At 72.2% G+C, this 56,115-nt stretch carries 56 protein-coding genes and 1 tRNA gene (2 of these 57 running past the window's edge); 19 read left to right on the top strand and 38 right to left on the bottom strand.

What is annotated here, in order from left to right; genetic code table 11:
• The 3 genes in view from ACWAUO_RS05175 to recO are tightly spaced (at most 28 nt apart) and all read right to left on the bottom strand, a layout consistent with a single transcriptional unit that may run on beyond the window.
• A protein-coding gene (locus ACWAUO_RS05175; RefSeq protein WP_460773658.1) for a DsbA family oxidoreductase crosses the window boundary here: on the bottom strand, positions 1–458 show its 5' portion. It extends 238 nt beyond the left edge of the window; the window shows 458 of its 696 coding nt (coding positions 1–458); the start codon lies at positions 456–458; the stop codon falls past the left edge of the window.
• Between the two features lie 28 nt (positions 459–486).
• Positions 487–1,296, bottom strand: a complete 810-nt coding sequence (locus tag ACWAUO_RS05170) for an isoprenyl transferase (protein ID WP_460773657.1) — start codon at positions 1,294–1,296, stop codon at positions 487–489.
• Positions 1,293–2,021, bottom strand: a complete 729-nt coding sequence (gene recO, locus ACWAUO_RS05165) for a DNA repair protein RecO (RefSeq protein ID WP_460773655.1) — start codon at positions 2,019–2,021, stop codon at positions 1,293–1,295. The genes ACWAUO_RS05170 and recO overlap by 4 nt, the downstream gene beginning before the upstream one ends.
• Positions 2,022–2,057: 36 nt before the next feature.
• On the opposite strand from recO, the gene ACWAUO_RS05160 reads away from it, so the two are divergent.
• Positions 2,058–2,753 carry a trimeric intracellular cation channel family protein gene (locus ACWAUO_RS05160; RefSeq protein WP_460773652.1) on the top strand — a complete coding sequence of 232 codons (696 nt, stop codon included), beginning with the start codon at positions 2,058–2,060 and terminating at the stop codon, positions 2,751–2,753.
• Between the two features lie 143 nt (positions 2,754–2,896).
• On the opposite strand, the gene leuA is transcribed toward ACWAUO_RS05160, so the two are convergent.
• Entirely contained in the window at positions 2,897–4,657 is a 1,761-nt protein-coding gene (gene leuA, locus ACWAUO_RS05155) for a 2-isopropylmalate synthase (RefSeq protein WP_460773650.1), read from the bottom strand.
• Between the two features lie 285 nt (positions 4,658–4,942).
• On the opposite strand from leuA, the gene ACWAUO_RS05150 reads away from it, so the two are divergent.
• Positions 4,943–6,469: a S1C family serine protease gene (locus ACWAUO_RS05150; RefSeq protein ID WP_460773648.1), complete on the top strand. Its 1,527-nt coding sequence runs from the start codon at positions 4,943–4,945 to the stop codon at positions 6,467–6,469.
• A gap of 54 nt (positions 6,470–6,523) precedes the next feature.
• Here ACWAUO_RS05150 and era read toward each other — a convergent pair whose 3' ends face one another.
• The 11 genes from era to lepA all read right to left on the bottom strand — a co-directional run bounded on the left by era (position 6,524) and on the right by lepA (position 17,463).
• Positions 6,524–7,435: a GTPase Era gene (gene era, locus ACWAUO_RS05145; protein WP_460773646.1), complete on the bottom strand. Its 912-nt coding sequence runs from the start codon at positions 7,433–7,435 to the stop codon at positions 6,524–6,526.
• Complete coding sequence (locus ACWAUO_RS05140) at positions 7,432–8,745, bottom strand: hemolysin family protein (protein WP_460773644.1); 1,314 nt, start codon at positions 8,743–8,745, stop codon at positions 7,432–7,434. The genes era and ACWAUO_RS05140 overlap by 4 nt, the downstream gene beginning before the upstream one ends.
• Positions 8,742–9,215 (bottom strand): rRNA maturation RNase YbeY, encoded by a 474-nt coding sequence (gene ybeY / locus ACWAUO_RS05135; RefSeq protein ID WP_460773642.1) that lies wholly within the window; start codon positions 9,213–9,215, stop codon positions 8,742–8,744. Before ybeY ends, ACWAUO_RS05140 begins: the two co-directional genes overlap by 4 nt.
• Entirely contained in the window at positions 9,212–10,219 is a 1,008-nt protein-coding gene (locus ACWAUO_RS05130; RefSeq protein ID WP_460774356.1) for a PhoH family protein, read from the bottom strand. Before ACWAUO_RS05130 ends, ybeY begins: the two co-directional genes overlap by 4 nt.
• Positions 10,220–10,298: 79 nt before the next feature.
• The gene (locus ACWAUO_RS05125) at positions 10,299–10,646 is read right to left on the bottom strand and encodes an HIT domain-containing protein (RefSeq protein ID WP_460773640.1); all 348 of its coding nucleotides are present in this window, start codon (positions 10,644–10,646) and stop codon (positions 10,299–10,301) included.
• 44 nt (positions 10,647–10,690) lie between these two features.
• Complete coding sequence (locus ACWAUO_RS05120) at positions 10,691–11,428, bottom strand: 16S rRNA (uracil(1498)-N(3))-methyltransferase (protein WP_460773638.1); 738 nt, start codon at positions 11,426–11,428, stop codon at positions 10,691–10,693.
• 3 nt (positions 11,429–11,431) lie between these two features.
• On the bottom strand, positions 11,432–12,544 hold the full coding sequence (gene dnaJ, locus ACWAUO_RS05115; RefSeq protein ID WP_460773636.1) for a molecular chaperone DnaJ: 1,113 nt from the start codon (positions 12,542–12,544) through the stop codon (positions 11,432–11,434).
• Positions 12,545–12,592: 48 nt separating this feature from the next.
• On the bottom strand, positions 12,593–13,633 hold the full coding sequence (gene hrcA / locus ACWAUO_RS05110) for a heat-inducible transcriptional repressor HrcA (protein WP_460773634.1): 1,041 nt from the start codon (positions 13,631–13,633) through the stop codon (positions 12,593–12,595).
• A gap of 69 nt (positions 13,634–13,702) precedes the next feature.
• Positions 13,703–14,920, bottom strand: a complete 1,218-nt coding sequence (gene hemW / locus ACWAUO_RS05105) for a radical SAM family heme chaperone HemW (RefSeq protein ID WP_460773633.1) — start codon at positions 14,918–14,920, stop codon at positions 13,703–13,705.
• On the bottom strand, positions 14,920–15,567 hold the full coding sequence (locus ACWAUO_RS05100; RefSeq protein ID WP_460773631.1) for a DUF1990 family protein: 648 nt from the start codon (positions 15,565–15,567) through the stop codon (positions 14,920–14,922). Before ACWAUO_RS05100 ends, hemW begins: the two co-directional genes overlap by 1 nt.
• Positions 15,568–15,612: 45 nt before the next feature.
• On the bottom strand, positions 15,613–17,463 hold the full coding sequence (gene lepA, locus ACWAUO_RS05095; RefSeq protein ID WP_460773630.1) for a translation elongation factor 4: 1,851 nt from the start codon (positions 17,461–17,463) through the stop codon (positions 15,613–15,615).
• Between the two features lie 44 nt (positions 17,464–17,507).
• Between lepA and ACWAUO_RS05090 the strand changes: the two genes are divergently transcribed.
• Positions 17,508–18,248: an alpha/beta fold hydrolase gene (locus tag ACWAUO_RS05090; protein ID WP_460773629.1), complete on the top strand. Its 741-nt coding sequence runs from the start codon at positions 17,508–17,510 to the stop codon at positions 18,246–18,248.
• Between the two features lie 118 nt (positions 18,249–18,366).
• Positions 18,367–18,627, top strand: a complete 261-nt coding sequence (gene rpsT, locus ACWAUO_RS05085; RefSeq protein WP_460773626.1) for a 30S ribosomal protein S20 — start codon at positions 18,367–18,369, stop codon at positions 18,625–18,627.
• 204 nt (positions 18,628–18,831) lie between these two features.
• Here rpsT and holA read toward each other — a convergent pair whose 3' ends face one another.
• From holA to ACWAUO_RS05060, 5 genes are all read right to left on the bottom strand, one after another.
• Complete coding sequence (gene holA / locus ACWAUO_RS05080; protein WP_460773625.1) at positions 18,832–19,782, bottom strand: DNA polymerase III subunit delta; 951 nt, start codon at positions 19,780–19,782, stop codon at positions 18,832–18,834.
• The gene (locus ACWAUO_RS05075; protein WP_460773623.1) at positions 19,730–22,222 is read right to left on the bottom strand and encodes a ComEC/Rec2 family competence protein; all 2,493 of its coding nucleotides are present in this window, start codon (positions 22,220–22,222) and stop codon (positions 19,730–19,732) included. Before ACWAUO_RS05075 ends, holA begins: the two co-directional genes overlap by 53 nt.
• Positions 22,219–22,818 (bottom strand): ComEA family DNA-binding protein, encoded by a 600-nt coding sequence (locus ACWAUO_RS05070; RefSeq protein WP_460773622.1) that lies wholly within the window; start codon positions 22,816–22,818, stop codon positions 22,219–22,221. Before ACWAUO_RS05070 ends, ACWAUO_RS05075 begins: the two co-directional genes overlap by 4 nt.
• 113 nt (positions 22,819–22,931) lie before the next feature.
• Positions 22,932–25,505: a leucine--tRNA ligase gene (gene leuS, locus ACWAUO_RS05065; RefSeq protein WP_460773620.1), complete on the bottom strand. Its 2,574-nt coding sequence runs from the start codon at positions 25,503–25,505 to the stop codon at positions 22,932–22,934.
• A 77-nt stretch (positions 25,506–25,582) separates the two neighbouring features.
• Positions 25,583–26,866, bottom strand: a complete 1,284-nt coding sequence (locus ACWAUO_RS05060) for an anthranilate synthase component I family protein (RefSeq protein WP_460773618.1) — start codon at positions 26,864–26,866, stop codon at positions 25,583–25,585.
• A gap of 44 nt (positions 26,867–26,910) precedes the next feature.
• On the opposite strand from ACWAUO_RS05060, the gene ACWAUO_RS05055 reads away from it, so the two are divergent.
• Genes ACWAUO_RS05055 through ACWAUO_RS05040 form a run of 4 tightly spaced genes read left to right on the top strand, consistent with a single transcriptional unit; the run spans position 26,911 to position 30,242 of the window.
• A complete protein-coding gene (locus tag ACWAUO_RS05055; RefSeq protein WP_460773616.1) occupies positions 26,911–27,594 on the top strand; it encodes a DedA family protein in 684 nt (227 codons plus the stop codon).
• 4 nt (positions 27,595–27,598) lie between these two features.
• Positions 27,599–28,630: an App1 family protein gene (locus ACWAUO_RS05050; RefSeq protein WP_460773614.1), complete on the top strand. Its 1,032-nt coding sequence runs from the start codon at positions 27,599–27,601 to the stop codon at positions 28,628–28,630.
• A gap of 21 nt (positions 28,631–28,651) precedes the next feature.
• Positions 28,652–29,365 (top strand): SOS response-associated peptidase, encoded by a 714-nt coding sequence (locus ACWAUO_RS05045; protein ID WP_460773612.1) that lies wholly within the window; start codon positions 28,652–28,654, stop codon positions 29,363–29,365.
• A 19-nt stretch (positions 29,366–29,384) separates the two neighbouring features.
• Positions 29,385–30,242, top strand: a complete 858-nt coding sequence (locus ACWAUO_RS05040; protein ID WP_460773611.1) for a 3-methyladenine DNA glycosylase — start codon at positions 29,385–29,387, stop codon at positions 30,240–30,242.
• 6 nt (positions 30,243–30,248) lie between these two features.
• On the opposite strand, the gene ACWAUO_RS05035 is transcribed toward ACWAUO_RS05040, so the two are convergent.
• Positions 30,249–30,746 carry a PaaI family thioesterase gene (locus ACWAUO_RS05035; RefSeq protein WP_460773609.1) on the bottom strand — a complete coding sequence of 166 codons (498 nt, stop codon included), beginning with the start codon at positions 30,744–30,746 and terminating at the stop codon, positions 30,249–30,251.
• Position 30,747: 1 nt separating this feature from the next.
• Positions 30,748–31,224, bottom strand: a complete 477-nt coding sequence (locus ACWAUO_RS05030; protein ID WP_460773607.1) for a winged helix-turn-helix transcriptional regulator — start codon at positions 31,222–31,224, stop codon at positions 30,748–30,750.
• A gap of 113 nt (positions 31,225–31,337) precedes the next feature.
• Here ACWAUO_RS05030 and ACWAUO_RS05025 point away from each other — a divergent pair, with 113 nt between their 5' ends.
• Both ACWAUO_RS05025 and ACWAUO_RS05020 read left to right on the top strand, forming a co-directional pair.
• The gene (locus tag ACWAUO_RS05025; RefSeq protein WP_460773606.1) at positions 31,338–32,810 is read left to right on the top strand and encodes an alanine/glycine:cation symporter family protein; all 1,473 of its coding nucleotides are present in this window, start codon (positions 31,338–31,340) and stop codon (positions 32,808–32,810) included.
• Positions 32,807–34,177, top strand: a complete 1,371-nt coding sequence (locus ACWAUO_RS05020; RefSeq protein WP_460773605.1) for a CoA transferase — start codon at positions 32,807–32,809, stop codon at positions 34,175–34,177. The genes ACWAUO_RS05025 and ACWAUO_RS05020 overlap by 4 nt, the downstream gene beginning before the upstream one ends.
• A gap of 180 nt (positions 34,178–34,357) precedes the next feature.
• Here the strand turns inward: ACWAUO_RS05020 and ACWAUO_RS05015 are convergent.
• The 10 genes from ACWAUO_RS05015 to rplU all read right to left on the bottom strand — a co-directional run bounded on the left by ACWAUO_RS05015 (position 34,358) and on the right by rplU (position 40,899).
• Positions 34,358–34,430: transfer RNA gene (locus ACWAUO_RS05015), tRNA-Ala, on the bottom strand.
• A gap of 84 nt (positions 34,431–34,514) precedes the next feature.
• Entirely contained in the window at positions 34,515–34,898 is a 384-nt protein-coding gene (gene rsfS / locus ACWAUO_RS05010) for a ribosome silencing factor (protein ID WP_460773602.1), read from the bottom strand.
• Entirely contained in the window at positions 34,895–35,788 is an 894-nt protein-coding gene (locus tag ACWAUO_RS05005) for a hypothetical protein (RefSeq protein ID WP_460773600.1), read from the bottom strand. Before ACWAUO_RS05005 ends, rsfS begins: the two co-directional genes overlap by 4 nt.
• Positions 35,785–36,381: a nicotinate-nucleotide adenylyltransferase gene (gene nadD, locus ACWAUO_RS05000; protein WP_460773598.1), complete on the bottom strand. Its 597-nt coding sequence runs from the start codon at positions 36,379–36,381 to the stop codon at positions 35,785–35,787. The genes ACWAUO_RS05005 and nadD overlap by 4 nt, the downstream gene beginning before the upstream one ends.
• A gap of 4 nt (positions 36,382–36,385) precedes the next feature.
• Entirely contained in the window at positions 36,386–36,601 is a 216-nt protein-coding gene (locus ACWAUO_RS04995) for a hypothetical protein (RefSeq protein WP_460773596.1), read from the bottom strand.
• A gap of 43 nt (positions 36,602–36,644) precedes the next feature.
• A complete protein-coding gene (locus ACWAUO_RS04990) occupies positions 36,645–37,904 on the bottom strand; it encodes a glutamate-5-semialdehyde dehydrogenase (protein WP_460773594.1) in 1,260 nt (419 codons plus the stop codon).
• 9 nt (positions 37,905–37,913) lie between these two features.
• Positions 37,914–38,744 (bottom strand): glutamate 5-kinase, encoded by an 831-nt coding sequence (gene proB / locus ACWAUO_RS04985; RefSeq protein WP_460773592.1) that lies wholly within the window; start codon positions 38,742–38,744, stop codon positions 37,914–37,916.
• Positions 38,741–40,228 (bottom strand): GTPase ObgE, encoded by a 1,488-nt coding sequence (gene obgE, locus ACWAUO_RS04980; protein ID WP_460773590.1) that lies wholly within the window; start codon positions 40,226–40,228, stop codon positions 38,741–38,743. The genes proB and obgE overlap by 4 nt, the downstream gene beginning before the upstream one ends.
• Before the next feature lie 80 nt (positions 40,229–40,308).
• The gene (rpmA, locus tag ACWAUO_RS04975) at positions 40,309–40,569 is read right to left on the bottom strand and encodes a 50S ribosomal protein L27 (RefSeq protein WP_460773588.1); all 261 of its coding nucleotides are present in this window, start codon (positions 40,567–40,569) and stop codon (positions 40,309–40,311) included.
• A 21-nt stretch (positions 40,570–40,590) separates the two neighbouring features.
• Positions 40,591–40,899, bottom strand: a complete 309-nt coding sequence (rplU, locus tag ACWAUO_RS04970) for a 50S ribosomal protein L21 (protein WP_460773586.1) — start codon at positions 40,897–40,899, stop codon at positions 40,591–40,593.
• Between the two features lie 210 nt (positions 40,900–41,109).
• Between rplU and ACWAUO_RS04965 the strand changes: the two genes are divergently transcribed.
• Complete coding sequence (locus ACWAUO_RS04965; protein ID WP_460773584.1) at positions 41,110–41,382, top strand: DUF4031 domain-containing protein; 273 nt, start codon at positions 41,110–41,112, stop codon at positions 41,380–41,382.
• Position 41,383: 1 nt separating this feature from the next.
• On the opposite strand, the gene ACWAUO_RS04960 is transcribed toward ACWAUO_RS04965, so the two are convergent.
• Positions 41,384–43,747, bottom strand: a complete 2,364-nt coding sequence (locus ACWAUO_RS04960; RefSeq protein ID WP_460774355.1) for an Rne/Rng family ribonuclease — start codon at positions 43,745–43,747, stop codon at positions 41,384–41,386.
• Positions 43,748–44,148: 401 nt separating this feature from the next.
• Here ACWAUO_RS04960 and ACWAUO_RS04955 point away from each other — a divergent pair, with 401 nt between their 5' ends.
• The 7 genes from ACWAUO_RS04955 to ACWAUO_RS04925 all read left to right on the top strand — a co-directional run bounded on the left by ACWAUO_RS04955 (position 44,149) and on the right by ACWAUO_RS04925 (position 48,200).
• The gene (locus ACWAUO_RS04955) at positions 44,149–44,751 is read left to right on the top strand and encodes a vitamin K epoxide reductase family protein (RefSeq protein WP_460773583.1); all 603 of its coding nucleotides are present in this window, start codon (positions 44,149–44,151) and stop codon (positions 44,749–44,751) included.
• Positions 44,752–44,854: 103 nt separating this feature from the next.
• Entirely contained in the window at positions 44,855–45,253 is a 399-nt protein-coding gene (locus ACWAUO_RS04950; RefSeq protein ID WP_460773581.1) for a YbaB/EbfC family nucleoid-associated protein, read from the top strand.
• A 5-nt stretch (positions 45,254–45,258) separates the two neighbouring features.
• Positions 45,259–45,555 (top strand): WXG100 family type VII secretion target, encoded by a 297-nt coding sequence (locus tag ACWAUO_RS04945; protein ID WP_460773579.1) that lies wholly within the window; start codon positions 45,259–45,261, stop codon positions 45,553–45,555.
• Positions 45,552–45,986, top strand: coding sequence for a hypothetical protein (locus ACWAUO_RS04940; protein ID WP_460773576.1), 435 nt, complete (start codon positions 45,552–45,554; stop codon positions 45,984–45,986). The genes ACWAUO_RS04945 and ACWAUO_RS04940 overlap by 4 nt, the downstream gene beginning before the upstream one ends.
• Positions 45,983–46,357, top strand: coding sequence for a hypothetical protein (locus tag ACWAUO_RS04935; RefSeq protein WP_460773573.1), 375 nt, complete (start codon positions 45,983–45,985; stop codon positions 46,355–46,357). The genes ACWAUO_RS04940 and ACWAUO_RS04935 overlap by 4 nt, the downstream gene beginning before the upstream one ends.
• Positions 46,354–46,674: a hypothetical protein gene (locus ACWAUO_RS04930; protein ID WP_460773570.1), complete on the top strand. Its 321-nt coding sequence runs from the start codon at positions 46,354–46,356 to the stop codon at positions 46,672–46,674. The genes ACWAUO_RS04935 and ACWAUO_RS04930 overlap by 4 nt, the downstream gene beginning before the upstream one ends.
• A complete protein-coding gene (locus ACWAUO_RS04925; RefSeq protein ID WP_460773568.1) occupies positions 46,671–48,200 on the top strand; it encodes an alpha/beta hydrolase in 1,530 nt (509 codons plus the stop codon). Before ACWAUO_RS04930 ends, ACWAUO_RS04925 begins: the two co-directional genes overlap by 4 nt.
• Before the next feature lie 25 nt (positions 48,201–48,225).
• On the opposite strand, the gene ndk is transcribed toward ACWAUO_RS04925, so the two are convergent.
• The 4 genes from ndk to ileS are packed head-to-tail and all read right to left on the bottom strand — an operon-like array spanning position 48,226 to position 53,777.
• Positions 48,226–48,642: a nucleoside-diphosphate kinase gene (gene ndk, locus ACWAUO_RS04920; RefSeq protein ID WP_460773567.1), complete on the bottom strand. Its 417-nt coding sequence runs from the start codon at positions 48,640–48,642 to the stop codon at positions 48,226–48,228.
• Between the two features lie 7 nt (positions 48,643–48,649).
• Complete coding sequence (locus ACWAUO_RS04915) at positions 48,650–49,063, bottom strand: DUF4233 domain-containing protein (protein WP_460773565.1); 414 nt, start codon at positions 49,061–49,063, stop codon at positions 48,650–48,652.
• Positions 49,060–50,412, bottom strand: a complete 1,353-nt coding sequence (locus ACWAUO_RS04910; RefSeq protein WP_460773564.1) for a bifunctional folylpolyglutamate synthase/dihydrofolate synthase — start codon at positions 50,410–50,412, stop codon at positions 49,060–49,062. The genes ACWAUO_RS04915 and ACWAUO_RS04910 overlap by 4 nt, the downstream gene beginning before the upstream one ends.
• A complete protein-coding gene (gene ileS, locus ACWAUO_RS04905; protein ID WP_460773562.1) occupies positions 50,409–53,777 on the bottom strand; it encodes an isoleucine--tRNA ligase in 3,369 nt (1,122 codons plus the stop codon). The genes ACWAUO_RS04910 and ileS overlap by 4 nt, the downstream gene beginning before the upstream one ends.
• Positions 53,778–54,056: 279 nt before the next feature.
• Between ileS and ACWAUO_RS04900 the strand changes: the two genes are divergently transcribed.
• Complete coding sequence (locus ACWAUO_RS04900) at positions 54,057–55,397, top strand: MFS transporter (protein ID WP_460773560.1); 1,341 nt, start codon at positions 54,057–54,059, stop codon at positions 55,395–55,397.
• Between the two features lie 235 nt (positions 55,398–55,632).
• On the opposite strand, the gene ACWAUO_RS04895 is transcribed toward ACWAUO_RS04900, so the two are convergent.
• Positions 55,633–56,115, bottom strand: partial view of an endonuclease domain-containing protein gene (locus ACWAUO_RS04895; RefSeq protein WP_460773559.1) — the 3' portion only. It continues 360 nt past the right edge of the window; only the last 483 of its 843 coding nucleotides appear in the window; its start codon lies off the right edge, out of view; it ends in the stop codon at positions 55,633–55,635.

Raw genomic sequence — 56,115 nt, 5'->3', positions numbered from 1 at the left:
CCCACCTCGGTCGCGAGCGCGACGAGCTCGTCGACGCGGCCGACGTGGCGGCCCTCGACGAAGTGCGCGGCCAGCAGCCGCTCCTTCAGCTCGAGCTGCAGGTCGTGCTCCTTCGCGAAGTGCAGCAGCTCGTGCGCCTTCACGGTGTTCGTCGGCTTCACGGTGTCGAAGTCGTAGGCGAGTCCCGCTTGCGCGGCGACGTCGGTCACCCGGGCGAGCATCTCGTCGACCTGCGCGGCCGGCATGCCCTTCTGCGCGACGAGGTACTCGCGCTCGGTGGTGTCGAGGTCGGCCGGGGTGTCGGGCGACAGCTCGTAGGAACGGTAGGTGACGGTCACCGCGGGGGCGTCGTCGTCTCGGGATGCGTCGGCCAGGCCTGCTTCGAGGTTGCGCTTGCCGATGTAGCACCAGGGGCACGCCACATCGCTCCACACCTCGATCGTGATGGGGTCGGTCATGTCAGGCACAACCGGTTCCAGCCGCGCGCTATTCCGTTGCGGCGCGATCGGGCGTGTCGACGGCGCCGCCGAACCGGCGCTCACGGTGCTGGAAGACCTCGATCGCCTCCCACAGGTCGTTGCGGGTGAAGTCGGGCCACAGGGTGTCGAGGAACACGTACTCCGCGTACGCGGACTCCCACAGCAGGAAGTTCGAGGTGCGCTGCTCGCCGCTCGAACGGACGAACAGGTCGACGTCGGGCATCCCGGGCTGGTAGAGCCGGCGCTGCAGCAGCTTCTCCGAGACGGCGGAGGGCTTGAGCCGCCCGGCGGCGACGTCGTCGGCGATCGAGCGGACCGCATCCACGATCTCGACCCGGCCGCCGTAGTTCACGCACATCGTGAGGGTGAGCACGTCGTTGTCGCGGGTGAGCTCCTCGGCGAACTGCAGCTCCTTGATGACCGAGCCCCACAGGCGCGGCTTGCGTCCCGCCCAGCGCACGCGCACACCCCACTCGTTGAGCTGGTCGCGGCGGCGATGCAGCACGTCGCGGTTGAACCCCATGAGGAAGCGCACCTCGTCCGGCGAGCGGTTCCAGTTCTCGGTGGAGAACGCGTAGACGCTGAGGTGCTTCACCCCGGCCTGGATCGCCCCCGCGACCACGTCGAGCAGCGCCGCCTCGCCGGCCTTGTGCCCCTCCACACGGGTGAGGCCGCGGCGGTTCGCCCACCGGCCGTTGCCGTCCATCACGATCGCGACGTGCTTCGGCACCTTCGGGAACGACGGCGGGTACTCCCCGGTCCAGTCGATCGGGCGGTAGGGCACCGCGTCCTTGTGCGTGTAGGGGCGGGGACTCACCGGGTGTGCTCCATCTGGGACAGGGATCGGATGCCGCGTTCGAGGTGCCACTGCGCGTACGCGGCGATGAGCCCGGACGCACTCGAGGACGTGCGGGCGGGCGCGCCGTCGATGAGCTCCCACTCCCCCGCGAGGAGGGCGCGCAGGAGCGCCGTGGTGTCGGCGTCGACGCGCGCGGCGCCCGCGGGTGCGCAGGCGTCGCAGACCGCGCCGCCGGCCTGGGCGAGGAACCAGCGGTGCGGGCCGACGGCGCCGCAGCGGGCGCAGGCGTCGAGCCCGGGCGCCCAGCCCGACAGGGCCATCGCGCGCAGCAGGTAGGAGTCGAGGATGCTGCGCGAGGCGTGGGCGCCCTGCGCCAGCGCGCGGAGCCCGCCCACCAGGAGCAGGAAGTGCTGCGGGGTGGCCTCGGCATCCCCCAGCCGGTCGGCCGTCTCGACCATGGCGCTGGCCGCGGTGTAGCGGTCGTAGTCGGCGGCGATGTCGGAGCCGTAGGTGCCGAGGGTCTCCGCCTGCTGCACGATGTCGAGGTTGCGGCCGATGTGGAACTGCGCGTCGGCGACCATGAACGGTTCGAGCCGGGCGCCGAGCCGCGACGAGGTGCGGCGGACGCCCTTCGCGACGGCGCGGATCTTGCCGTGGCGTCGGCCCAGCATCGTCACGATGCGGTCGGCTTCACCCAGCTTGTGGGTGCGCAGGACCACGACTTCGTCGCGATAGGTGGGCACCATCCGATTATCCCGCCCCTGACCGACAATGGACTGGTGACCGAGCCGCTCTTCGTCATCCCGCTGTGGGCCGACCTCATCGCCGTGGGGCTCGGCGGCGTGCAGGGCGCGCTGTTCGCGTCCGGCTTCCGGGGGCAGCGCCGCCTCGACTTCCTCGGCGTCGCCATCATCGGCATCCTCGTCGGGATGGGCGGCGGACTCATCCGCGACCTGCTGCTGGGGCTGTCCCCCACGACGCTGCACAGCAACTGGTACCTGCTCACCGCGACGGTCGCCTCCCTCGTCGGGATGCTGCTCGCCGGGCTGTTCCAGCGCCTGAACGCCGTGATCGTGGGGCTGGACGCACTCGTCATCGGTCTGTTCGGCGCGTTCGGCACCGGGAAGGCGCTGGCGCTCGGGCTGCCGATCGTGCCGGCGATCTTCGTGGGCGTCTGCGCGGCGGTCGGTGGCGGCATCCTCCGCGACGTGATCATGGGCCTGCCGGTCGCGATCATGCACGTCGGGTCGCTCTACGCGGTCGCGGCGGGCGCCGGCTGCGTCGTCCTCGCCGTGCTGGAGCTGCTGGACGTGCCGATCGCCGTCGCCGCGATCGCCGGGGTCTCGGTGACGACGGTCATCCGCATCCTCGCCGTCGTGTTCGACCTGTCGCTGCCCGAGCAGCGGATGCTCTACCGCCGCAAGGTCGCGGTGGAGACCGCCGCGATCCCCGTCATCCGCCCCTCCGCCGACTGACCCGTCCGCGTGCGGCCGGCGTTCGGGCGCCGAAACAGCATCTGGCCGCCGAAACTGCGGGGTTACCCCGCTGTCTCGGCGGCCAGTTGCAGTCTCGCGGGCCGGACGGGCCGGACGGGCCGGACGGGCCGGACGGGCCGCGGTCAGACGGCGGTCAGCTCGGCGGCGCGCTCGCGGGTGCGGATGGCACGGTTCACGCCCGACACGATCGCCTTCAGGGATGCGGTCGAGATGTCGTTGTCGATGCCGACGCCCCACAGCCGCTCGCCGTCGACCTGCAGCTCGACGTAGGCGGCGGCCTGCGCGTCGCCGCCGGAGCTCATGGCGTGCTCGACGTAGTCGTACAGGGTGATGTCGAACCCGGCGGCACGCACGATCTCCAGGAACGCCGCGACCGGGCCGTTGCCCGTGCCGGAGGCGTCCACGCGGCGGTCGCCGTCGCGGACGGTCACGTCCAGCCGCACGTCGCCGGCCAGGTCGCTCTCGGTGCGGGTGCCGAGCAGCTCGAAGCGGCCCCAGCGCTCGTCGGCCGTGTCGGACGGCAGGTACTCGTCGCGGAAGATCCGCCAGATCTCGTCGCTCGTGACCTCGCCGCCCTCGGCGTCGGTCTTGGCCTGCACGACGCCGGAGAACTCGATCTGGAGTTTGCGGGGCAGGTCGATCGCGTGGTCGGTCTTCAGCAGGTAGGCGACGCCGCCCTTGCCGGACTGCGAGTTCACGCGGATGACCGCCTCGTACGAACGGCCCAGGTCCTTCGGGTCGATCGGCAGGTACGGCACGGCCCACTCGATGTCGTCGACGGTCTTGCCCTCGGCGGCCGCGCGGGCCTCCATCGCCTCGAAGCCCTTCTTGATGGCGTCCTGGTGCGAGCCGCTGAACGCGGTGAACACGAGGTCGCCGGCCCAGGGGCTGCGCTCGGGCACGGGCAGCTGGTTGCAGTACTCGACCGTGCGCTTGACCTGGTCGATGTCGCTGAAGTCGATCTGCGGGTCGATGCCCTGCGTCAGCATGTTGATGCCCAGCGCGACCAGGTCGACGTTGCCGGTGCGCTCGCCGTTGCCGAACAGGCACCCCTCGATGCGGTCGGCGCCGGCCATGTAGCCGAGCTCCGCGGCGGCCACGGCGGTGCCGCGGTCGTTGTGCGGGTGCAGCGAGAGGATGACGTTCTCGCGGTGCTTCAGGTGGCGGCCCATCCACTCGATCGAGTCGGCGTAGACGTTGGGCGTCGCCATCTCGACCGTGGCGGGCAGGTTGATGATGACCTTGCGCTCCGGGGTCGGCTCGAACACGTCGAGCACCTGGTTGCACACGTCGACCGCGAACTCCAGCTCGGTGCCGGTGTACGACTCGGGCGAGTACTCGTAGTACACGGTGGTCTCGGGGATGCGCTGCTCGTACTCGCGGCACAGACGCGCGCCCTCGAGCGCGATGTCGATGATGCCCTGCTTGTCGGTGCGGAACACCACCTCGCGCTGCAGGATGCTGGTCGAGTTGTACAGGTGCACGATCGCCTGCTTCGCGCCCGCGATCGCCTCGTAGGTGCGCTCGATGAGGTGCTCGCGGGACTGCGTCAGCACCTGGATGGTGACGTCGTCCGGGATGAGGTCCTCTTCGATGAGCTGGCGGACGAAGTCGAAGTCCGTCTGGCTCGCCGAGGGGAAGCCGACCTCGATCTCCTTGTAGCCCATGCGCACGAGCAGGTCGAACATGACGCGCTTGCGCTCGGGGCTCATCGGGTCGATCAGCGCCTGGTTGCCGTCGCGCAGGTCGACGGCGCACCACCGGGGCGCGGTCTCGATGCGCTTGGCGGGCCAGGTGCGGTCCGGCAGGTCCACGCGGATCTGCTCGTGGAAGGGACGGTACTTGTGCGTCGGCATGCCCGACGGCTTCTGGGTGTTCTGCATTGGTCGCGTTCTCTCGTCAATGGAGGCGGGCCAACACGAAGCTCCGCGACGAGGAAGGCCCTAGAACGAGGCCTCGTCGCGGCAGCTAAGAAGGAGCTGGCCGAAGCGCATGCACCCAGGCTACACCCTGCGCCCGGGCGGATGCGGACGACCACCGCCCTGCGGAGGGTCGGACCGCCGCGCCCGTGCCCGAATCGTTACCCAGCGCACGACACGCCCGGAGGATACTCGCAGCTGAGATCGCGCTGGGGGGAACACCGCGATGTGCAGGGCCCGGACGCGCGCATGACGAGGGGGAAGGTCATCGTGACAAGACATCTGTTCCATCGGCGCGCCGTGGCGGCCGCAGCGGTCGCGTCGGTCGCGGCGCTGACGCTCACCGGCTGCATGTTCGGGGGCGAGCAGGCGACGTCGAAGGCGGTCGGCTTCGAGGAGGTCGAGACGGCCACGGTGTATCTGAAGGGCCAGGGCACCTTCATCGACCCGGGCACGCTCGACCCGGCGGAGGGACGCTGGATCGGCTCCGGGTTCCTGGTGAGCCCGGACGGGCTCGTGGTGACGAACAACCACGTCGTCACCGGCGCGGGCACGCTCGACGCGTTCGTCGGCGGGGAGGAGGAGGTGCCGGCGAAGGTGCTGGGCGCCTCCGAGTGCCTCGATCTCGCGGTCGTCCAGCTGGATGCGGAGGACCTCCCGTTCTTCGACTGGTACGACGGTGACATCACCACCGGCCTCGACGTGTATTCGGCCGGGTTCCCGCTGGGCGCCGCCGAGGAGTTCACCCTCACGCGCGGCATCGTGTCGAAGGACGATTTCTCGTTCGACACGGCATGGGCCTCGCTCGACCACGTGATCGAGCACGACGCCCGCATCCGCGGCGGCAATTCCGGCGGTCCGCTCATCGACGCGAAGGGGCGACTGGTCGGGGTGAACTACGCCGGCAACGACTCGCTCGACTACAACTTCGCGATCCACCGCGACATCGCGCAGGACGTGCTGGAGAAGCTCGCCTCGGGCGAACCCGTCGACTCCATCGGCATCAACGCGCAGGCGTGGGGCACCGAGGACGGTTCGCTGTCCGGCGTGTGGGTGTCCTCGGTCGAGGCGGGCGGTGCGGCGGACGCCGCGGGCATCGAGCCGGGCGACCTCATCCACAAACTCGCGGGGGTGAGCGTCGGCACCGACGGCACGCTCGCCGAGTACTGCCAGGTGCTGCGCACCCAGGGCTCCGACGCCACGATCGACGTCGAGGTCTATCGCCCGGCGACGGACGAGCTGCTGGAGGGCCAGGTCAACGGCAAGGAGCTGAAGGTCACCGCGTCCGGCGTGTTCGGCGGGTCGGACACGACCACGACCGGTGGGTTCACCACGATCACCGACGACGCCGGTGTGCTGCGCGTGTCGGTGCCGGTCGAGTGGGGCGACGTCGACGGCGCGGGCTTCGACGACGGCGGTACGCCCTGGTACGCGCTGGCCGCCGCGCCCGACATCGCGGCCTTCGCCGACAGCTACGACGCGACGGGCCTGCAGCTCATGGCGAGCGACCGTGCCGGGATGTCGGCCGACGCGGCACTGTCGCGGTTCTCGATCTTCGACGGGGTCTGCGCGCCGACGGCGACGGGCGAGCCGTACGACGACGGCATGTACGCGGGCGTCTACTCCGAGTGGGAGTGCGGCGACAGTCTCGCGTACGTCATCTCCGGCTTGGACGCGGACGGCAACAACGTCGTGGTGCTCCTGCAGCTCGCGACGCAGTACGACGTGGACGAGGCGCTGCCGGAGATCCTCAACACGTTCCAGGCGGCGTTCTGACACGGCGGGGCCGGGACCGCGCACGTCGGTGTGCGGCCCCGGCCCCGTGCCGGTTCAGAACCCGAGGCGGCCGAGCTGTTTGGGGTCGCGCTGCCATTCCTTCGCGACCTTCACGTGCAGCGACAGGTAGACGCGCGAGCCCAGCAGCGGCTCGATGCCGGCGCGGGCGCGGGCGCCCACATCCTTCAGCCGGGCGCCCTTGTGGCCGATGATGATCGCCTTCTGGCTGTCCCGCTCGACCACGATGTCGGCGTAGACGTCGGTGATGTCGGAGTCCTCGCGCGGCGCGATGTCCTGCACCACGACGGCGATCGAGTGGGGCAGTTCGTCGCGGACGTCCGAGAGCGCGGCCTCGCGGATGATCTCGGCGACGCGGTGCTCGGTGTCCTCGTCGGTCGTGATGTCGGTCGGGTACAGCGCCGGCGAGACGGGCATGAGGGCGAGGAGTTCGCCGGTGAGCACGTCCAGCTGCTCCCCGGTGAGCGCCGAGAGCGGGATCACCGCGGTCCAGTCCTCACGGAGGGCGTCGACCTCCATGAGCCGCTGGGTGATCTGGTCGCGCGTCGCCGCATCGGTCTTCGTCACGAGCGCGAGCTTCTTGGCGCGCGGGTAGCCGTCGAGGGACTGCGCGATGCGGCGGTCGCCGGGGCCGACCTCCTGGGTGGCGGGGGCGCAGAAGGCGATGACGTCGACGTCGCCGAGCACGTCGTCCACGAGGTCGTTCAGCCGCTCGCCGAGGAGCGTGCGCGGACGGTGCACACCGGGGGTGTCGACGACCACGAGCTGCCCGTCCGGGCGGTTCACGATGCCGCGGATGGCACGGCGGGTCGTCTGCGGCTTCTCGCTCGTGATGGCGATCTTCTCCCCCACCAGCGCGTTCATCAGCGTGGACTTGCCGACGTTCGGCCGTCCCACGAAGGTCACGAAGCCGCAGCGGAAATCGGCTGCCTGCTCGGGAGCGGTCATCGTTCGTCCTTTCGGATGCGGATCTCACCGGTGCGGGTGGAGACCTGGTCTTCGGGCACCGGCACGCGTTCGACGAAAAGCGTCGCGATCCCCCGGCCCCGGCCGCGCGAGGTCGCGCCGGTGAGGGTGAGCCCCTCGTACTCGACGGTGTCGCCGGGCTGCGGCACGCGGCCGAGCACCTTGCCGAGCACGCCGCCGACGGAGTCGACGTCCTCGTCGTCGAGTTCGAGGCCGAACAGGTCGCCGACCTCGTCGAGCCCGAGCCTGGCGCTCACGCGGTACCGGCCCGGTTCGAGCTCGACGACCTCGCTGGGGCGCGGGTCGTACTCGTCCGCGATCTCGCCGACGAGCTCCTCGATGAGGTCCTCGAGGGTCACCAGCCCCGCGATGCCGCCGTACTCGTCGACGACCATGCACACGTGCACGGCGTCGCGCTTCATCTGCTGCAGCAGCGACTCCGCCCGCATGGACTCGGGCACGAACACCGCGGGCCGGGCGATGCGCGCGGCCGGCAGATGCGCCCAGGCGGCCTCGTTGCGGAACGCGAACTGCACGAGGTCCTTGAGGTAGAGGATGCCCTCGACCTCCTCCCCGTCCGCCGACATGAGCGGCATGCGCGAGACGCCCTTGTCCAGGAACAGCCCGAGGGTCTCGCGGGCGGTGGCGTCCGCATCCACGACGACCATGTCGGTCCGGGGGATCATCACCTGGCGGACGTACGTGTCGGTGAACTCGAAGACCGAGTGGATGAGTTCGCGGTCGTCCTCCTCGATGAGGTCCTGCATGGCGGCCTCGTCGACCATGCTGAGCAGCTGTTCCTCGGTGTCGAACGACGAGGCGCGTGCGCCGCCGGGGGTCACCCTGCTGCTGAGCGCGACGAGCCCGTGGGCGAGCGGCCCGAGGAGCACCCGGAGTCCGCGGACGACCGGTGCGGACGCCCGCAGGAGCCCGGGGGCGTTGCGGCGGCCGAACGCGCGGGGGCTCGCGCCGACGGCGACGAACGAGATGCCGGTCATGAGCACGACGGCGGCGAGCAGCGCCCACCAGATGCTGTCGAACCACTCCATGAACGCCGCGGTGACGAGCACGGCCGCCGCCGTCTCGGCCAGCACGCGGATGAACACCACCGCGTTGGCGTGCGCGTCGGGGTCGGCGGCGATGCGGTGCAGCTCCTTGGCGTTGCGCCCCTCCTCCGCCATCTCGGCGAGGTCCTGTCGCGAGGTGACGCCGAGCGCGGCGTCGATCGCGGCCATGAGCCCGCCGAAGGCGACGAGCAGGACCGCGGCGAGCAGGAGCAGCAGCGCGGTCATCGGGAGCGGCGCCGTTCGGCGAGCGTGAACGACACGATGAGGTCGCGCTGCAGGCCGAACATCTCCTTCGCGTCCTGCGGCTCGGCGTGGTCGAAGCCGAGCAGGTGCAGGAGCCCGTGGGTGGTGAGCATGACGAGCTCGTCCATCATCGGATGCGGCGGGCTCGCCTGCGCGGCCTGCACCTGCGCCACCTGCGGGCACAGCACGATGTCGCCGAGGAGACCGGGCGGGGTGGGCGCGTCGTCGGTGCCGGGACGCAGCTCGTCCATCGGGAAGCTCAGCACGTCGGTGGGGCCGGGCTCGTCCATCCACTGCACGTGCAGCGCCTCCATGGCGCCCTCGTCGACGAGGAGGATGGCGACGTCCGCGTCGGGGCTGATCCGCAGCTCCCGGAAGTTGCTCTCGACCAGCCGCAGGATGACGGTCTCGTCGACCTCGACGCCGGACTCGTTCGTGATCTCGATGGTCATGGGCGTCCTCGTCTGGTCTGTCGGTCGCGCGCGCCGCGTCGTTCCGCGCGGTTCGCGAATTCGGTGGCCTCGTCCCGCTCGCGGCGGCCGGCGAGTCGGCGCTCGTCGTATTCGCTGTACGCGTCGACGATGCGGCCGACGAGCGTGTGGCGCACCACGTCGTCGCTGGTGAGGGTGGCGAAGTGGATGTCGTCGATGTCCTTCAGCACGCGGGTGACCAGGCGCAGCCCCGACGACCCCTGCGGCAGGTCGACCTGCGTGATGTCGCCGGTGACGACCATCTTCGTGCCGAAGCCGAGCCGGGTCAGGAACATCTTCATCTGCTCGGGCGTGGTGTTCTGCGCCTCGTCGAGCACGACGAAGGAGTCGTTCAGGGTGCGGCCGCGCATGTAGGCGAGCGGCGCGACCTCGATCGTGCCGGTCGCCATGAGCTTGGGCACGATCTCCGGGTCGAGCATCTCGTTCAGCGCGTCGTAGAGCGGGCGCAGGTACGGGTCGATCTTGTCGGTGAGCGTGCCCGGCAGGAACCCGAGCCGCTCCCCCGCTTCGATCGCCGGCCGCGACAGGATGATGCGGCTGACCTCCTTGCGCTGCAGCGCCTGCACGGCCTTGGCCATCGCGAGGTACGTCTTGCCGGTGCCGGCCGGGCCGATGCCGAACACGATCGTGTTCTCGTCGATCGCGTCGACGTACTGCTTCTGCCCGAGGGTCTTCGGGCGGATGACGCGCCCGCGCGAGGACAGGATGGGCTCGCTCAGCACCTCGGACGGCCGCATCCCGCCGTCGTCCAGCATCCGCTGCGACGAGCGCACCTCGGTCGGCTCGAGATCGACGCCCGAACGGGTCATCTCCAGCATCTCCTCGACGAGGCGGCGGGCCGCGGCGACCGCGTCGGCGGGGCCCTGCAGCGTGATCTCGTTGCCCCGCACGTGCAGGTCGACGTCGGGGTGCTCGTGTTCGACGACCCGCAGCAGGCGGTCCTCGGGCCCGAGCAGCCGGACCATGGCGATGCCGTCGGCGAACAGGCGCTCGACGATCAGGTCGCCGGTGCCGTCGGCGGCGGCGTCCCCGTGGTCGGGGGTGTCACTCACCGAGGCTCCCCTCGTCGAGTCCGCCGGCGAGCACGTGCGCGTGCACGTGGAAGACGGTCTGGCCAGCGCCGGCACCCCGGTTGAAGATGAGACGGAAGTCGCCGTCGGCGTGCTCGGCCGCGAGCTGTGCGGCGAGGTCGGTCATCTCGGCCAGCAGCGACGCGTCGCCGGCGGCGAGCTCGACGACGTCGCGGTACTGCTCGGTCTTGGGGATGACCAGCAGGTGCACCGGGGCCTTGGGCGCGATGTCGCGGATGGCGAAGACCCGCTCGGTCTCGGCGATGATCTCGGAGGGGATCTCTCCGCGCAGGATGCGCGTGAAGACGGAGGGCTCGCTCATGCCTTCCAGTCTATCGACGCCGGTCCGCCCCGGGCCGGGCCCCGTCACCAGCGGCCGAGCGCGACCGCGATCGCGGCGATGGCGGCGGGTCCCGCGGTGGAGGTGCGGAGCACCTCGGCGCCCAGGCGCGCCTCGCGCGCGCCGGCGGCGACGAGCTTCTCCCGCTCCTCGGGGGCGATGCCGCCCTCGGGCCCCACGACGAGGACGATCTCCGCGGCGGTGCGCAGGTCGTCCGCGAGCGCGGTCAGCGCGGTCGACGCGGTCGGCTCGAGCACGACCACGAGCGCGGATGCGGCGCGCTCGGCGAGCTCGGCGGTGCGGGCGGGTGCGGCGACGACCGGGATCCACGGCCGGTGGGCCTGCTTCCCCGCCTCACGGACGATGGTCTCCCACCGGACACGACCCTTCTCGGCCTTCTGGCCCTCCCACCGCGAGACGCTGCGGGCCGCCTGCCACGGCACGACCTCGTCGACGCCGAGCTCGGTCGCCGCCTGGACGGCGAGCTCGTCGCGGTCGCCCTTCGCGAGCGCCTGCACGAGCACGAGCCGCGGGGTCGCGGCCGGCACCTCGCGCCGGTCCGCCACGCGGACGACGACCTCGCGGGGGGCGACCTGCTCGCAGGTCCCGGTCAGCCAGACGCCCGCACCGTCGCCGACCGTGACCTCCTCGCCGACCCGCACGCGGCGGACGGCGGCGGCGTGGTGCGCCTCGGCGCCGGTGAGCACGACCGCGTCACCGGGGCCGGCGCCCGTCGCGGCGGGGTCGACGAAGTGCAGCGCCACGGCTCAACCGTTCCGGAAGCGGTCGCGGAGCTTCGCGAACAGCCCCTGCTGGTACTCAGCCAGGCGGGGACCCGGGGTCTTCATCCGCTTCGCGAGCTCCTCGACGAGGGCGCGCTCCTTGTGGTCGAGCTTCGTGGGGGTCACCACGTGCACGCCCACCCGCAGGTCGCCGCGCTGGTTGCCGCGCAGCGGCGTGATGCCGCGGCCCTTGATCGTCAGCACGTCGCCGGACTGCACGCCCGGGCGCAGCTCGAGGTCGACCGGACCGTCGAGCGACTCGATGCGGGTCTCGGTGCCGAGGATCGCGTCGGTCATCGACACGTCGAGCGTGGCGAGCAGGTCGTCGCCGTCCCGGCTGAACACCTCGTGCGGCGCGACCGTGACCTCGAGGTACAGGTCGCCCGACGGGCCGCCGGCGGGGCCGACCTCGCCGGAGCCCGGGAGCTGGAGCCGCAGCCCGCTCTCCACGCCCGCGGGGATGTCGACCGAGACGGTGCGGCGCGCACGCACGCGCCCCTGCCCGTGGCAGGTCGCGCACGGGTAGGGGATGGTCGTGCCGTAGCCCTGGCACGCGGTGCAGGGCTGGCTCGTGACGACGTTGCCGATGAGGCTGCGGACGGTGCGCTGCACGTGCCCGCTGCCGTGGCAGATCTCGCAGGTGACCGGTGCGGTGCCCGGCTGGCAGCATCCGCCCTCGCAGGTCTCGCACAGCACGGCCGTGTCGACCTCGATGTCGCGGTGCACGCCGAACACGACGTCGCCGAGCTCGAGCGTGACCCGCACGAGCGCGTCCTGACCGCGCTCCCGGCGTGACCGGGGCCGCTGGCGCTGCCCGCCGCCGCCCCCGAAGAAGGTGTCGAAGATGTCGCCGAACCCGCCGAAGCCGCCGCCGGCGCCGCCGAACGCGCCGCCCGTGTCGCCCATGTCGTAGCGGCGGCGCTGCTCCGGGTCGCTCAGCACGTCGTACGCGTGCGTCACGAGCTTGAAGCGTTCCGCGGCCTCCTCGCCCGGGTTCACGTCCGGGTGCAGCTGGCGCGCCAGCCGTCGGTAGGCCTTCTTGATCTCGTCCGGGGTCGCCTCGCGCGACACACCGAGTACCTCGTAGTGGTCAGCCACTGTCGCCTTCCTGCCCGCGGTCCCCGCGGGATCCTCGATGCGCGCCCGTCACCGGGCGCGCTCGTCCTCGTCGAGCAACCGGCTGAGGTACCGGGCGACCGCCCGGACCGCACCGAGGTTGCTCGGGTAGTCCATCCGCACCGGTCCGAGCACGCCCACGCGTGCCCGGCCGACGCTGGAGTCGTAGTCGCTCGCCAGCACCGAGGCCTCCTCGAGGCCGAACGGCTGGTTCTCGCGTCCGATGGACGCGGCGAGCCCCTGCTCGTCGGCGACCATCTCGTCGACGAGGCGCAGCAGGGTCACCTGCTCCTCGAGCGCCTCCAGCAGCGGCGAGATGCTGCCGCGGAAGTCACCCTCGCTCCGGGCCAGGTTGGCGGAGCCGGCCATCACGAGCCGGTCCTGCCGGAACTCCTCGAGCTCCTCGGCCACCACGCGCAGGACGCCGCGCAGGGCCACATCGCCGCGTGGTCCCTCCGCGGGGATCGATCCGGTGGCGGCGGCGACGACCGCCGTCCCCTCACGCACCGACCGACCGGTGACGAGCACCGAGACCCGCGCGCGGAGCGTGGCCACGTCGGCCTCGTCGAGGTCCTCGGGCACGGTCGCGATGCGCTGCGACACCCGGCCGGTGTCGGTCACCAGGATGACGACCGCGCGACTGCCGCCGAGGTGCACGAGTTCGACGTGCGTGATGTTGGCCCGTTCGAACGACGGGTACTGCACGAGCGCCACCTGACCGGTGAGCTGCGTGAGCGCGCGGACGGTGCGGGCGAGCAGGTCGTCGAGGTCGGTGGGCTCGGAGAGGAAGGAGGTGATGGCGTTGCGCTGCGCGGGCGTCAGCGGGCGGATCTCGGCGAGGTGGTTGACGAACACGCGGTAGCCCTTGTCGGTCGGGATCCGACCGGAGGACGTGTGCGGGGCCGCGATGAGCTCCTCGTCCTCGAGCATCGCCATGTCGTTGCGGATCGTCGCCGCGGACACGCCGAACCGGTGGCGGTCGACGATCGACTTGCTGCCGACGGGCTCGCGCGTCTCCACGTAGTCCTGGACGATCGCGCGAAGCACCTCGAGTCCTCGTTCGGTGACCACGCCCCCTCCTCCCGCTGGCACTCCATCCCTGCGAGTGCCAAGTCTACCGCGAGCACCCTGGACGCGGCCTCAGGCGGTGAGGGTGTGCACCACCGCGTCGGCGAGGAGCCGGCCGCGGCGGGTGAGCACGATGCGACCGGCCAGTGCGTCGCGCGGCTCCACCAGTCCGTCCGCGATGAGCTGCGCCACCGCACGACGGCCCTCCGGGCTGAGCTCGGCCGTGTCGAGGCCCTCGCGGATGCGGGACCGCAGCAGCACCCGTTCGAGTCGCGCCGCCTCCGCATCCGGGACCTCCCGCGCCGCGGCGGGCGAATGCCTCGCGGCCAGCCGCTGCGCATACGCGGCGGGGTGCTTCACGTTCCACCACCGGACGCCCCCGACGTGGCTGTGGGCCCCGGGGCCGAGGCCCCACCAGTCGGTGCCGCGCCAGTACGCGAGGTTGTGCCGGGAGCGGTGCTCGTCGCCGCGCGCCCAGTTCGAGACCTCGTACCAGGCGAGCCCCGCCTGCGCGGCGAGGTCGTCGACGAGCTCGTACATGTCGGCCTGCAGGTCGTCGGAGGGCGCCTCGACCTCGCCCCGGCGGATGCGGCGGGCGAGCGGCGTGCCCTCCTCCACGATGAGCGCGTACGCGGAGAGGTGGTCGGTGCCGAGCTCGAGCGCCGTCTCGACCGAGGCGCGCCACTGATCGAGCCGCTCCCCCGGTGCGCCGTAGATGAGGTCGACGCTCACGTCGAGTCCGGCGGCGCGTGCCGCGCGGACGGCCGTCGCGACGTTCGCCGGGTCGTGCGTGCGGTCGAGGGCGGCGAGCACCTCCGGGACGGCGGACTGCATGCCGATCGACAGGCGGGTGACGCCGGCGGCGGCGAGCTGCTCCGCGAGCGCGTCGGTCACGGTGTCCGGGTTCGCCTCGACCGTCACCTCGGCGCCGGGTGCGATGCCGAAGGCGTCACGGATGCCGCCGAGCATGGCCGCGAGGGCCTCGCCCGGCAGGAGCGTCGGGGTGCCCCCGCCGAGGAACACCGTCTGCGCGGGACGGATCGGGCCGAGCCCGCCCAGCACGGTGCGCGCGAGCTCGAGCTCCCCCGCCACCGAGAGCGGATAGTCCTCGCGCCGGGTGCCGCGGAGCTCCTCGGCCGTGTACGTGTTGAAGTCGCAGTACCCGCAGCGGACCCGGCAGAAGGGCACGTGCAGGTACACGCCGAAGTCGACGTCCGGGTCGACCGACGCGATCGGCAGCGCACCGTCGGCGGGGACCGGATCGCCGACGGGAAGGGCGGAGGGCGCCATCAGGACGAGGTGTACATCGGCGAGATCGCCCGCAGGTAGCGCTGCATGAGCTTGTGGCGGCGCCGCTTCGTCAGCACCGGGAGCACCTTGTACAGCAGGGCGACGGGGGCGTCGAAGGAGCGCACGGTGAACCACACCTCGTCGTTCGGGTACCAGTCGAGCATGAACGACTCCTCGCCGGACACGACCGACCCGCCGACGGTGCCGAGCGCGAACCCAACGCGGCGCTTCTCCTCGACCACGAAGATCACCCGCAGCTCCGCATCCGCCCGCTGCCCGGCGACCCGCCCGTGCAGGTGCACGGTCGCGCCGGCGCCGACGAACGGCGTGCCGTCCGCGTCGAAGCGCTGGTCGGTCTCGAGCCGGGTGGGCGCGACCGGGTTGCCCTCCTCGTCGAAGCTGACGCCCGTGTAGGCCGGGCCGGAGGCCGGGCGCACGTCGCGCAGCTCGAGGCCGGCGTCCTTCTGCGCGTGCCACGACAGCAGCGCCTCGGAGGCCGCGCGGAACCGCGCCTCGCCCGAGCCGATCTTCCACGACTCGTGCCAGGGCAGGCTCCGCTCCGGCGGATACTGCAGCAGGTCGGATGCCTGCGTCGCGCCGACGGCGGCGTAGTCGACGGTCTCGTCCCTGAAGGTCCCGCGGCGCATGTGTCCCAGCCTAGAACGTCAACCCGGGACGAACCCGGGAGTGTGTCACTTCTTGTCCTTGCCCTCGACGTCGCCGCTGAGCGCGGCGATGAACGCCTCCTGCGGCACCTCGACGCGACCCACCATCTTCATGCGCTTCTTGCCCTCCTTCTGCTTCTCGAGGAGCTTGCGCTTGCGGGTGATGTCACCGCCGTAGCACTTGGCGAGCACGTCCTTGCGGATGGCGCGGATGTTCTCGCGCGCGATGATGCGCGCGCCGATGGCGGCCTGGATCGGCACCTCGAACTGCTGGCGCGGGATGAGCTTGCGCAGCCGCTCGGTCATCATCGTGCCGTAGGAGTACGCCTTCTCGCGGTGCACGATCGAGCTGAACGCGTCGACCTTCTCGCCCTGCAGCAGGATGTCGACCTTGACGAGGTCGGCGGTCTGGGAGCCGGCGGGCTCGTAGTCGAGGCTCGCATACCCCTGGGTGCGGCTCTTCAGGTGGTCGAAGAAGTCGAACACGATCTCGCCGAGCGGCATGTTGTAGCGCAGTTCGACGCGGTCCTCGCTGAGGTAGTCCATGCCGAGCAGCGTCCCGCGGCGGGACTGGCACAGCTCCATGACGGTGCCGACGTAGTCCTTGGGCAGCAGGATGCCGACCTTCACGATCGGTTCGGACACCTCGGCCACGCGCCCGTCCGGGTACTCGCTGGGGTTCGTGACGGACACCGTCTCGCCGTTGTCGGTGGTGACCTCGTAGGTGACCGACGGCGCGGTCGTGATGAGGTCGAGCCCGAACTCGCGCGACAGGCGCTCGGTGATGATCTCGAGGTGCAGGAGCCCGAGGAACCCGCAGCGGAAGCCGAAACCGAGGGCAACCGAGGTCTCCGGCTCGTACTGCAGCGACGCGTCGGAGAGCTTCAGCTTGTCCAGCGCCTCACGCAGCTCGGCGTAGTCGCTGCCGTCGATCGGGTAGATGCCGGAGAACACCATCGGCTTCGGGTCGGTGTACCCGGGCAGCGCGTCGGCGGCGGGCTTCCGGTGGTTCGTGATGGTGTCGCCGACCTTGGACTGGCGGACGTCCTTCACACCGGTGATGAGGTAGCCCACCTCGCCGACGCCGAGCCCCTTCGTCGGCACCGGCTCCGGGCTGGACACGCCGATCTCGAGCAGGTCGTGCGTGGCCTTCGTCGACATCATCTGGATGCGCTCGCGCGGCTCCAGCTTGCCGTCGACCATGCGGACGTAGGTGACGACGCCGCGGTACGAGTCGTAGACGGAGTCGAAGATCATGGCGCGCGCCGGGGCGTCCGGGTCGCCGACCGGGGCCGGGATCTGCTCGACGATGCGGTCCAGCAGCGCCTCGACGCCCATGCCGGTCTTGCCGCTGACGCGCAGCACGTCCTCCGGGTCGCCGCCGATGAGTCCGGCGAGCTCGGCCGCGAACTTGTCGGGGTCGGCGGCGGGCAGGTCGATCTTGTTGAGGACCGGGATGATGTGCAGGTCGTTCTCGAGCGCGAGGTACAGGTTCGCGAGCGTCTGCGCCTCGATGCCCTGCGCCGCGTCGACCAGCAGGATCGCGCCCTCGCAGGCCGCGAGCGAGCGGCTGACCTCGTAGGTGAAGTCGACGTGGCCGGGCGTGTCGATCATGTTCAGCGCGAACGTGCCGTCGGCCGTGGCCCACGGCATCCGCACCGCCTGGCTCTTGATCGTGATGCCGCGCTCACGCTCGATGTCCATGCGGTCGAGGTACTGGGCGCGCATGTCGCGGTCGGCGACCACGCCGGTGATCTGCAGCATGCGGTCGGCCAGGGTCGACTTGCCGTGGTCGATGTGGGCGATGATGCAGAAGTTGCGGATCAGCTCTGGAGGGGTCGCAGACGGCTCGAGAGGGGTAAGGGCGCGGGGTGACATGTCCCGTCGATCGTACCGGGCCGCGGGGGTCGTACGCTGGCCGCATGACCGTCTCGGTGGTGATGGTGCACGGGATCCGCACCTCGGCGACCATGTGGCGCGCGCAGACGGCGTACCTGCGGGAGCGCGGCGTCGCCGCGTATCCGCTCGACCTGCCCGGCCACGGCTCGCGCATGGCCGAGCCGTTCACCCTGCCGGAGGCGTTCGCGACGATCGACCGCGCGGTGCAGGCGGCGGCAGCGGACGGCCCGGTGATCCTCGTCGGGCACTCGATGGGCGGGCTCCTGTGCGTCGAGTACGCCGGCACCGACCCGGAGCCGCCGATCGCCGCGCTCGTGGCGGCGTCGTGCACCGCGCTGCCCCGCGGCATGGGGCTCGCGACCTACCGCGCGCTCACCCGCACGGCCGACGTGCTCCCGGGGCGCGCGATGTGGGCGGCCGACTACATCCTCGAACGCACCCTGCCCGTGCACACCCGGCACGACTTCGGCGCCGGCGGCTACGCCCTCGACACGCAGCACATCGCGCTGCGTGCGCTGTCGGAGCTGGACCTGGAGACGGCGGCGAGCCGCATCCGGGTGCCGGTGTGGTTCGTGAACGGCCAGTACGACCAGCTGCGGGTGAACGAGCGCCGGTTCGCCCGGCTCGTGCCGGACTCGGAGCTCATCGTGGTGCCGCGCACCTCGCACCTGGTGACGGCGATGCGGCCGGACGTGTTCAACGCCGTGCTGAACCTGGCGATCGCCGTCGTGGAGCGCGGTGCCGGGGCGACCGCGGAAACCTGATAAACTCGCTCCTTGGCTTGCGTGTGGGCTTTCCCAGGCCTCCACGACCGCCGCGACGCAGCCCTCTTCTGCCGACCGGCACCTCCCTGTTCTCACAGAAACGAAAGTCAGAAGACACGTGGCAAACATCAAGTCGCAGATCAAGCGCATCAAGACCAACGAGAAGGCCCGCGAGCGCAACAAGGCCGTGAAGAGCGAGCTCCGCACCGCGGTGCGCCGCACCCGCGAGGCCATCGCCGGTGGCGACAAGGCCGCCGCCGAGAAGGCCCTGCAGTTCGCCTCGAAGAAGCTCGACAAGGCCGTCAGCAAGGGCGTCATCCACGCCAACCAGGCCGCGAACCGCAAGTCCGCGATCGCCAAGAAGGTCGCGTCGCTCTGAGACGTCGCATCCGTCGCGAAGGCCCGCTCCGGCGGGCCTTCGTCGTTTCCGGGGGTCCGAACTTCGAAGAATCCCGCGCCCCTCGACCACCCGCCGTTCCCGAACCTCGGAGAATCGCGCGTACTTCGCAGGATGCGGCTGAGAATCTCCGGACCTCGGCACTTTCTCCGAAGTTCGTGCGGATGCTGCCGCAGACCCCCGGCGTCAGCGGGCGGGGGTGGCGTAGGGCGCGCGGGTGGCGATGACGGTGATGAGCCGCTCGAGGGCGAACACCGCATCACGCGAGGCGCCCTTCACCTCGGCGTCGGCCCGGGCGCACGCCTGGATCGCGAGCCCGAGGGAGTCCTGCGTCCAGCCCGAGAGGTCGCGCCGGGCACGGTCGACCTGCCAGTCCTTCATCCCGAGCCGCGATGCCAGCGCGGCCGAGGGCTCGCGGCTGCCGGCGACCCGTGCCATCCCGCGCAGTTTCATGGCGATCGCGGCGACCATCGGCACCGGGTCGGCGCCCGAGGCGAGCGCCTGCCGGAGCGCCACGAGGGCGTCGCCGTAGCGGCCCGCGATCGCGACGTCGGCGACGGTGAAGGCCGAGGTCTCGACGCGCCCGCCGTAGTAGCGGTCGACGATCGGCTCGGTGACGTCGCCCTCGACGTCGTTGATGAGCTGCTGACACGCGGCCGCGAGCTCGGTGAGGTCGTCGGAGAACGCCGCGACGAGCGCCCGCAGCGCGGCCGGCGCGATGCGCTTGCCCGCCGCCTGGAACTCACCGGCGGCGAAGTCGTACCGGTCGGACTCGCGCTTGACCGCGGGACAGGCGATCTCCACGCCCCCGCCCGTGCCGGCGCGGACGGCGTCGAGCAGCTTCTTGCCGCGCACGCTCGCGCCGGTGTGGCGCAGGACGACGGTCGCGCCGTCCTGCGGCGCCGACAGGTAGGAGACGGCCTCGGCGAGGAACGAGTCGGAGCACCGTTCCACGCCCGACACGCGGACGAGCCTCGGTTCGCCGAACAGCGACGGCGAGGTCACGGTCAGCAGGGTGCCGGAGACGTAGTCGGAGGCGTCGATGTCGGTGACCTCGAGCGTCGGGTCCTCGGCCTTGAGCTGCTCACGCACCGCCGCGATGGCGCGCTCGGCGCAGATCTCCTCGGGGCCGGACACCAGCACGATCGGCGCCGGACGGGGCTGCCGCCACGGCAGTTGCGGGATGGCGGACTTCGCGGTCTTGCCGCCTCGCGCCGGAGTCGATCGCCGCACAGCTGCCATGGTTCCAGCGTAGTCGCCGCCGCCGACGCTCCCGCCGTGCGGCCCCGTCGGCGCGCTCCCGCCACCAGGTGAGCCCGGCGTCGCCGGCGTCGACCAGCACGAGGCCGTCGCGGTCGGTCCGGGCCACGGCGGTGCCGGCGGCCGCCAGCATCGCCAGCGCCTCCGCGCGCGGATGCCCGTACGTGTTCTCCGCGCCCACCGGGACGATCCCGACGGCCGCCGCGACCGCCAGGTACAGCGCGGGGTCCTGGTCGGCGGACCCGTGGTGGGCGACCTTCACGACGTCGTACGGGGGCCGGAGCGCCCCGGACGCGACCAGGAGCCGCTGCGCGTCGGCGCCGAGGTCGCCGAGCAGCAGGGTGCGCGGCATCGCCCCGCCGCCGACCTCGACGACGACGCTCGCGTCGTTGCCGGGGACGGATGCGGCGGGCCCGGGCCAGAGGACGCGCCAGGGCTCCTCCCCCAGCAGCCCCGTCGTCCCCGTCGAGGCCGCGACCTCGCGGACGGCACCCACATCCGCGAGCGTGTCCTCGTCGCCGTCGGGGACCGGGCCGTGGACCAGCACGTCCACGCGTCCGGCGACGGCGTCGAGACCGCCCGCGTGGTCGAGGTCGAAGTGGGTGAGGACGAGCACGTCGATCCGTCCCACGCCGAGCCGGTGCAGGCAGGTCTCGAGCACGGCGGGGTCGGGGCCGGTGTCGACGAGCATGACGCGGCCCTGCGAACGGAGGACGAGGGCGTCGCCCTGGCCCACGTCGCACGCCGCGACGCTCCAGCGCCCCGGGACGGTCGCCGGCGCCACGACCGTCGCGAGCGCGAGGGCACTGACCCCGCACCCGGCGAGGAGGAGGACCACGCCGCGGGAGGCCAGCACGGCGCCCCGCCCGGCCCTGCCGCGCGGGCGGACGGCGACGGCGACCGCCACGGCGCCGCCCACCGCGGCGAGGGCGATGACCCCCGGCGCACCCTCCCACCACGGCAGGAGCGCCGCAGGGAGGCCGGCGGCGACGGTCGCGGTGCCGCTGATCCACGCGGCGGGGACCCACGCGAGCCAGAGGAGCACGAGCTGTACCGGCGGCCACACCGAGGCGAGACAGCCGAGCACGCCCAGCACCGTCGCCGGGGCCGCGGCCGGTGCGGCGAGGAGGTTCGCCAAGACGCCGTAGGTCGGCAGTTGCGGTGCGATGAGCACGATGATCGGGCCGCACACGAGCTGCGCCGACAGCGGCACCGCGATCGCGAGCGCCACCGGCGACGGCATCCACCGGGCCAGACCCCGGGCGAGGGGCCGCGCGAGGGTGAGGAGCGCCGCCGTGGCGGCGACCGAGAGCGCGAACCCGACCTCCAGCGCGAGCCACGGGTCGAGCACGACCAGCACGGCGACCGACAGGCACAGCACGCCGAGCCCGGCGGCCGCGCGACCGAGGAGGAGCGCCAGCATCGCGACGCCGGCCATGACCGCCGCCCGCACGACGCTCGGTTCCGGCGTCACGAGCAGCACGAAGCCGGACAGCAGCAGGAGCGACACCGTGACGCGTGCGGCGCGCCCGAGTCCGACCGCGGCCGCGCACCAGAACCCGGCGCCCACGACGATCGCGCAGTTCGCGCCGCTCACCGCCGTCAGGTGCGTGAGCGAGGACGCCTTCATCGCCGCATCCAGCTCGGCGCCGACGCCGCGGGTGTCGCCGACCGCGAGCCCCGGCACGAGGCCGGCGGCGGGCTGCGGCAGCGCCTCGGATGCCGCGAGCGTGCGGTCCCGCAACCATGCCGTGACGGCGGCGGGACCCGTGGGCGCGGTCGCCGCGACGACCTCCGCGACGCGGACGACGAGCACCGCCCGCTCCCCCGGGTCGGCCGGGAACGCGGTCCCCTCGACGACCGCCGCGCCCCCCATGTCGAGGGCGGGGAGGGCGTCGAACAGCAGCGTCACCGGCACCGACGTACGGATCGCCCGCTCGCCCGCCCGCAGCACCTGCAGCACCGCGTCGGCGCGTGCCCCGCCGGATGCGGTGGGCACGGTCTTCCCGGTGATCCCCACCTCGGCGGTGAGCGCGCGGCCGCCCGACACGTCCCACGCCGCGACCCGGTCGCGCTCGGGCACAGCGAGGGCCACGGCGGTGGCGGCCCCGCCCGCGACGGTCGCCGCCAGCAGGCCCACCAGGAGCGTCCTGCGGGCACGGACGCCCGGGCCCCGCCCCAGGACGCCCAGCAGTGCGACGACCGCCGCCACCGCCCCGAGCGCGACCGGCAACGCCGCGCCGGGGACGAGGACGGAGAGCGCCGCCGCACCCCAGCCGGCTGCCGCCACCGGCACGAGCCGCACGGCGCTGCTCACACCCGCACCAGGTCGCGGAGGGCGGCGAGCATCTTCTCGCCGATCCCCGGCACGGCCAGCAGGTCGTCGACGCTCGTGAACGGCCCGTGCTCGTCGCGCCAGTCGATGATGCGCTGGGCGATGGCGGGACCGATCCGCGGCAGGGTGTCGAGGGCGGCGAGGTCGGCTGTGTTGAGGTTCACCGTGCCGTCGGCTCCGACACCGCCCTGGGCGCCGGCGGATGCGGGCGGCTGCTCCCCCACGCGCGGCACGTGCAGCTGCTCACCGTCGGAGACGGGTCGCGCGAGGTTGACCGCCGCCGGATCGGCGTCGGCCGCGAGGCCGCCGGCGGCGGCGACCGCGTCGACCACCCGGGCGCCGGCCTGCAGCCGGTAGAGCCCGGGCGCGGCGACGGCACCCGCGACGTGCACGTAGACCCCCGCCGGCGCCACCACGGCCACCGTCGGCGTCGCGACCGGGACCGGTTCGGTCCCCACGACGCCACGGAGCACGCCGCCCACGACGACCACCGCGATCCCGCCGACGAGCACGACGATCGCCGCGGCCACACCGCGTCGCACGCGCCGCGGCGCCGCATCCGGCTCACCCGTGTCCACCCCGCGACGCTAAGCGCGCAGCGCATGGCCGGGCCGCCCCGGACGGTCCCCGGTGCACGCATCGGCCCTCCCCGGATGCTGGGGAGGACCGATGCGGACGGGCTCGGGCCCGGCTACTTCGTGCTGAAGCTGACGACCTTCGGCGGCCGGACGACCGCGCGGACGATCTGCTTGTCGCCGAGCGCGCGCTGCACGCGGGCGTCGCCGCGGGCGAGCTGCTCGAGTTGCGTGCCGTCGATGCGCGCGGAGACCTCGAGGGTGGCCCGCACCTTGCCGTCGATCTGCACGACCGCGGTGACGGTGTCCTCGACGAGCAGCGTCGGGTCGGGCTGACGCCAGACGGCGAGCCCCACGGAGGGCTGGTAGCCGAGCAGCTCCCACATCTCCTCCGCGGTGTGCGGGGCGAACAGGTCGAGCACCATCGCGATGGCCTCGGCCGCCTCGCGCACGGCGGGGTCGCCGGCACCGGCGCCCGAGTCGATCGTCTTGCGGGTCGCGTTGACGAGCTCCATCAGGCGCGCGACGACGACGTTGAACTTCGTCTGCTCGATGAGCGACGGGGCCTCGGCCCACAGGCGGTGCGTGACACGGCGCAGCGCCGCGTCACCCTCCGCCCACACCACGTCGACCGGGCTCGTGACCTCGCCGGCGATGCGCAGGGCCCGGGCCAGGAACTTCGTCGCACCGGTGGTGGAGACGTCCTTCCAGTCCTTGTCGTCCTCCACCGGACCGGCGAACGCCAGCGCGACGCGGAGCGCGTCCGCGCCGTGCGCGTCGAGCTCCTCCTGGAACAGCACGAGGTTGCCCTTGGACTTCGACATCTTCGCGCCGTCGAGGATCACCATGCCCTGGTTGATCAGGCTCGAGAAGGGCTCGGTGAAGTCGACGTGCCCCATGTCGTAGAGCGCCTTGGTGATGAACCGCGCGTACAGCAGGTGCAGGATCGCGTGCTCGACGCCGCCGATGTAGAAGTCGACCGGGGACCACTTCTGCGCCTGCACGCCGTCGAACGGCTGGTCCTGATTCTGCGGCGACAGGAAGCGCAGGAAGTACCAGGAGCTGTCGACGAAGGTGTCCATGGTGTCGGGGTCGCGGCGCGCGGGCTCGCCGGTCTCCGGGTCGACCGTGGTGACCCAGTCGGCGGCGGCGCCGAGCGGCGAGGTGCCCTTCGGCAGCAGGTCGAGCCCGGTCGGGTCGGGCAGGCGCACCGGCAGCTGGTCGTCGGGGACCGGGGTGATCTTCCCGTCCTCGCCGTGCACCATCGGGATCGGGGTGCCCCAGAAGCGCTGGCGCGAGATGAGCCAGTCGCGCAGGCGGTAGCTCTTGGACGCACGCCCCGTGCCGGCGGCCTGCAGCTGCTCGGTGATGCGGGCGATCGCGGTGCGCTTGCTGAGCCCGTCCAGCGGACCGGAGTTGATGAGCCGGCCCTCGCCGGTCAGTGCCACGCCGGTCTTGGCGGGGTCGAGCTCGTCGAGCGTCTCCTGCCCCTCGAACGGGTCGATCGGGTTGCCGTCGTCGTCCAGCTCGATGACCGGGATCGCGCCGGTGATGGGCGCGGTCGTGTCGACGACGACCTTGACCGGCAGGTCGAAGGCGCGGGCGAAGTCGAGGTCGCGCTGGTCGTGCGCGGGCACCGCCATGACGGCGCCGTGCCCGTAGTCGGCCAGCACGTAGTCGGCGGCCCAGATCGGCAGCCGCTCCCCGTTGACCGGGTTGACCGCGTAGCGCTCCAGGAACACACCGGTCTTCGGGCGGTCCGTGCTCTGCCGCTCGATGTCGGTGATCGCACGCACCTGCTCCAGGTAGTCCTGGAAGCGCGCACGGGCCTCGGCGCTCGCCTCGGAGACGAGCTCGGCGGCGAGGTCGGACTCGGGGGCGACGACCATGAAGGTGGCGCCGTAGAGCGTGTCGGGCCGGGTGGAGAAGACCGTCACCTTCTCGGCACGGCCCTCGATCTCGAAGTCGATGTCGGCGCCGACCGAGCGGCCGATCCAGTTGCGCTGCATCTGGATGACCTTCTGCGGCCAGAAGCCCTCCAGCTGGTTCAGGTCGTCGAGCAGGCGGTCGGCGTACTCGGTGATGCGGAAGTACCACTGCGTGAGCTTCTTCTTCACGACCGGGTGACCGCAGCGCTCGCAGTGCCCGTCGATGACCTGCTCGTTCGCGAGCACGGTCTGGTCGTGCGTGCACCAGTTCACCGGGCTCTCGGCGCGGTACGCCAGCCCCTTCTCGTACAGCTGCTGGAACAGCCACTGGTTCCAGCGGTAGTACTCCGGGTCGGAGGTGTGCAGCACCCGGCTCCAGTCGAAGGAGACGCCGTAGGCCTTCAGGCTCGACTTCTGCTGGGCGATGTTGTCGTAGGTCCAGGTGACGGGGTTCGCGCCCCGCTTGATGGCCGCGTTCTCGGCGGGCAGGCCGAACGAGTCCCACCCGATGGGGTGCAGCACGTTGTACCCGCGGTGCCGCCAGAAGCGCGCCACGATGTCGGAGTAGAGGTAGTTCTCCGCGTGCCCCATGTGCAGGTCGCCCGAGGGGTACGGGAACATCGCCAGCACGTACTTGCGCGGCCGGGTGTCCTGCTCGTCACCGGCGCGGAAGGGGTCGAGTTCCTCCCACCGACGCTGCCACTTGGCCTGGATGGCGTGGACGTCGACGCCGCCGTCGGTGTGCTCGTTGGGAGAACTCATTGACACAGAGGAACCTTACGGAAAGGGGAAGTCGGGAAATCCTGCGCGATGCGCATCCTTCAGGATACCCGACGCGCTCACCAGCCCGCCGGGACCCGGGCCCCGAGGGCGGCCAGCGGCGCCCTCGCCTTCACCCCGACCTCCGCGACCTCCTCGGCGGCGTCCGAGTACCAGGTGATGCCGCCGCCGGCACCGACGTACGCGCCGTCCGGGTGCACGAGCACCGTCCGGATGACCATGGCGAGGTCCATCGTGCCGTCGTCGGCGATCCAGCCCACCGTGCCGCTGAACACGCCCCGCGGCGCGTCCTCGATCCCCCGCAGCAGCGTCATGGCGGACAGCTTCGGCGCGCCGGTCATGCTGCCGGCGGGGAACGCGGCCCGGAAGAGGTCGCCGACCGTGGTGCCCGGACGGATGCGGCCGGCCACCGCGCTGACGAGCTGGTGCACGGTCGTGTAGCTCTCGATCTCGCGGAGCCGTTCGACGCTGACGCTTCCGGTCTCGCACACCGGCGCGAGGTCGTTGCGCATGAGGTCGACGATCATCACGTTCTCGGCCTGCTCCTTCGGGCTGGCCGCCAGTTCCGCCCGCAGGGCCTCGTCCTCCTCGGGCGTCGCGCCGCGGGGCCGGGTGCCCTTGATCGGGCACGTGCGGACGACGCCGTCGCGCACCTCGAGGAACACCTCGGGCGACGCGCCCACGAGCGCGTGCCCGTCGGTGCGGAGGTAGGCGCCGTGGTGCGAGGGCGAACTCCGTCGCAGCGCCGCGTGCACCGCATCCGGGTCGATCGGCCCCGCCACCTCGAACCGCGTGGTGAGGCAGAGCTGGTACGCGTCGCCCGCGCGGATCGCCTCGCGCGCCCGTTCGATGCGGAGCGCGTACTCCTCCGGGCGCACGCGCGCGGTGGCGGTGCGCGGCGGCACCGGGGCGCAGGGCTCGGGCGAGCACGTCGCCGCACGCGCGATCCAGTCGGCGGCGTCGGCGCCCGACGCCCAGGCCCTGCCGGTGGCGTGGTCGAACCCGACGACCCGCTCGACGCGCAGCCAGCGCACGGCCGGCATCGCATCGGGATCCGGGTGCACCGGGGCGCCCGCTTCGAGGGCACCGGCCTCGTACCCCGTCCACCCCACCCAGCCGCCGCGGAGCGGTCCGGGGACCCCGTCGCCCGCACCCGTGGACAGCGGCGTCGCGGCGACGCGCGCCGGGTCGTCCGGGCGCCCCGCGCCGACCCAGCTCCACCCCTCGGTCGCGTCGGGGCCGGCGTCCAACCAGAACCGGTGCGGCTCCGCGGCGAGCGCCGCGAACGCCTGCGCCGGCGTGCAGCGTCCGGACACGTCGATCATCGTCGGCGATGTGGGCATGATTCTCAGGCTAGAGGCACCGGATCCCCCTAGGCTCATGTGTCGTGAACGAGGCCCTCACCTGGCTGCTCGACGCGGTGCAGAGCGTGCCGCCCGTCGCCCGCGTGCTGCTGGCCGGACTCGCCGTCGCACTGGAGACGAGTGTGCTGGTCGGCCTCGTCGTCCCGGGCGACACGGTCGTCATCGTCGCCGGCACCGGCGTCACGACGATCCTGCAGGGGGTCGTGCTGTGGATCGCGGTGGTCGCCGGGTCGCTCCTCGGCGAATCCGTCGGGTACACCCTCGGCCGCTACCTGGGGCCCTGGCTGCGCCGGTCGAGGCTCGGTCGCTGGATCGGCGAGCGCCACTGGGACCGCGCGGACCGCTATCTGCGCCGACGCGGCGGCCCCGCCATCTTCATCTCCCGCTTCCTCCCCGTGCTGCACTCGCTCGTCCCGCTGACGGTCGGCATGGCCGGCTACCCGTTCCGCCGCTTCCTCGCCTGGACGGTCCCGGCGTGCGCGCTGTGGGCGGGGCTGTACATCGGGTTCGCCGCGGTCGCCGCCGGGACGTATCGCGAACTGTCCGAGCGCATCCACTTCGCCGGCTACCTCTTCGTCGGCGGGGTCGTCGCCTTCCTGCTGCTGGTCGTGCTCGGCAAGAAGCTCCTCACCCGACTCGAACGGCGCCACCTGCAGGACGACGAACCACAGGGGTCGGAGCCCGCGCGGCGGGCCGTGGAAGACTGAGGGGATGACTGCGCCAGGCCCCGTCCCCGTCAAGGTGCTGTGGCTGGCACGGCTCGAACGGCGTTTCCACGCCTGGCGTGAGCGGCGTGCCCGCCGCCGGGGACTCCTCCCCGACATCGCCGCGTTCCCGGGCTACGGCTCGCAGACCTGGGTGCGCGTGCTCGGTCGTGTGATGATCCCGCCGAAGGCCCGGCGCGGTTCCGACGCCTACGCCGGGGTCCGCGGCTGGCGCAGCTTCGTGGCGGTCCCGGTCGGGTTCGCGCAGGTCGAGGTGACGATCGACGGGGTCGTGCACGAGATCGTGGCGGACCGTGGCGGCGTCATCGACGCCACGCTCCCGGCGGAGCTCGCACCGGGCTGGCGCACCCTCACGATGACCGTCGAGGGCGGCGCCCCGATCGAGACGCGCGTGTACGTCATCGGCGACGACGTGCGCTTCGGCGTCGTGTCCGACGTCGACGACACCGTGATGGTCACCGCGCTCCCCCGCCCCCTGGTGGCGGCGTGGAACTCCTTCGTGCTGAACGAGCACGCCCGCCAGCCGGTGCCCGGGATGGCCGTGCTCCTGGAGCGGCTGGTGCAGCAGCATCCGGGCTCCCCGATCATCTACCTGTCGACGGGCGCGTGGAACGTCGCGCCGACGCTGACCCGGTTCCTCCGTCGGCACCTGTTCCCCGCGGGGGCGATGCTCCTCACCGACTGGGGGCCGACCCACGACCGATGGTTCCGGAGCGGCCGCGAGCACAAGGCGGCGAACCTGGAGCGGCTGGCACGGGAGTTCCCGCGCATCTCCTGGCTCCTGGTCGGCGACGACGGGCAGCACGACGACGACATCTACACGGCGTTCACCGCCGCGCACCCGACGAACGTGTCGGCCGTCGCCATCCGCCGTCTGACCCCCGCCGAGGCCGTGCTCGCCGGTGGCCGCACGACCGTGGACGACCACTCCGCCGCGGAGGTGCCGTGGGTGACCGGCGACGACGGCGCGGAACTCATGGAACGCATCGCGGCGCTCGGCCTGATGCGGGACGTCTGACCCCGCCCGTAGGCTGACCGCATGTGCGGACGTTTCGTGGTGGCGAATGTCGCCTCCGAGCTGGTCGGGGTGCTGCGGGTCGACCAGGAGAGCGACCGACTGCCCCCGCCCTCGTACAACGTGGCGCCCACCGCCACCGCGGCGATCGTGCTGGACTCCGCCAAGACGGATCCGCCGACGCGTCGGCTGGAGCCGGCCCGGTGGGGGCTCGTGCCGGGGTGGGCGAAGGACCCGGGCATCGGCGTGCGCGCGTTCAACGCGCGGGCCGAGGAGCTCGAGGACAAACCGATGTTCCGCGGCGCCCTGCAGAAGCGGCGGGCGATCGTGCCGGTGACCGGGTACTACGAGTGGAAGCAGCACGAGGGCGCGAAGATCCCGCACTTCATCCACCCGGCCGACGACTCGCCGCTCTTCCTCGCCGGGCTGTACGAGTGGTGGAAGGACGCGTCGAAGGCGGACGACGACCCGGACCGCTGGCTGCTGTCGTTCACGATCCTCACCCGGGACTCGATCGGCGCGCTGGGCTCGGTGCACGACCGGATGCCGCTGTTCGTCGACGCCGACTTCGCCGACGCGTGGCTCGACACCGACACCGACAACGTGCGCGACGTGCTGGATGCGGCGATCGACGCCGCCCCGGCGGTCGCGGAGACGCTCGACATGCGGGTGGTCTCGAAGGCCGTCGGCAACGTCCGCAACGACTCCCCCGAGCTCATCGAACCGGCGTCGGAGTGAGCCCGCGTATCCTCGTGGGGTGATCACCGCTCCCGCCCGCACCCTCCCCGAGGAGCAGTGGCGGACGCTCGAGCAGCTGCACGCCGACCGGGCGGACGGGCTCACGGCAGGACGCCGGCATCGCGTGGGGCGCGGCCTCACGCATCCGGTCGACGACTTCCTGTACACGTACTACTCGTACAAGCCGTCGGTGCTGCGCCGGTGGCATCCCGGCGCCGATGTGCGACTGGAGGGCGCCCCGGAACGGACCGCCTGGCGCTGGTACCTCCCCGACGGCGACGGCGTGATCGTGGATGCGGTCGGATTCCGTCGCGAGAAGGCGCCGCTGCTGCGGGCGGTCACCGGCATCCTGCGCGCCACCGCCGAGCGGAACCCGCGGTTCGGCTGCTACGGGCTGCACGAGTGGGCGATGGTGTACCGCGAGCCGGGCACCCGGCACGCCGTGCCGCTGCGACTCGGACCCACCGGGACGGACGCCGTCGTCGAGTCGCACGAGCTGCACTGCACGCACTTCGACGCGTTCCGCTTCTTCACCCCCGACGCCGCGCCGCGGAACGCCCTCGCCCTCACCCGTGGCGACCAGCCCGCGCGTGAGCAGCCCGGCTGCCTGCACGCGAACATGGACCTGTACAAGTGGGCGGTCAAGCTCGGCCCGCTCGTGCCGGGTGCGCTGCTCCTCGACGCGTTCGAGCTCGCCCGCGACATCCGCGCGGTCGACATGCAGGCCTCGCCGTACGACCTGCGCGGCTGGGGGCTCGACCCGATCCCGGTCGAGACGGAGGCGGGCAAGCAGGCCTACATCGCGCACCAGCGGGCGTTCGCGGATCGGGCACGGCCCCTGCGGGCGGCACTCCTCGCGATCGCCGCCGGCGGCTGAGGCCGCTCAGGCCAGCAGGATGCAGGTGGTGACCCCGTGCGCCACCACGCGCCCGGCGGCGTCGGTGACCCGAGCCTCGGCGGTCGCGGTGCGGCGCCCGCGCGAGACGACGTGCGCCTCGCAGCGGACGGTGCCGCTGTCGACGGTGACGGCACGCGTGAACTTCATCGTCAGGTCGAGGGTCGTGTAACCGGTGCCGGCGCTCAGCGTCGTGTGCACGGCGCAGCCGAGCGCGGTGTCGGCGAGGGTGCTGAGGATCCCGCCGTGCACGGTCCCCATCGGGTTGTACTGCCACTCGGCCGGGTCGAGGTCGAACACGGCGAAGCCGTCGCCGACCTCCACCGGACGGATGCCGGTCGTCGCCGCGGCCGGCGGGATCGGGAGTTCCCCGGCGCCGATGCGGTTCAGCAGGTCGAGTCCGTCGGTGCGCGCCGCCGCGGCGGCGAGCTCGGCGGGGTCGTTCCAGGCGTAGGTCCGCTCGCGGACGCCGGTGGTCGTGGTCATCTCATTCCCCTTCCCTCACGGAGACCGTGAGCTCCTCCGTGGTCAGTGCATGGCCGGCGCCGCAGTGGACCGTCGTGTCCACCGGCGCCCCGCATCCGGTGTGCACGACCTGCAGCCGGTGTCGTTCCGGTCGGTGCCGGTCACCCCATTGCGCGAGGGCGAGCAGGATCGGCACCAGGTCGTCGCCGGCCGCGGTCAGCACGTACTCGGCGCGCGCCCGCTGCCCGGCTTCGCGGTAGGGACGCTTCGCGAGCAGCCCTTCGGCGACGAGGAGGCGCAGCTGCGCGGCGACGACGGACTCGGACAACCCGCTCCGGGCCACGAAGTCGTCGAAGCGCGCGGTGCCGTACGCGGCCTCCCGGAGCAGGACGAGCGTGGACGCGCGCGCGAGGAGCGGCGCCGTGCGCTCGATCGGGCAGGCGTCGCCGAGCGGTGGACGGTCGGCCGTGGCGAGGGGGCCTTCGAGGACGACGGGCATGCCGATACCGTACCCCCTGACTTCGATTATGGCTAGTCAGCCGTCCATCGCAGGTCGGCAGGCGCCACGGCAAGCCTCTGCCCACGGCGGATGCGCCACGCCATACTGACCGCATGGACGCTGTGAACGAATGGTTGCTGACCTGGGGTGACAACCTCTGGACCTGGATCGTGCTCCCCGTGGTCGTGCTCCTCGGGCTCTACTTCACCGTGCGCTCCGGCGTCGTGCAGTTCCGCCTCATCCCGGAGATGTTCCGCACGCTCGGGAACAAGACGCCGCAGACCGCGGACGGCAAGCCGCAGTCCGTGTCCGCGTTCCAGGCGTTCACGATCTCGGCGGCGTCGCGCGTGGGCGTCGGCAACATCGCCGGCGTCGGCACCGCGATCGCGGTCGGCGGTCCCGGCGCGGTGTTCTGGATGTGGCTCATGGCGTTCGTCGGCGGCGCGTCGAGCTTCATCGAGTCCTCGCTCGCGCAGCTGTTCAAGGTGCGAGACCGCGACAGCTTCCGCGGTGGCCCGGCGTACTACATGCAGCGCGGTCTCAAGGCCCGGTGGCTGGGCGTGTGGTTCGCCGTCATCCTCATCATCTGCTTCCCGTTCGCGTTCAGCTCGCTGCAGGCCAACACGATCGCTGCGACGGTCACCTCGAGCATCGACGGCGACCTCCCGTGGCTCCCCTGGCTCATCGGGGTCGGGATCGCGGTCCTCACCGGGCTCGTCGTCTTCGGCGGCGTCCGGCGCATCGCCTCGGTGACGCAGTTCATGGTGCCGATCATGGCGCTCGCCTACCTGCTGCTCGGGCTCGTCGTGGTCGCGCTCCACGTCGACCGCATCGGCCCGGTGTTCGTGGAGATCTTCACCTCGGCCTGGGGGTTCAACGAGGTCGTGGGCGCCGCCTTCGGGTACATCGTGCTCACCGGGGTGAAGCGCGGGATGTTCTCGAACGAGGCGGGCCTCGGTTCGGCGCCGAACGCCGGCGCGAGCGCCGCCGTGACCCACCCGGTCAAGCAGGGCCTCGTGCAGACCCTCGGCGTCTACTTCGACACGTTCCTCGTCTGCTCGATCACGGCGTTCATCATCCTCGTCTCGGTGCCCGACCTCGCCGGCGCCGCGAAGGGCATCGATCTCACCCAGGGCGCCCTCGTGGGCACGCTCGGCGAATGGTCGAACATCGCGTTGAGCATCATCATCTTCCTGCTCGCGTTCTCGTCGATCCTCGGCAACTACTACTACGGCGAGTCGAACATCGAGTTCATCACCACCAACCGCGGCGTGCTCGCGGGGTACCGCACCCTCGTGGTGGTCGCGGTGCTCGCGGGCTCGGTCGCCGGCGCCGACCTCGTGTGGAACCTCGCGGACGGCGTGATGGGCCTCATGGCGCTCACGAACCTCATCGCGATCGGGCTGCTGTCGGGGATCGCGTTCCGGCTGCTGAAGGACTACACCCGCCAGCGTCGCGAAGGCCGAGACCCGGTCTTCACCCGCGACCTCCTCCCCGACGTCACCGGCATCGAGTGCTGGGAGGACGAGCTCACCGTGACCGGTCCGATCGACCTGCCGGTGAAGGACCGGCGGGCACGGCGGTGACCGCCCCGCTCGGCACGGTCGGCCGGGAGGCCGCCGCCGCGCTGGGGCTCCCGACAGCCGTGCTCGATGCGATCGAGGCCCCGGTCGGCGGGATGCCGTGGCGCGCCCGGCTGCCGGTGGCGACCCTCGCGGTGGACGCGGTGACCGTCGCGTCGCTCGCGATCGCACGCGTGGACGCCGAGCGTCGCGGCGGCGCCCTCGGAGCGGTCCGAGTCGACCGCGCCCGGGTCGCCGCATCCTTCGGCAGCGAACGGCTCCTGCGCATCGACGGGCGCGCGCCGGACGTGTGGGCGCCGCTCTCCGGCTTCTGGGAGACCGCCGACGGCTGGGTGCGCACGCACGCGAACTATCCGCACCATGCCGCCGCACTGCGGACGCTCCTCGGACTCCCGGACGACGCGGATGCGGCGGCGATGGCGGCGGCGACCCGTGGCCGGTCGGCCGCGGATCTGGAGGACGCCGCGCACGCGCTCGGTGCCGTCGTCGGGGCCGTCCGCACCGCGGACGCGTGGCGGCGGCATCCGCACGGGGCGCAGGTGGCGTCGGCGCCGCTCGTGGTCCGCACGCGGACCGGCGACGCGCCCGCCCGGCCGTGGCGGGACGGCGACGGACCCCTCGGCGGGGTGCGGGTGCTCGATCTCACCCGCGTCCTCGCCGGTCCCATCGCGACCCGCGACCTCGCGTCCGCCGGCGCGGAGGTGCTGCGGGTGGACACCGCCCGACTCCCGGAGACCGGGTGGATCCACCTCGACACCGGGCAGGGCAAGCGCTCCGCCCTCCTCGATCTCGCGGACCGGGCCGACCGGGCGGTGTTCGAGACCCTGCTCACGGCGGCCGACGTGGTGGTCACCGGCTACCGGCCCGGGGCGCTCGACCGCTTCGGTCTGACCCCCGGCGCGCTCGCGGAGCGGCATCCGGGGCTCGTGACCGCATCCGTGTCCGCCTGGGGGTGGAGCGGCCCGTGGGCGCAGCGCCGCGGGTTCGACAGCATCGTGCAGGCGGTGTCCGGGATCGCGATGGCCGAGACCGCCGACGGGACGACGCCCGGCGCGCTCCCGGCGCAGGCGCTCGACCACGGGACAGGGCATCTGCTCGCGGCCGGGATCGCGCTGGCGCTCGCCGAGCAGCGACGCACCGGCGGCTCGCTCGACGTGCGGCTCTCGCTCGCCCGCACCGCGGCGTCGCTCCTCGCCTCGACCGATGCCGCACCCGAGCCGGACGACGTCGAGCTGCCCACCCGCGACCGCAGGGTCGGAGCTCTGACGGTGACCTCCGCCCCGCCCGTGCTCGCGTTCCCCGGCGCCCCGGCCGACTACACCGCGGTCGGCGGCCGCTGGGGCGCCGACCCGCCGGCCTGGTCCGCCTGAGCCGCGACCCCTCCGCGGACGCCGAGACTGCATCGTGTCGCCGAGACTGCGGGGTTACCCCGCTGTCTCGGCGCGCAGATGCAGTCTCGCGGTCCGGGCCGCGGCCAAGGCAGCGGCGGGCCGACCGGCGCGGAGCGGGAACGGAGAAGGCCCCGCCGAAGCGGGGCCTTCTCGTGTCGGTGGACCTGAGGGGACTCGAACCCCTGACCCCCTGCATGCCATGCAGGTGCGCTACCAGCTGCGCCACAGGCCCTCAGCCGCCCCGTCCGGGGCAACCATTAAAGACTACAACATCCCGGGCGGCGGATCGAATCGGCCGGTGCGCCCGGGCGTGCCGTCATTCGCTGGACGAGGGTGCGTGCTCGGGCAGCTCGATCGGGACGACCGGGCAGTCCTTCCACAGCCGCTCCAGGCCGTAGTAGGTGCGCTCCTCCTCGTGGAACACGTGCACGACGAGGTCGCCGAAGTCCATCAGCACCCAGCGCGACTCGGCGCGCCCCTCACGGCGGATGCGCTTCACGCCGATCTGCAGGAGCTGGTCCTCGATCTCGTCGGCGATGGCGGCGACGTTGCGCTCGTTGCGGCCGGTCACCAGCAGGAAGATGTCGACGAGCGGAAGCGGCTCCGACACGTCGAGGGCGACGAGATCCTCGCCGCCCTTCGCATCCGCCGCCGCTGCGGCGACCCGCAGCGCCTCCAGCACGTTGTCGTTGATGGTCACGAGAAGACTCCTGTCGAGACGGCGACGATGAGGACGCCGATGAGGGCCAGCGCGAGCGCGCCGGCGGTGATGGCTAGGGCGAGCATGAGACGGCCGCCCTTCTCCGGTGCCGGCGGACGGATGATCTCGTCCGCGGGCTTCAGGGTGCTGACCGCGGCACTCGCCGCGATCGGGGTCGGCGACGAGGCGGGGGGCAGCTCGCCGTCGATGAGGACGGCGTCGGCCTCGCGGCCGTCGGTCGTCCCGGGTGCGTGCCCGCGGGAACCGAGTCCCTCGGGCAGGTCGAACGTGCCGGTGACGATGACCTCACCGGTCGCGGTGACCGGGCCCACGAGGGGCGAGGTCGGGGTCTGGGAGAGGATGAGCGCACTGGGCGTGGAGACCGCGCCCGTGGTCGTGTGCTCCCGCACGAGGAGCTCGTCGAACGACGGCGGCAGCGTGACGGCCGCGGCCTCGCCCTCCAGCAGCTGCGAGCCCAGGTGCTCGGACACGGTGGCGGCGGGGGCCTCCTCGACGCCGGCCTGGTCCTCGAGCGCCGCCTCGGCGGTGCTGACCGGCACGTCGTGGTGCGGGTCCTCCTCACGCGCCGGCGGGGTGAACGCGTCGGGCGCGGGGGCGACGTCCGGGGTGATCACCGGGACGGATGCGGTGCGGATCCGCTCCTGCTCACGCGCCTGCCGGCGGGTGAGCGGGGCGACACCGAGGTTCACGGCGGCGTCGGGGCGGGGCGCGGGCGGGATCGGCGCGGGCTCGGCGGCTCGGGGCAGCGGGGTCGGTTCCGGCTTCTCCTCCGCCTTCGGCGGCACGATCGGCGTGGATCCGGTGTTGCGCAGTTCACGCAGCTGACGCCGCGTCAGCGGCGGAGTGCTCGGCTGGTCAGGAGTGCTCATGCCTTGCTCCGATAGAGGTGATGCTTCGCAATGTACTGGACGACGCCGTCCGGGACGAGGTACCACACGGGCTTCCCCTCGTTCACGCGCTCGCGGCAGTCCGTGGACGAGATCGCGAGGGCCGGGATCTCCAGCAGGCTGACCCGGTCGGCCGGGACGCCGACGGCGGACAGGGTGTGCCCGGGGCGGGAGACCGCGACGAAGTGGGCCAGGTCCCACAACTCATCATGGTCCCGCCAGCTGAGAATCTGCGCCACGGCGTCGGCCCCGGTGATGAAGAACAGCTCCGCATCCGGTCGCTGCGCCTTCAGGTCGCGCAGGGTGTCGATCGTGTAGGTCGTCCCGTCACGGTCGAGGTCGACCCGGCTCACGCTGAAGTCGGGGTTGGATGCGGTGGCGATCACCGTCATCAGGTATCGGTGCTCGGCGGGGGTCACCGTCTCCTTGTGCCACGGCTGACCCGTCGGCACGAAGACGACCTCGTCGAGATCGAACGACGCAGCGACCTCACTGGCCGCGACCAGGTGTCCATGGTGGATGGGGTCGAAGGTGCCACCCATGACCCCCACGCGCGGGGCGCGCTGCGCCGTCACGTCGTCAGTGACCGTGACCGCTGTGCTGCAGGTCCTTGGCGTGCCGCTGCGCGTAGACCTCCGCCTTGTGCGCGTGACGGTTCGCGACGTTGCGGTACGAGAGGGCGACGAGGCCCAGGAACACGAACACGATCGCCGCGACGATCGGGAAGCCGATCGTCTCGAGTGCGATGTTGCCGTGCTCGGCTTCCTCGGATGCCAGCAGCGTGGCGAGAATCATCGGGTCTCCTTCGAGGGGGTGGACGTCGGGTCAGTCTATCGGTTCAGGCCCGCACCTGACCGTCGCCGCGCACGAGCCACTTGTGGCTGGTGAGCTCCGGCAGGCCCATCGGACCGCGCGCGTGCAGCTTCTGGGTCGAGATGCCGACCTCGGCGCCGAAGCCGAACTCGCCGCCGTCGGTGAACCGGGTGGAGGCGTTGGCCATGACGACGGCGGAGTCCACCTCGGCGAGGAACCGCTCGGCGGTCGCTTCGTCGTCGGTCACGATCGACTCGGTGTGCTGGGTGGAGTAGGTGCGGATGTGCGCGAGCGCGTCGTCCACGTCGTCGACGACGCGCATGGCGATGTCGAGGCTCAGGTATTCGGCCGCCCAGTCCTCGTCGGTCGCCGGGACCACGCCGTCGGCGCGCGCGGCGACCTCGGCGTCGCCGTGGACGGTGACCCCTGCATCCTGCAGCGCCGCGACGACGGGACCGACCAGGCGGTCCGCGCCGTCCCGATGCACGAGCACCGTCTCGGCCGCGTTGCAGACGCTCGGCCGGTGGGTCTTCGCGTTCACGACGATCTCTCGCGCGCGCTCGAGCGGCGCGGACGCGTCGAGGTACACGTGCACGACGCCGGCGCCGGTCTCGATCACGGGCACGGTCGACTCGGTCACGACCCGCTCGATGAGCGCAGCGCTTCCCCGCGGCACGAGGACGTCCACGAGCCCGCGCGCGTGCATCAGCTCAGCAGCCCCGTCGCGGCCGAAGGCGTCGATGGTCTGGATGGCCTCGGGGTCGATGCCGAGTGAGGCGAGCGCACCGCGCATGGCGTCGACGAGCGCGGCGTTGCTGTGCTCGGCCGCGGTGCCGCCGCGCAGCACGACGGCGTTGCCCGAGCGCAGCGCGAGCGCGGCGATGTCGACCGTCACGTTGGGGCGGGCCTCGTAGATCGCGCCGACGACGCCGAACGGGACGGCGGTCTTGGTCAGGCGCAGCCCGTTCGGGAGGGTGCGCTCCTCGAGCACCCGGCCGACCGGGTCCGGCAGCGCGGCGACGTCGCGGACGGCGGCGGCGAGGGCCGCCACGCGCGCCTCGTCCAGCCGCAGCCGGTCCTGCAGCGCCTCGGAGAGGCCGCGCTCACGGCCGCGGGCGAGGTCCTCCGCGTTCGCGGCGACGATCTGCGGTGTCGCGGCCTCCACCGCGTCGGCGATGGCGCGCAGCGCCTCCGCCTTCCGGGCGTCGGAGAGCAGGCCCACCGAACGGGACGCGGCCTTGGCCGCGGCCATGCGATCACGGGCCGTCGTGGTCACCAGGGTCATCCGCCCAGTCTATCGACGCACCTGTGTCACCGGTTCCGTCACCGGGCGCGGCACGACCGTCGGGTCGGGCTCGAACCAGGTGCCGATCGCGGCGCCGCCGAGGGCCTGGTCGATGAGGTCGGCGCTCGTGACGAGCACCCCGACCCCGGCGGATGCGGCCAGCCGCGCGGCGGAGGCCTTCGTCGCCGCTCCCCCGGTGCCGACGCTGTTCACGACGACCGAGCCGAACTCGTACCGGGACAGGTCGTCGTCGAACGGGACCCGGTCGATCGGCTCGGCACCGGGCTCGTCGGGCGGGCACGTGTACAGGGAGGCGATGTCGCTGAGGAGGACGAGCGCGTCCGCCCCGATGAGCCGGGCCACGAGTGCGGCGAGGCGGTCGTTGTCGCCGAACCGGATCTCGTGCGTCGCGACGGTGTCGTTCTCGTTGACGATGGGCAGGATCCGCAGCCCGAGCAGCCGCTCCATGGCGCGGCCGGCGTTCGAGCGGTGCGTGGGGTCCTCGAAGTCGCCGGCGGTGAGGAGCACCTGGCCCGCGACGATGCCGAACGGCCGGAGCGAGCGCTGGTAGCGGTAGACGAGCACGTTCTGGCCGACGGCGGCCGCCGCCTGCTGCGTGGCGAGGTCGGTCGGGCGCGCCTCGAGGTTGAGGAACGGCATCCCGGTCGCGATGGCACCGGAGGAGACGAGCACGACCTCGGTGCCGCGGGCGTGCGCGGCGGCGAGGGCCTCGACGATCGGCTCGATCTTCCCCGCGTTCTCGCCGCTGATGGACGACGACCCGACCTTGACGACGATCCGGCGGGCGGTGGCCAGGTCGCTGCGCTCGCGTGCGGTCACTCGGACTCCTCGTTCCGTTCGGCCTCCAGCTCCGCACGCGCGGCCGCCTTGGCGTCCATCCGCTCGTGGTACTGCTCCCGGCGCTGCGAGGTGGTGCGGCGCGGGTTCAGGTCCAGTCGCGGGTCGGTGCCGCGCGGGGCGGCGATGAGTTCTGCGGCGGAGGAGAGCGTCGGCTCCCAGTCGAAGACGATGCCGTCGCCCTCGCCGATGACCACGGTCGCTCCCGCGACCGCGCCGGCGCGGAACAGCTCGTCCTCGACGCCCAGCCGGTTGAGCCGGTCGGCGAGGAAGCCCACCGCCTCCTCGTTCTGGAAGTCGGTCTGCTGCACCCAGCGCACCGGCTTCTCGCCCAGCACCCGGTAGACGTTGCCGTAGCTGCCGCCCTCGACGCGCACCGTGAACTCGCGCTCGGAACCCTTGGGGCGGATGATGACGCGTTCGGGTGCGGGCGCGGCGGCCTGTGCGGCGCGGTGCTCCTCGATGATGCCGGCCAGCGCGAAGCTGAGCTCGCGCAGGCCTGCGTGGCTCACGGTGGAGATCTCGAACACGCGGTAGCCGCGCGCCTCGAGGTCGCCCCGGACGAAGTCGGCGAGCTCGGCGGCATCCGGCACATCGATCTTGTTCAGCGCGATGAGCTGCGGGCGTTCGAGCAGCGGCACCTGGCCCTCCGGCACCGGGTAGGCGGCAAGTTCCGCGAGGATGACGTCGAGGTCGGAGATCGGGTCGCGGCCGGAGTCGAGCGTCGCGCAGTCGAGCACGTGCACGAGCGCGGTGCAGCGCTCGACGTGGCGGAGGAACTCCAGGCCGAGGCCCTTGCCCTCGCTCGCCCCCTCGATGAGCCCCGGGACGTCGGCGATCGTGAAGCGGACGTCGCCGGCCTCGACGACGCCGAGGTTCGGGTGGAGGGTGGTGAACGGGTAGTCGGCGATCTTCGGCCGTGCGGCGGAGAGCGCCGCGATGAGGCTGGACTTGCCGGCGGACGGGTAGCCCACGAGGGCGACGTCTGCGACGGTCTTCAGCTCGAGGACGACGTCGCCCTCCCAGCCGGGGGTGCCGAGCAGCGCGAAGCCGGGCGCCTTGCGCTTGGGCGAGGCCAGCGCGGCGTTGCCGAGGCCGCCGCGCCCGCCGGGGGCGGCGACGAAACGCATGCCGGGCTCGACGAGATCGGCGAGGGTCGTGCCGTCGGGGTCCTTCACGACGGTGCCGACCGGCACGGGCAGCTCGAGGGTCTCCCCCAGCGCGCCGGAACGGTTGTCGCCCATGCCGAAGCCGCCGTTGCCCGCGCGGCGGTGGGGCCCGTGGTGGTACGACAGGAGGGTCGTGGTCTGCGGGTCGGCGACCAGCACGACGTCGCCGCCGTTGCCGCCGTTGCCGCCGTCAGGGCCGGCGAGCGGCTTGAACTTCTCGCGGCGCACCGACACGCAGCCGTTCCCGCCGTTCCCTGCGCGCAGGTGCAGGGTCACTCGATCGACGAAGGTGACCATGTCAGCCTGCTTTCTCTTGAAAATGAAGCGAGGGGCGAGCCGAAGCCCGCCCCTCGCCGACGTCTACGCGCGAACGCGGGTCACTCCGCGGCGGCGGCGACGATGTTGACGACCTTGCGGCCGCCCTTCGTGCCGAACTCCACCGCACCGGCCGACAGCGCGAACAGCGTGTCGTCGCCGCCACGACCGACGTTGGCGCCGGGGTGGAAGTGGGTGCCACGCTGGCGGACGATGATCTCGCCGGCGTTGACGACCTGGCCGCCGAAGCGCTTCACGCCGAGGCGCTGCGCGTTCGAGTCACGACCGTTGCGGGTGGAGCTTGCGCCCTTTTTGTGTGCCATCTCTCAGCGTCCCCTCTGGCCTTACTTGATGCCGGTGATCTTGACGCGGGTCAGGTCCTGACGGTGGCCCTGGCGCTTCTTGTAGCCGGTCTTGTTCTTGAACTTCTGGATCACGATCTTGGGACCGCGCTCCTCACCGAGCACCTCGGCGGTGACGGTGACCTTCGCGAGCTTGTCCGCGTCGGTCGTCACGGCGTCGCCGTCGACGTGGAGGACGGCGGGCAGCTCGATGGTGTCACCGATCTCAGCCTGCTGACGATCGAGGACGACGATCGTGCCGACCTCGACCTTCTCCTGCCGGCCGCCGGCGCGCACAACTGCGTAAACCACTTCACACCTGTTTCGTCTGGGGAGCGCACGGGCTCCATGTTGTCTGGAGGGTCTCCGCCGAGCGGAGAAGTCCTGGTGCGGCAGCGGACCTCGTGCGAGACGACCGCGGGCCCTGCAAGAGCTACGCACCAAAGGGAAACTTTACCGGATGGAACGCACATCGGCAAAAGCACGACCGGCCGTGTCGCGTCCCGAACCTAGGATGCCGGTATGGCCGTGCTCATCGACGATCCGCGGTGGCCGGCACACGGCCGCCTGTGGGCGCATCTCGTCAGCGACAGCGATCTCGCCGAGCTGCACGCGTTCGCCGAGGCGAACGGCATCCCGCGCCGCGGATTCGACCGCGACCACTACGACGTGCCCGAGGAGGCGCACGCCCGGCTGGTGGCCGCGGGCGCGGTCCACGTGGACGGGCACACGCTCGTCCGCCGGCTCATCGCCTCCGGACTGCGCGTGACCGCCCGGCAGCGCCGGGAGGGCTGAGTCAGCCCTCCTCCGGCGCGTGCACGACCGGGGTGCCGCTCAGCGCGGCCGTGGTCACCCGACGGCGGGACCGGCCCTGACCGGGTGCCTTCGGCTCGGGGAGCGCGCTGAGGACCGAGTCGAGCAGCAGCTCCTTCTCGGACTTCGGCTTGGACTCCTTGGCCTCGCCGCGCTTCTTCCGCTTGCGGGGCCGCTCCTCCGCGGGCTCCTCCGCGGCCGCGGCGACGGCGGCGGACACGGCCGGGATCGAGGGCGCCTCGTCCTCGTGGTGGATCGTGGACGCGGCGATCTGCGCGAGCGCCGACTTCACGCCCTCGGTGAGCACGTGCGCGGCAGGTGCCGGCGCGGCGGGGGCCGCCGGGGCCTGCTGCTGCTGCGGAGCGCGGTTGCCGCGGCGGTTGCCACCGCCGTTGCCGCCACCGCCGGACGACCCGCCGCCGCGATGACGCACGACCGGGTCGTGGTGCACGATCACGCCGCGGCCGGCGCACACCTCACAGGCCTCGCTGAAGGTCTCCAGGAGCCCGAGGCCGAGCTTCTTGCGCGTCATCTGCACGAGGCCGAGCGAGGTGACCTCGGCGACCTGGTGCTTGGTGCGGTCGCGGCTGAGGCATTCGATGAGGCGGCGCAGCACGAGGTCGCGGTTCGACTCGAGCACCATGTCGATGAAGTCGACGACGATGATGCCGCCGATGTCGCGCAGGCGCAGCTGACGGACGATCTCCTCGGCCGCTTCGAGGTTGTTCTTGGTGACGGTCTCCTCGAGGTTGCCGCCGGACCCGACGAACTTGCCGGTGTTCACGTCGACGACCGTCATCGCCTCGGTGCGGTCGATCACGAGCGAGCCGCCGGAGGGCAGCCAGACCTTCCGGTCGAGCGCCTTCTCGATCTGCTCGGTGATGCGGAACGCGTCGAACGGGTCCTGCTCGCCCTCGTAGCGCTCGACGCGCTCGAGGAGGTCCGGCGCGACGCCGGCGAGGTACGACTCGATCGTCTGCTGCGCGTCCTCGCCCTGGATCAGCATCCGGGAGAAGTCCTCGTTGAACACGTCGCGGACGATCTTGACGAGGAGGTCGGGCTCGGAGTGCAGGAGCGCGGGGGCGGAGATCGTCTCGACCTGCTGCTTGATGCGGTCCCACTGCGCGGTGAGGCGCTGCACGTCGTGGGTGAGCTGCTCCTCGGTGGCGCCCTCGGCGGCGGTACGGACGATGACGCCGGACGACTCGGGCAGCACCTCCTTGAGGATGCGCTTGAGGCGCGCCCGCTCGGTGTCGGGGAGCTTGCGGGAGATGCCGTTCATCGAGCCGCCGGGCACGTACACGAGGTAGCGGCCGGGGAGCGAGATCTGACTGGTGAGGCGGGCGCCCTTGTGCCCGACCGGGTCCTTCGTGACCTGCACGAGCACCTTGTCGCCGCTCTTGAGCGCCAGCTCGATGCGGCGGGGCTGGTTGCCGGTCTCGACGCCGTCCCAGTCGACCTCGCCGGAGTACAGCACGGCGTTGCGGCCGCGGCCGATGTCGACGAAGGCCGCCTCCATGCTCGGGAGCACGTTCTGCACCCGCCCGAGGTAGACGTTGCCGATGAGGGATGCGTCCTGGTTGCGGGCGACGTAGTGCTCGACGAGGACGTTGTCCTCGAGCACGGCGATCTGCACGCGCCCGTTCTTCGAGCGCACGACCATCACCCGGTCGACGGCCTCGCGGCGGGCGAGGAATTCGGCCTCGGTGACGACGGGGCGGCGGCGACCGGCATCGCGGCCGTCACGGCGTCGCTGCTTCTTGGCCTCGAGGCGCGTGGAGCCCTTGATGCGCTGCGGCTCGGTGATGAGCTCGACCGTGCGCTGGCGGCCCCGGCCGCCCTCGGGCTGCTCGGCGGGGGCGTCGCCCCGGTCGGACCCGCCGCGACGGCGGTTGCGGCGGCGGGACCCGCCCGAGGGCTGGTCGTCGGTGTCGTCGCGCTCGTCGGGGAGCGCCGGCAGCGCGATGACCTCGGGGGCGTAGAAGTGCAGTTCGGTGCTGACCGCGGACACGAAGGTCTCGGGCAGCAGCCCCAGCGACACGGCCGTCGGCGGACCGGCGGGGGTCTCGGGCTCCTCCGGCTCGGCCGCCGTCGCGGCCTCGGCTGCGGGCGTGTCGACCGCCGAGGCGGTCTCGGCCGTGGGCTCCTCCGGCGCGCTCTCGGCCGCGGGCTCCTCCGGTGCAGGAGTCTCAGCCGCGGTGGCGTCCTCGGCGACCCGCTCAGGCTCCTCGGCGGCGGTCGCGACCGGCGCGTCCTCGGCGGGCGACGCCTCGGCCGGCTGCGCCGCGTCGGCGGATTCCACCGTCGGAGCCGGTGCGGGCTGGTCGTCCGCGGCCCGGTCGGTCACCGTCTCGTCGGTCGCCTGCGGCTGCTCGGCCGCCGCGTCGGCGGGTCCGGTCAGCTCGGCTGCCGTGTCGGAGAGGTTGTCAGAAGGATTTGCGTCATCGGTGGTCACCGGCGTACTCCCGGCCGGGGCGACACCGCGCGTCGCCCGGCGAAATCTCGTGCGGCGCCGCACCTGGCGGTGCCGCGAACTCACTCGGTCTGCAGTCGGCGTGGCGCTCGAGCTGCGGTTGGGCGTTCATCGCCCGAAAAGTCTGCGTCGATGGGCTCGCGGCGCGGCCGCGGTACACATCGACGACCATTATCGCATCCCGCGGGCGTTTCCGCGCGCTCACGTGCGCGGACGGGCGTTTCTCACGGCGGACGGCGTCCTCCACCACAGGCCGTGGTGCGATAATCCGGACCATGCCCGACGCGCTGACCGACCGCCGCTCCCCCGTGCTCGCCGTCTGGCTGGTGATCGCCGGCGCCATCGGTTGGTGGGCGGCGTTCTCCCTCACGATCGAGAAGTTCGAGAAGCTCATCGACCCCGATGCGGCGGCATCCTGCGACTTCAGCGTGCTCGTGCAGTGCTCGGCGAACCTCGAGTCGTGGCAGGGCAGCGTCTTCGGGTTCCCCAACCCGCTCCTGGGTCTCGCCGCCTGGGTCGCCCCGATCGTCGTGGGCGTCGCCATGCTCGCCGGCGCCCGCTTCGCCCACTGGTTCTGGCTGCTGTTCTGGGCCGGGTTCGTGTGCGCGATCTCGTTCGTGTGCTGGCTCATCTCGCAGAGCGTGTTCGCCCTCGGCACGCTCTGCCCCTGGTGCCTGGTCACCTGGGCCGTCACCATCCCGTCGTTCATCGCGGTGACGCTGCACGTGCTGCGCATCGGTGCGATCCCGGTCCCCGCCCGCGGCCGGGAGGTCGCCGACGCGCTCATGGCGTGGGTGCCGCTCATGACGTTCGGCGCATACGTCGTGATCGCGGTCATCGCCCAGCTGCGTCTGGACGTCCTCGGCTCGCTCTTCTGACCGCGTCGCCCCGGGAGCGACGCGCGCGGTTCTCCACAACCTCGCAACGACCGGTCCGGCACCGTCGCTACCGTGTGCAGCACACACGGAGGGGGGCGGACGGATGACCTGGGACGGCGAAGCGCTGGCGTCGCTGGAGGCGGCACGCGCGCGGGTGCTCGCGCAGACCGAACGCGCGCGGGCGGCGGCGGCGGATGCGGAACGACTCGCGGAGGACGTGCGCGCACTCACGACGACGGCCCGCTCGCCGCGCGGGGAGGTGAGCGTCACCGCGGCGGCCGACGGCGGGATCGAGCGGATCGAGGTCGCCGAGGGCGCGTACGACCTGGATGCGGCGTCGCTCGGGCGGCTGCTCACCGAGACGATCCGACGCGCACAACAGGCCGCGGCCGACGCGGCGCTCGCGCGGATGGGCGAGACGCTCGGCGAGGACTCACCCCTGGTGCAGGGGGTGCGGGCTGAGCTCGCGTCGCGGCGCCGGCCCGCGACCGGGCTCGGGTGATCGCGATGGACCACCTCGAGGTGAACCCCGCGCGACTGACCGCCGCAGCCGACGCCATCACGGCCGCGTCCGAGGCGATCGACGAGCACCTGGCGGAGCTGGAGAACGCCGCCCGCGTGCTGCGCACGCAGTGGACGGGCGACGCCGAGGACGCCTTCACGCTCGCGCATGTCGCGTTCCAGGACGACATGGTGCAGCGCACCGAGATCGTGCGGACCATCAGCACCGCGCTCACGAAGCTCGCCGAGTCGTACGCGCGGCTCGATCTGGAGTCCGCCCGCGCGCTGGGAGGACAGGCATGACCCGGATGCGGCGCACCCTCGCCGTCGTCGCGGTCGTCGCCGGGCTCGTCACCGCGACCGGATGCTCGGAGAGCCCGTTCGCCGACGACTCGTTCGAGGAGCGGATCCCGGCGGCGCTGCTCGAGTCCGACCTCGGGATCGTCAAGGCGTCGGCGGACAAGGGCGTCGACGGTCTCACCGACCACGTCTGGGTCATCGCCGAGTTCGACCACCCGGAGCTGACGACCGAAGAGGTCGCCGAGTTCGTCACACTCATCACGCAGCACAACACCGTGCGCGTCCGGTACCTCCTCCTGTCGCCGTCCTTCGAGCGGGAGGAGATCGACATCGCGCCGCAGCTCGAGGAGCTCGGCGCGGAGCCGTGGGGCGAGACGAGGCTGCACATCGACCTCGACGAGGCCGTCGCGATCGCGAAGGAGCACGACCGATGATCCGTCCGGCCACCGATGCCGGCACACCCCAGGCACGGGAGATCCCGACCGCGCTCCGGGCCGCGGGCATCGGTGTGGTCGACGCGCTGGCCACGACGACGCGGAGCGGGCTGAACACGCACCTGCTGGTCTCGCTGCGGCTCGAGCGGAGCGCGTGGGGCGCAGCCGAGTTGCGTCGTGCGATCGGCACGATCGTGCGCACCGCGTCGACGCCGGCCGCCTATCTCGACCTCGAGGCCCGCGGGCCGGACGACCGCAGCATCGACCTCGCGCCGCTGCTGCGCGAACTCGGCGTCCGGCCGATCCGGGCGGCCTTCACCGCACTGACCATGGCCGACGCGAGGCGTCTCGCGGAAGAGGAGGCGACATGACCGACGTCTCGAACCAGCGGATCGAACTCGACGGCGCCGTGCTGGCCCGGCAGGTGACGACGCTGCGGGATGCGGCGTCCACCCTGCGCTCGGCCGCGTCGAGCACCCGCACCTCGATCCCCGCCGACGCGTTCGGCGTCCTCTGCGGCGGCCTGCTCGCACCCGCCGTCTCTGCGCTCGCGGATCGGTCCCGCGAGCTGCTGGAGTCCGCGCACACCCTCGCCGAGCGCGTCGGCGAGGCGACCGACGCCGCGGCGAAGGCCTTCGAAGCCCTCGAGGCCGAGGCCGTCTCGGCGTTCACGGAGGACGGGCGGTGAGCGCGGGGGCGATCAGCGCCGAGATCCGCGGCGGCGCGTGGGCGGCGGGGCTCCCCGCGGCAGGTCCCGGCTCGGACGCGTGCGCCGACATCCCGGGGATCGCGGGGCTCGTCCTGCGGTACGTCCAGCCGCTACGCGATCTCTTCGACGACCTCTTGGGCGATCCGGCGACCGTGGCGGGCTTCGCCGCGTCGTGGGAGGACACGTCCGCGTCGCTCACGCGGCTCGGACCGGACCTCGCGACGGGACGCGCCGCGCTCGCAGCGCTCGACGGCCGCACCGTCCGCGCGCTCCGCGAACGCTACGAGGACCTCGAGGACATCGCCCGCGACGCCGCGGAGTGGACCGGGGCCACCGCGGCCGGTCTGCGGCTCGCGTCACGGGTCATCGAGGCGACCCGCAGCTTCGTCTGCGACGTCCTGGTGCAGCTCTCGCGCCTCGCGGACGAGATGTTCTCGTTCACGCTGAACCCGTTCGCGGTCGCCGACCGGGTGAAGGACTTCGCCTCGGCCGCCTACGATGCGGTCCGTTCGGCCGCGCGCCTGGTCGACGACCTCATCGAGGCGATCTCGGCGCTCGCCGACCTCATCCGCCGGCTCATGCCGATCGTCGCGGAGGGGCTCGCGCGTCTGCGGGAGCTCATCGCGCAGCTCGCCCCGATCGCCGGCGGCCTCATCGGCGCGCTCGCCGGCGGCGTCCCCGGTGCCGCGCTGGGCCTGCTCGTCGGCGGCGCCGTCGAGAACTTCCTCCAGCAGGACGCCGACGTCGAGGAGCTCGACCCGACCACCCTCCCGGCGGACCGGTACGAGCACTGGCGCAAGGCGAACGAGGTCACCTCGCTCGACTCGCTCGGCGACCTGGTGTCGGTCAACGGCACCACCGACGGCATGGGCGGTGCGGACGCCACCGTCATCGACGTGAAACGGGTCGTCGGCGCCGACGGCACGGAGCACTGGGTGGTGTCGCTCCCGTCCACGCAGGACTGGCAGCTCGGCCCGGACGCCGGAGCGCTGAACGACCGCGACTCGAATCTCGCACTCATGCTCGACAACCCGGCGTTGCGCTCGGTGTACGAGCGGGCCGTGCTGGAGGCGATGTCGGATGCGGGCATCCCGCGCGGTGCGGACGTGGTGCTGACCGGTTTCAGCCAGGGCGGGATCATGGCGGCGAACCTCGCCGCCGATCGGTCGTTCCCCTACAACACGGTCGGAGTCGTCACGAACGGGTCCCCCATCGACTCGTTCGACATCCCGCGGGACATCCCGGTGTACGCGTTCCAGCACGCGAACGACCCGGTCCCGATGCTGGACGGGGAGGTCACCGGCTCGACCCCGCCCAACGTGCACCGGGTGGTGCTGCCGGCTGCGGACGATCCGATCGCCGCGCACGACAACTCGCTCTACACCGAGTCGGTGCGCACGTGGGAGGAGCAGTACGCGGCGACCCACGGCGGGCCGCCGCCCTCATCGGAGCTGTTCGGCGGGCAGGTCGTCGACCACAGCATGTTCGCCGCGTCGGAGCGGTGACCCGCACCGCTCCGACGCGGGCGGCTCAGGCGAACCAGATCGCGAGCTCGCGCGCGGCGGACTCGGGGCTGTCGCTGCCGTGCACGAGGTTCTGCTGCACCTTCAGTCCCCAGTCGCGGCCGAAGTCGCCGCGGATGGTCCCGGGGGCGGCGGTGGTCGGGTCGGTCGTGCCGGCGAGCGAGCGGAAGCCCTCGATGACGCGGTTGCCGGCGAGACGGATCGCGACCGACGGTCCGGACATCATGAACTCGAGCAGCGGCTCGTAGAACGGCTTGCCGGCGTGCTCGGCGTAGTGGCGCTCGAGGCGGGCGCGGTCGGGCTCGACCAGACGGATGTCGACGAGCGCGTAGCCCTTCGCCTCGATCCGCGCGAGGATCGCGCCGGTGAGTCCGCGGGCGACGCCGTCGGGCTTGACGAGGACGAGGGTTTCTTCGGTGGCCATGATTCGATCAGTCTCCGTTCGCGTCGGCGTGTTCTGCCGCAAGGCGGGCGTTGCGTCGGTCGAGCTGCGCCCCCTTGATCGTCGCATACGCCCACATGCCGCCGAAAATGAGGGCGACGACCGCGATGGTGGGCACGAGGAACGCGCCGGCGAGGAGCACGACCTGCAGCACCCAGCCGGTGACGAGCCCCCACCGCCAGCGCAGCGTGCCGCTCGTCGCGAGCATGAGGACGGCCATCGTCGAGCCCAGCACGATGCCCCACCACGGGGGGACGTCGCCCGGGAGCGCCTTCAGGCCGAACACGACGAGCCCGGCGAGGAAGACGATGATCGACTCGAAGACGAGGATGACCTGCCCCAGCGACTCCTGCGCGCCGCGACGGCGTCGCTGCCGCGGCGCCTGCTGCTCCCGACGGCTCATGCGCCCCACCCGGCCTTCCAGTCCTCTGCCGCGGCGAGCGTGATGGCCTCACCGGCCAGCACGACCGAGCCGACCACGACCACCGCGCGGCGATCGGATGCGGCGGCCCACTCGCGGGCGGCGTCCGCCGCATCCGCGAGGTCGGGGTGCACGGTGGCGGGCATCCCCGCCGCCTCGACGAGGTCTGCGACGCGGTCGGCGTCCAGGGCGCGCTCGGAGGCCGGGGCGGTGACGAAGAACGCGCTCGCGACCGGCAGGAGTTCGGCGAGGATGCCCTCGGCGTCCTTGTCGCCGAGCACGCCGAACACGATCCCCCACTCGTCGAAGTCGAACGATTCGCCCAGCGCCGCCACGAGCGCCTTCGCGCCGTGCGGGTTGTGCGCGGCGTCGACGAGCACGGTGGGGTCGGTGCCGACGAGCTGCAGGCGTCCCGGGGAGGATGCGGTGGCGAAGCCCTCCGCGACCGTGTCGGCCGCGAGCGGCTCGCCCGGGCGGCCGAGGAGCGACTCGACGGCCGCGAGCGCGAGGGCGGCGTTGCGTCCCTGGTGCGCGCCGTACTGCGGCAGGTACTGCTCCGGGTACGCGCCGCCGATCCCGCGGAGGTCGAGCATCTGCCCGCCGACGGCGAGGCGCTGCGCGTCGACGCCGAACTCCCGCCCCTCGAACGCGAGGGTCGCCCCGGCGCGCTCGGCGGCCTTGGCGATGACCGCGGCGGCCGCGGGCTCCTGGGCCGCCGAGACGACGGCCGCGTTCGGCTTGATGATGCCGGACTTCACGCCGGCGATCTCCGCGACGGTGTCCCCGAGCCGGTCGGCGTGGTCGAGACCGATGGGCGCGATGACCGCCACGTCGCCGTCCGCGGCGTTCGTGGAGTCCCAGCTGCCGCCCATGCCCACCTCGATCACCGCGACGTCGACGGGGGCGTCGGAGAACGCCGCGAACGCCAGCACGGTGAGCAGCTCGAAGAAGGTCAGCGGCGCGTCGCCCGCCGCCTGCAGTTCGGCGTCGACGAGGTCGACGAACGGGGAGATCTCGTCCCAGGCGTCCGCGACCGCGTCGTCGGCGATCGGGGCGCCGTCGATCATGATCCGCTCGGTGAAGCGCTCCAGGTGCGGGCTCGTGAACAGGCCCGTGCGCAACCCGTGGGCGCGCACCAGGCTCTCGATCATGCGTGCGGTCGAGGTCTTGCCGTTGGTGCCGGTGATGTGCACGACGCGGTAGTTGTGCTGCGGGTCGCCGAGCAGCTCCAGCACGCGGCGGGTGCGTTCCACCCGCGGCTGGACCCACTGCTCGCCCTGGCGGGTGAGCAGTTCGGCGTAGACGGCGTCGGCGCGTTCGGTGCCGGTCATGCGGTGACCTCGATCCTGGTGACCCCGACGGTGAAGGCTCCGCGGTTCGCGAAGGTCCCCGCGGCGAAGACGGCCTCGTGCGCGGCCGCGGAGGCCGCGTCGAAGGTGCTGCCGGTGAGCACGGCGCCGTTGACGGTGGCGCTGAGCGCGAGGGTCTCCCCCGCGACCGCGGCGACCTCGAACGCGTCGCGCACCGCGGCCGCGTCCTGGGCGTCCTCGAACGAGAGCGAGAGCGCGATGCGGTCGCTCACCTCGAAGCCTGCGCCCTTGCGGGTGTCCTGGATGGCGCGGATGACGTCGCGTGCGAGCCCCTCGGCCTCCAGCTCCGGCGTCGTGGTGGTGTCCAGCAGCACGAAGCCGCCGCCCTGCAGCACCGCGAGCGCCTCGCCCTCGGGTCGGCCGGTGGTCTCCAGGACGAGCTCGTACTCGCCGTCCTCAAGCGGGATGCCGCCGGCGACGACCGTGCCGTCGACCTCGTGCCAGTCGCCGGCGCGGGCGGCCTGGATGGCCTGCTGCACCTGCTTGCCGAGCCGCGGCCCCGCGGCACGCGCGTTCACCGTGAGGCGGTGGGTGATGCCGTACTCGGATGCGGTGTGCTCGCCGAGTTCGGTCAGCTGCACCGCCTTCACGTTCAGCTCGTCGCGGAGGATGTCCTCGAACTGCGCGAGCGACGCGGCGTCCGGCACGACGACCGACAGCTGCGGCAGCGGCAGGCGCACGCGGCGCCCCTCCTTCTTGCGCAGTGCGTTCGCGACCGACGACACCTCTCGGACGGCGTCCATCGCGGCGCGGATGTCCGCGGCGTCGGCGAACGCGGCGGCATCCGGCCAGTCCGCCAGGTGCACGCTCCGGCCGCCGGTCAGCCCCTGCCAGATCTGTTCGGCGACGAGCGGGATGAGGGGTGCCGCGACACGGGTGAGCGTCTCGAGCACCGTGTACAGCGTGTCGAACGCCTCGGTCGAGCGCGGGTCGTCGGTGACGCCCACCCAGAACCGGTCGCGCGAGCGGCGGATGTACCAGTTCGTCAGCACCTCGGCGAAATCGCGCAGGCGCGCGGCGGCCGTGGTCGAGTCGAGCGCCTCGAGGTCGGTCGCCACCTCGCGGACGAGGTCGCCGGTAAGGGCGAGGATGTACCGGTCGAGCACGTCGGTGGAGTCGGTGCGCCAGCGCGCCTCGTAGCCGTCGCCGGAGGCGTTCGCGTAGGTCGCGAAGAAGTACCACGCGTTCCACACCGGCAGCAGGAACTCGCGGACGCCCGCGCGGATGCCCTCCTCGGTCACGACGAGGTTGCCGCCGCGCAGCACCGAGCTCGACATGAGGAACCAGCGCATCGCGTCGGACCCGTCGCGGTGGAACACCTCGCTGACGTCCGGGTAGTTGCGCAGCGACTTCGACATCTTCTGGCCGTCCGAGCCCAGCACGATGCCGTGGCAGGAGACGCCGGTGAAGGCGGGGCGGTCGAACAGCGCGGTCGACAGGGCGTGCATGACGTAGAACCAGCCGCGGGTCTGCCCGATGTACTCGACGATGAAGTCCGCGGGCGAGTGCTCGTCGAACCATTCGCGGTTCTCGAACGGGTAGTGCACCTGCGCGTACGGCATCGACCCGGAGTCGAACCACACGTCGAACACGTCCTCGATGCGGCGCATGGTGGACGCGCCCGACGGGTCGTCGGGGTTCGGGCGGGTGAGGTCGTCGATGTACGGGCGGTGGAGGTCGACGTTGCCCTCCGGGTCGCGCGGCAGGCGCCCGAAGTCGCGCTCGATCTCCTCGAGCGAGCCGTACACGTCCACGCGCGGGAAGGCGGGGTTGTCGCTCTTCCACACCGGGATGGGCGAGCCCCAGTACCGGTTGCGGCTGATCGACCAGTCGCGCGCACCCTCGACCCATTTGCCGAACTGGCCGTGCTTGACGTTGTCGGGGGCCCAGGTGATCTGCTCGTTGAGCTCGCTCATCCGGTCCTTGAAGTCCGTGACCCGGACGAACCAGCTCGACACGGCCTTGTAGATGAGGGGGTTCCGGCACCGCCAGCAGTGCGGGTACGAGTGCTCGTAGCTCTGCAGACGCAGCAGTCGCCCGCTCTGGCGGATGAGGCGGATGAGCGGCGTGTTCGCGTCCATCCACAGCTCGCCGGCGACGTCGGACACGGCGGGGAGGAACCGGCCGCCGTCGTCGAGGCTCACGATCGTGGGGAGCCCCGCCGCATCCGCGAGCCGCTTGTCGTCCTCACCGTAGGCGGGCGCCTGGTGGACGATGCCGGTGCCGTCGGTGGTGGTGACGTAGTCGTCCACGAGGATGTGCCAGGCGTCCTGGGTGCCCCACACGTCGGCGTCGGCGTAGTAGTCGAACAGCCGGTCGTAGGCGACGCCGCCGAGCTCGGCGCCGGTGAGCTCCTGCTGCACGGCGGCGGCCGCATCCTCCGCGGAGGCGTAGCCGAGGTCCTTGGCGTAGTTGCCGAGGAGGTCGGCGGCGAGGAGGTACCGGTGCGCGCTCGACTCGACGACGTCGTCGGCGACGCCCTGCGGCGTGTGGTGCACGTCGGCGGCCCCGTCGGGGCCCGCGGGCACCACGACGTAGCGGATGCCGGGGCCCACGGCGAGCGCGAGGTTCGTCGGTAGGGTCCACGGGGTCGTGGTCCAGGCGAGGGCACGGACGCCGGTGAGACCGAGCGCCTCGGCCTTCGCGCCGACGAGCGGGAAGGTGACGGTGACCGACGGGTCCTGCCGCATCTTGTACACGTCGTCGTCCATGCGCAGCTCGTGGCTGGACAACGGCGTCTCGTCACGCCAGCAGTACGGCAGCACCCGGTAGCCCTCGTAGGCCAGGCCCTTGTCGAAGAGGGTCTTGAACGCCCACAGCACGGACTCCATGTAGGTGACGTCGAGCGTCTTGTAGCCGCGCTCGAAGTCGACCCAGCGCGCCTGGCGGGTGACGTAGTCCTGCCACTCGCGCGTGTACTCGAGCACGGACTCGCGGGCCTTCGCGTTGAAGGTCGCGACGCCCATCCGCTCGATCTCGTCCTTCTCGGTGATGCCGAGCTGCTTCATCGCCTCGAGCTCGGCGGGCAGGCCGTGGGTATCCCAGCCGAAGACGCGGTCGACCTTGTTGCCGCGCATGGTCTGGAAGCGCGGGAAAAGGTCCTTCGCGTACCCGGTGAGCAGGTGCCCGTAGTGGGGCAGGCCGTTGGCGAACGGCGGGCCGTCGTAGAAGACCCACTCCGGCGCGCCCTCGCGCTGTTCGATCGAGGCGCGGAAGGTGTCGTCGCGCGCCCAGAAGTCGAGCACCGACTCCTCGATCGCGGGGAACCGCGGGCTCGGCACGAGGTCGGCGGCGGGGCCGAACGCGGACTGGCGGGGGTAGGTCATCGTCGCCTCACAGGATGTCGTGTCGTCACGCCGGGACGATCCTCGCGGACCGCGGTACCACCCTGCTTGCCCGTACACGGATGCACGGACCCCTCGTCCTGCGGCTGTGACGGGCCTGCCCCGCTCGGTTCTACTTGGCTTGCGCCGTTCTTCCGAGAGCTCCCCGGTGATGGCCGGATCGATGCTGGTCCGACGATTCTACCCGCCGCGCGCCCGTGTGTCGTCGCGGTGCCGTCACACCGGCGCCGCCTTTCTGGACTCGTGCCAAGATGGATGCTCGTGACCACCTCCACCCCCGCACCGATCGCACCCGCAGCATCCCGTCCCGCCCGCCGCGTGGCATGGGCCTCGATGGTCGGCACCTCGCTCGAGTCGTTCGACTTCTACGTCTTCGCCTACTTCTCGGCGTTCTTCGTCGGCCCGCTGTTCTTCGAGCCCCTCGGACAGGTCGGCGGCACCCTCGCCTCGTTCACGACCATCGCCGTGGCGTTCGTCGTGCGCCCGATCGGCGCGCTCCTGTTCGGCTACATGGGCGACCGGCTCGGCCGCCGCGCGACGCTCCTGTGGACGGTCGGCATCATGGGCGTCGCCACCGGCCTCATCGGCGTGCTGCCCACCTACGCGCAGCTCGGTTGGCTGGGCGCCGTGCTCCTCGTCGTCCTCCGCGTCGCCCAGGGCATCTCGCTCGGCGGCGAGTGGGGCGGCTCGATCCTCCTCGCGACCGAGCACTCCGGCCGGGTGAAGCGGGCGTTCTACGCCGCGATCCCGCAGCTGGGCTCCCCCGTCGGCTCGATCCTCTCGGCCGCCGCGTTCATCGTGCTCGTGCAGCTGCTGCCGCCCGAGCAGATGGCCGAGTGGGGGTGGCGCATCCCGTTCCTCCTCGCGCTCCCGCTGCTGCTGGTCTCGCTGTACCTGCGCATCTCGATCGACGAGACGCCCGTTTTCACCGGTCTCGTCGCCGAGCAGCGGCGCGACCGCATCCCGGTCCTGACGATGTTCCGGCAGCGTCCCGGGGCCCTCGTGATCGCCGTCGGCGCGGCCCTGCTCGGCATCGGCTCCTACTCGCTGATGAACACGTACACCATGAACTACGGCGCGGCGCAACTCGGGTTCCCGTACATGGACCTGCTCACCGCCGCGACGATCGGTGCACTGCTGCAGCTCGTGACCATCCCGCTGTTCGGCACATGGGCGGCGCGGATCGGGTCGGCGAAGGTCGTCGCGTGGGGCGCGCTCGGCACGCTCGTCATCGCGTTCCCGATGTACCTGCTGCTGCAGTCGGCGAACTTCGGCGTGCTCGTCGGGATGATGGTGATCGGCGGCATCCTGCCGACCATGTCGTGGGCGGCGCTCGGCGGGCTCATGAACGACCTGTTCCCGGACCGCTTCCGCTACTCGGCACTGTCCTTCGCCTACGCCATCGCCGCGACGATCAGCGGGTTCATCCCCCTCGCGACCGGCGCGCTGGGAGCTGCGACCGACCAGGCGTGGTGGCACCCCGGCATCGTGCTGGCGCTGCTGTCGGCGATCACCCTCGTCGCCTCGGTCGCCGCGGCGCGCATGCCGCAGGAGCCCGAGTCGTCCGTCCTCCCCGAGGAGCGCATCGCCGTCGACGCCTGACCCGCGTCTCCCGCGCTCTCCTCGTCTCCCTCCTTCCGAATCCCGTGACCTCGTCGTCACCGAATCCCGTGACCTCGTCGTCACGGGATTCGGCGTATCCACCGGATTCGGATGCATCCGCCGCATCCGCTCCGAATCCCGCGAGATGCCCGAATCCGGTGACGGCCCGAATCCGGTGACGCACCGGACGCGGATGCGGCGGGGCACGGGTGAGGACACGGATCCGTCGGGGTGCTCACCGGGCGCGGTGGAGCCCCTGGGCGACGGCCCGCATGATGCGGTCCTGCACCTGCGGCCACCCCTCGACGACCTGCCGGTAGCCGACCCCGATCACGTGGTACCCGTGGAGCATGAGCAGCGCGTCGTGGGCGTTGTCCGCGTCGCGCTGCGGCCCCACGTGATGCCCTCCGTCGATCTGGAGCACCAGCCGCTCACCGATGAGGAAGTCGACGCGGTGCCCCAGGATCCACGCCTGCGACACGATCGGCAGCCCGAGCCACCGCAGGCGGGTGCGCACGATCGTCTCGAGCCCGGAGTCGGCCCAGGGCTCGGCCTCTTCCACGAAGCGCCGCATCCGTGCGGACAGCGCCATCCGCAGCAGTTCCTCCCGCTCGACCAACCCCCGGTTCAGCGCCGACTCGACGGCCGCGCGGGCCTCCTCCTCCGCTCGGCACCCGACGAGCAGGGCGAGCGCGTTCTCGACCGTGTCGAACAGCAT

Source organism: Microbacterium sp. GXF7504, from assembly GCF_054798235.1.
This window is presented reverse-complemented; position numbering and strand designations above follow the sequence as displayed.

Bases quoted from the DNA above. Each gene is read 5' to 3' on its own strand.
- ACWAUO_RS04935 (WP_460773573.1), top strand. From the start codon at position 45,983: ATGATCCGTCCGGCCACCGATGCCGGCACACCCCAGGCACGGGAGATC.
- ACWAUO_RS04955 (WP_460773583.1), top strand. From the start codon at position 44,149: ATGCCCGACGCGCTGACCGACCGCCGCTCCCCCGTGCTCGCCGTCTGG.
- ACWAUO_RS05030 (WP_460773607.1), bottom strand. From the start codon at position 31,224: ATGCCCGTCGTCCTCGAAGGCCCCCTCGCCACGGCCGACCGTCCACCG.
- ACWAUO_RS05050 (WP_460773614.1), top strand. From the start codon at position 27,599: ATGACTGCGCCAGGCCCCGTCCCCGTCAAGGTGCTGTGGCTGGCACGG.
- ACWAUO_RS04930 (WP_460773570.1), top strand. From the start codon at position 46,354: ATGACCGACGTCTCGAACCAGCGGATCGAACTCGACGGCGCCGTGCTG.
- obgE (WP_460773590.1), bottom strand. From the start codon at position 40,228: ATGGTCACCTTCGTCGATCGAGTGACCCTGCACCTGCGCGCAGGGAAC.
- ndk (WP_460773567.1), bottom strand. From the start codon at position 48,642: ATGGCCACCGAAGAAACCCTCGTCCTCGTCAAGCCCGACGGCGTCGCC.
- lepA (WP_460773630.1), bottom strand. From the start codon at position 17,463: ATGTCACCCCGCGCCCTTACCCCTCTCGAGCCGTCTGCGACCCCTCCA.
- ACWAUO_RS04950 (WP_460773581.1), top strand. From the start codon at position 44,855: ATGACCTGGGACGGCGAAGCGCTGGCGTCGCTGGAGGCGGCACGCGCG.
- rpmA (WP_460773588.1), bottom strand. From the start codon at position 40,569: ATGGCACACAAAAAGGGCGCAAGCTCCACCCGCAACGGTCGTGACTCG.
- ACWAUO_RS05005 (WP_460773600.1), bottom strand. From the start codon at position 35,788: ATGAGCACTCCTGACCAGCCGAGCACTCCGCCGCTGACGCGGCGTCAG.
- ACWAUO_RS05130 (WP_460774356.1), bottom strand. From the start codon at position 10,219: ATGGTCCGGCTGCTCGGGCCCGAGGACCGCCTGCTGCGGGTCGTCGAA.
- ACWAUO_RS04945 (WP_460773579.1), top strand. From the start codon at position 45,259: ATGGACCACCTCGAGGTGAACCCCGCGCGACTGACCGCCGCAGCCGAC.
- ACWAUO_RS05150 (WP_460773648.1), top strand. From the start codon at position 4,943: ATGACGAGGGGGAAGGTCATCGTGACAAGACATCTGTTCCATCGGCGC.
- ybeY (WP_460773642.1), bottom strand. From the start codon at position 9,215: ATGACCATCGAGATCACGAACGAGTCCGGCGTCGAGGTCGACGAGACC.
- ACWAUO_RS04990 (WP_460773594.1), bottom strand. From the start codon at position 37,904: ATGACCCTGGTGACCACGACGGCCCGTGATCGCATGGCCGCGGCCAAG.
- ACWAUO_RS05125 (WP_460773640.1), bottom strand. From the start codon at position 10,646: ATGAGCGAGCCCTCCGTCTTCACGCGCATCCTGCGCGGAGAGATCCCC.
- hemW (WP_460773633.1), bottom strand. From the start codon at position 14,920: ATGGCGCCCTCCGCCCTTCCCGTCGGCGATCCGGTCCCCGCCGACGGT.
- ACWAUO_RS04910 (WP_460773564.1), bottom strand. From the start codon at position 50,412: ATGACCGGCACCGAACGCGCCGACGCCGTCTACGCCGAACTGCTCACC.
- ACWAUO_RS05100 (WP_460773631.1), bottom strand. From the start codon at position 15,567: ATGCGCCGCGGGACCTTCAGGGACGAGACCGTCGACTACGCCGCCGTC.
- ACWAUO_RS05035 (WP_460773609.1), bottom strand. From the start codon at position 30,746: ATGACCACGACCACCGGCGTCCGCGAGCGGACCTACGCCTGGAACGAC.
- ACWAUO_RS05025 (WP_460773606.1), top strand. From the start codon at position 31,338: ATGGACGCTGTGAACGAATGGTTGCTGACCTGGGGTGACAACCTCTGG.
- ileS (WP_460773562.1), bottom strand. From the start codon at position 53,777: ATGACCTACCCCCGCCAGTCCGCGTTCGGCCCCGCCGCCGACCTCGTG.
- era (WP_460773646.1), bottom strand. From the start codon at position 7,435: ATGACCGCTCCCGAGCAGGCAGCCGATTTCCGCTGCGGCTTCGTGACC.
- ACWAUO_RS04915 (WP_460773565.1), bottom strand. From the start codon at position 49,063: ATGAGCCGTCGGGAGCAGCAGGCGCCGCGGCAGCGACGCCGTCGCGGC.
- ACWAUO_RS05090 (WP_460773629.1), top strand. From the start codon at position 17,508: ATGACCGTCTCGGTGGTGATGGTGCACGGGATCCGCACCTCGGCGACC.
- leuA (WP_460773650.1), bottom strand. From the start codon at position 4,657: ATGCAGAACACCCAGAAGCCGTCGGGCATGCCGACGCACAAGTACCGT.
- ACWAUO_RS05045 (WP_460773612.1), top strand. From the start codon at position 28,652: ATGTGCGGACGTTTCGTGGTGGCGAATGTCGCCTCCGAGCTGGTCGGG.
- ACWAUO_RS04995 (WP_460773596.1), bottom strand. From the start codon at position 36,601: ATGATTCTCGCCACGCTGCTGGCATCCGAGGAAGCCGAGCACGGCAAC.
- leuS (WP_460773620.1), bottom strand. From the start codon at position 25,505: ATGAGTTCTCCCAACGAGCACACCGACGGCGGCGTCGACGTCCACGCC.
- ACWAUO_RS04965 (WP_460773584.1), top strand. From the start codon at position 41,110: ATGGCCGTGCTCATCGACGATCCGCGGTGGCCGGCACACGGCCGCCTG.
- ACWAUO_RS05140 (WP_460773644.1), bottom strand. From the start codon at position 8,745: ATGACCGCGCTGCTGCTCCTGCTCGCCGCGGTCCTGCTCGTCGCCTTC.
- ACWAUO_RS04940 (WP_460773576.1), top strand. From the start codon at position 45,552: ATGACCCGGATGCGGCGCACCCTCGCCGTCGTCGCGGTCGTCGCCGGG.
- ACWAUO_RS05060 (WP_460773618.1), bottom strand. From the start codon at position 26,866: ATGCCCACATCGCCGACGATGATCGACGTGTCCGGACGCTGCACGCCG.